The sequence below is a fragment of the Pseudomonas sp. LBUM1653 genome (assembly GCF_059716115.1).
Map to the genome: position 1 here is coordinate 815,172 of NZ_CP166803.1, position 57,671 is coordinate 872,842.

At 58.1% G+C, this 57,671-nt stretch carries 44 protein-coding genes, 3 tRNA genes, 1 other RNA gene and 1 pseudogene (1 of these 49 only partly in view); 36 read left to right on the plus strand and 13 right to left on the minus strand.

Annotated features, from left to right (window positions below):
- The 3 genes and pseudogenes from tnpC to rdrB all read left to right on the plus strand — a co-directional run.
- Positions 1 to 1,352, plus strand: a pseudogene (gene tnpC / locus ACA054_RS03630) (IS66 family transposase) (it extends 90 nt beyond the left edge of the window).
- Between the two features lie 267 nt (positions 1,353 to 1,619).
- Positions 1,620 to 4,280, plus strand: a complete 2,661-nt coding sequence (gene rdrA, locus ACA054_RS03635; RefSeq protein WP_497688229.1) for an antiviral RADAR system adenosine triphosphatase RdrA — start codon at positions 1,620 to 1,622, stop codon at positions 4,278 to 4,280.
- Positions 4,280 to 7,108: an antiviral RADAR system adenosine deaminase RdrB gene (rdrB, locus tag ACA054_RS03640; RefSeq protein ID WP_497688230.1), complete on the plus strand. Its 2,829-nt coding sequence runs from the start codon at positions 4,280 to 4,282 to the stop codon at positions 7,106 to 7,108. The genes rdrA and rdrB overlap by 1 nt, the downstream gene beginning before the upstream one ends.
- 224 nt (positions 7,109 to 7,332) lie before the next feature.
- On the opposite strand, the gene ACA054_RS03645 is transcribed toward rdrB, so the two are convergent.
- The 8 genes from ACA054_RS03645 to ACA054_RS03680 all read right to left on the minus strand — a co-directional run bounded on the left by ACA054_RS03645 (position 7,333) and on the right by ACA054_RS03680 (position 17,412).
- Positions 7,333 to 8,583: an integrase domain-containing protein gene (locus ACA054_RS03645; protein ID WP_497690240.1), complete on the minus strand. Its 1,251-nt coding sequence runs from the start codon at positions 8,581 to 8,583 to the stop codon at positions 7,333 to 7,335.
- A 185-nt stretch (positions 8,584 to 8,768) separates the two neighbouring features.
- Positions 8,769 to 9,165, minus strand: a transfer-messenger RNA (tmRNA) gene (gene ssrA, locus ACA054_RS03650).
- A gap of 102 nt (positions 9,166 to 9,267) precedes the next feature.
- Positions 9,268 to 9,543: a PA2433 domain-containing protein gene (locus ACA054_RS03655; RefSeq protein WP_497688231.1), complete on the minus strand. Its 276-nt coding sequence runs from the start codon at positions 9,541 to 9,543 to the stop codon at positions 9,268 to 9,270.
- A gap of 257 nt (positions 9,544 to 9,800) precedes the next feature.
- Positions 9,801 to 12,611: an FAD-binding and (Fe-S)-binding domain-containing protein gene (locus ACA054_RS03660; RefSeq protein ID WP_497688232.1), complete on the minus strand. Its 2,811-nt coding sequence runs from the start codon at positions 12,609 to 12,611 to the stop codon at positions 9,801 to 9,803.
- Entirely contained in the window at positions 12,608 to 13,279 is a 672-nt protein-coding gene (locus ACA054_RS03665; protein ID WP_497688233.1) for a LutC/YkgG family protein, read from the minus strand. The genes ACA054_RS03660 and ACA054_RS03665 overlap by 4 nt, the downstream gene beginning before the upstream one ends.
- Positions 13,279 to 14,733 carry a LutB/LldF family L-lactate oxidation iron-sulfur protein gene (locus ACA054_RS03670; protein WP_497688234.1) on the minus strand — a complete coding sequence of 485 codons (1,455 nt, stop codon included), beginning with the start codon at positions 14,731 to 14,733 and terminating at the stop codon, positions 13,279 to 13,281. Before ACA054_RS03670 ends, ACA054_RS03665 begins: the two co-directional genes overlap by 1 nt.
- Entirely contained in the window at positions 14,730 to 15,554 is an 825-nt protein-coding gene (locus tag ACA054_RS03675; RefSeq protein WP_497688235.1) for a (Fe-S)-binding protein, read from the minus strand. Before ACA054_RS03675 ends, ACA054_RS03670 begins: the two co-directional genes overlap by 4 nt.
- A 163-nt stretch (positions 15,555 to 15,717) precedes the next feature.
- The gene (locus ACA054_RS03680; protein ID WP_497688236.1) at positions 15,718 to 17,412 is read right to left on the minus strand and encodes a lactate permease LctP family transporter; all 1,695 of its coding nucleotides are present in this window, start codon (positions 17,410 to 17,412) and stop codon (positions 15,718 to 15,720) included.
- A 263-nt stretch (positions 17,413 to 17,675) separates the two neighbouring features.
- Between ACA054_RS03680 and ACA054_RS03685 the strand changes: the two genes are divergently transcribed.
- Positions 17,676 to 18,443 (plus strand): GntR family transcriptional regulator, encoded by a 768-nt coding sequence (locus tag ACA054_RS03685; protein ID WP_497688237.1) that lies wholly within the window; start codon positions 17,676 to 17,678, stop codon positions 18,441 to 18,443.
- 130 nt (positions 18,444 to 18,573) lie between these two features.
- On the opposite strand, the gene smpB is transcribed toward ACA054_RS03685, so the two are convergent.
- Positions 18,574 to 19,056 carry an SsrA-binding protein SmpB gene (gene smpB / locus ACA054_RS03690; protein ID WP_095169483.1) on the minus strand — a complete coding sequence of 161 codons (483 nt, stop codon included), beginning with the start codon at positions 19,054 to 19,056 and terminating at the stop codon, positions 18,574 to 18,576.
- A 118-nt stretch (positions 19,057 to 19,174) separates the two neighbouring features.
- On the opposite strand from smpB, the gene ACA054_RS03695 reads away from it, so the two are divergent.
- The 3 genes from ACA054_RS03695 to ACA054_RS03705 are packed head-to-tail and all read left to right on the plus strand — an operon-like array spanning position 19,175 to position 21,327.
- A complete protein-coding gene (locus ACA054_RS03695) occupies positions 19,175 to 20,578 on the plus strand; it encodes a sodium-dependent transporter (protein WP_497688238.1) in 1,404 nt (467 codons plus the stop codon).
- Between the two features lie 7 nt (positions 20,579 to 20,585).
- The gene (locus ACA054_RS03700; RefSeq protein WP_497688239.1) at positions 20,586 to 21,020 is read left to right on the plus strand and encodes a type II toxin-antitoxin system RatA family toxin; all 435 of its coding nucleotides are present in this window, start codon (positions 20,586 to 20,588) and stop codon (positions 21,018 to 21,020) included.
- Entirely contained in the window at positions 21,013 to 21,327 is a 315-nt protein-coding gene (locus tag ACA054_RS03705; protein ID WP_497688240.1) for an RnfH family protein, read from the plus strand. The genes ACA054_RS03700 and ACA054_RS03705 overlap by 8 nt, the downstream gene beginning before the upstream one ends.
- 203 nt (positions 21,328 to 21,530) lie before the next feature.
- On the opposite strand, the gene ACA054_RS03710 is transcribed toward ACA054_RS03705, so the two are convergent.
- The gene (locus ACA054_RS03710) at positions 21,531 to 22,058 is read right to left on the minus strand and encodes an outer membrane protein assembly factor BamE (RefSeq protein WP_180204374.1); all 528 of its coding nucleotides are present in this window, start codon (positions 22,056 to 22,058) and stop codon (positions 21,531 to 21,533) included.
- Between the two features lie 97 nt (positions 22,059 to 22,155).
- Here ACA054_RS03710 and fur point away from each other — a divergent pair, with 97 nt between their 5' ends.
- Entirely contained in the window at positions 22,156 to 22,560 is a 405-nt protein-coding gene (fur, locus tag ACA054_RS03715) for a ferric iron uptake transcriptional regulator (protein WP_003197684.1), read from the plus strand.
- A 75-nt stretch (positions 22,561 to 22,635) separates the two neighbouring features.
- On the opposite strand, the gene recN is transcribed toward fur, so the two are convergent.
- Positions 22,636 to 24,309 carry a DNA repair protein RecN gene (gene recN / locus ACA054_RS03720; RefSeq protein ID WP_497688241.1) on the minus strand — a complete coding sequence of 558 codons (1,674 nt, stop codon included), beginning with the start codon at positions 24,307 to 24,309 and terminating at the stop codon, positions 22,636 to 22,638.
- A 242-nt stretch (positions 24,310 to 24,551) separates the two neighbouring features.
- On the opposite strand from recN, the gene grpE reads away from it, so the two are divergent.
- The 8 genes from grpE (at position 24,552) to ACA054_RS03760 (ending at position 35,020) form a co-directional block, all read left to right on the plus strand.
- The gene (gene grpE, locus ACA054_RS03725; RefSeq protein WP_497688242.1) at positions 24,552 to 25,118 is read left to right on the plus strand and encodes a nucleotide exchange factor GrpE; all 567 of its coding nucleotides are present in this window, start codon (positions 24,552 to 24,554) and stop codon (positions 25,116 to 25,118) included.
- Between the two features lie 102 nt (positions 25,119 to 25,220).
- The gene (gene dnaK, locus ACA054_RS03730) at positions 25,221 to 27,137 is read left to right on the plus strand and encodes a molecular chaperone DnaK (protein ID WP_497637866.1); all 1,917 of its coding nucleotides are present in this window, start codon (positions 25,221 to 25,223) and stop codon (positions 27,135 to 27,137) included.
- Between the two features lie 297 nt (positions 27,138 to 27,434).
- Positions 27,435 to 28,559: a molecular chaperone DnaJ gene (gene dnaJ / locus ACA054_RS03735; protein WP_497688243.1), complete on the plus strand. Its 1,125-nt coding sequence runs from the start codon at positions 27,435 to 27,437 to the stop codon at positions 28,557 to 28,559.
- 10 nt (positions 28,560 to 28,569) lie between these two features.
- Entirely contained in the window at positions 28,570 to 29,373 is an 804-nt protein-coding gene (dapB, locus tag ACA054_RS03740) for a 4-hydroxy-tetrahydrodipicolinate reductase (RefSeq protein WP_497688244.1), read from the plus strand.
- Between the two features lie 258 nt (positions 29,374 to 29,631).
- A complete protein-coding gene (gene carA / locus ACA054_RS03745; RefSeq protein WP_497688245.1) occupies positions 29,632 to 30,768 on the plus strand; it encodes a glutamine-hydrolyzing carbamoyl-phosphate synthase small subunit in 1,137 nt (378 codons plus the stop codon).
- A 118-nt stretch (positions 30,769 to 30,886) separates the two neighbouring features.
- The gene (gene carB / locus ACA054_RS03750) at positions 30,887 to 34,108 is read left to right on the plus strand and encodes a carbamoyl-phosphate synthase large subunit (RefSeq protein ID WP_497688246.1); all 3,222 of its coding nucleotides are present in this window, start codon (positions 30,887 to 30,889) and stop codon (positions 34,106 to 34,108) included.
- Positions 34,109 to 34,110: 2 nt separating this feature from the next.
- Entirely contained in the window at positions 34,111 to 34,587 is a 477-nt protein-coding gene (greA, locus tag ACA054_RS03755; RefSeq protein ID WP_497639855.1) for a transcription elongation factor GreA, read from the plus strand.
- Positions 34,588 to 34,615: 28 nt separating this feature from the next.
- Positions 34,616 to 35,020 (plus strand): MFS transporter, encoded by a 405-nt coding sequence (locus ACA054_RS03760; RefSeq protein WP_497688247.1) that lies wholly within the window; start codon positions 34,616 to 34,618, stop codon positions 35,018 to 35,020.
- Between the two features lie 9 nt (positions 35,021 to 35,029).
- Here the strand turns inward: ACA054_RS03760 and ACA054_RS03765 are convergent, their stop codons facing one another.
- Positions 35,030 to 35,338: a YhbY family RNA-binding protein gene (locus ACA054_RS03765; protein WP_007942889.1), complete on the minus strand. Its 309-nt coding sequence runs from the start codon at positions 35,336 to 35,338 to the stop codon at positions 35,030 to 35,032.
- A 101-nt stretch (positions 35,339 to 35,439) separates the two neighbouring features.
- On the opposite strand from ACA054_RS03765, the gene rlmE reads away from it, so the two are divergent.
- The 17 genes from rlmE to ACA054_RS03850 all read left to right on the plus strand — a co-directional run bounded on the left by rlmE (position 35,440) and on the right by ACA054_RS03850 (position 51,474).
- Positions 35,440 to 36,069, plus strand: coding sequence for a 23S rRNA (uridine(2552)-2'-O)-methyltransferase RlmE (gene rlmE / locus ACA054_RS03770; protein WP_497688248.1), 630 nt, complete (start codon positions 35,440 to 35,442; stop codon positions 36,067 to 36,069).
- Between the two features lie 202 nt (positions 36,070 to 36,271).
- Entirely contained in the window at positions 36,272 to 38,182 is a 1,911-nt protein-coding gene (gene ftsH / locus ACA054_RS03775; protein WP_497637875.1) for an ATP-dependent zinc metalloprotease FtsH, read from the plus strand.
- An 8-nt stretch (positions 38,183 to 38,190) separates the two neighbouring features.
- Positions 38,191 to 39,042, plus strand: a complete 852-nt coding sequence (folP, locus tag ACA054_RS03780; protein WP_497688249.1) for a dihydropteroate synthase — start codon at positions 38,191 to 38,193, stop codon at positions 39,040 to 39,042.
- Positions 39,043 to 39,058: 16 nt separating this feature from the next.
- Positions 39,059 to 40,396 (plus strand): phosphoglucosamine mutase, encoded by a 1,338-nt coding sequence (glmM, locus tag ACA054_RS03785; RefSeq protein ID WP_497688250.1) that lies wholly within the window; start codon positions 39,059 to 39,061, stop codon positions 40,394 to 40,396.
- Positions 40,397 to 40,462: 66 nt separating this feature from the next.
- Entirely contained in the window at positions 40,463 to 41,218 is a 756-nt protein-coding gene (tpiA, locus tag ACA054_RS03790) for a triose-phosphate isomerase (protein WP_497688251.1), read from the plus strand.
- 4 nt (positions 41,219 to 41,222) lie between these two features.
- On the plus strand, positions 41,223 to 41,606 hold the full coding sequence (gene secG / locus ACA054_RS03795) for a preprotein translocase subunit SecG (protein WP_017336473.1): 384 nt from the start codon (positions 41,223 to 41,225) through the stop codon (positions 41,604 to 41,606).
- A 22-nt stretch (positions 41,607 to 41,628) separates the two neighbouring features.
- Positions 41,629 to 41,714, plus strand: a tRNA-Leu gene (locus ACA054_RS03800).
- A gap of 97 nt (positions 41,715 to 41,811) precedes the next feature.
- A tRNA-Met gene (locus tag ACA054_RS03805) sits at positions 41,812 to 41,888 on the plus strand.
- Positions 41,889 to 42,026: 138 nt separating this feature from the next.
- Entirely contained in the window at positions 42,027 to 42,485 is a 459-nt protein-coding gene (gene rimP, locus ACA054_RS03810; RefSeq protein WP_149088505.1) for a ribosome maturation factor RimP, read from the plus strand.
- Positions 42,486 to 42,544: 59 nt separating this feature from the next.
- Positions 42,545 to 44,026, plus strand: a complete 1,482-nt coding sequence (gene nusA / locus ACA054_RS03815; protein WP_497688252.1) for a transcription termination factor NusA — start codon at positions 42,545 to 42,547, stop codon at positions 44,024 to 44,026.
- Between the two features lie 27 nt (positions 44,027 to 44,053).
- On the plus strand, positions 44,054 to 46,585 hold the full coding sequence (infB, locus tag ACA054_RS03820; RefSeq protein ID WP_497688253.1) for a translation initiation factor IF-2: 2,532 nt from the start codon (positions 44,054 to 44,056) through the stop codon (positions 46,583 to 46,585).
- A 159-nt stretch (positions 46,586 to 46,744) separates the two neighbouring features.
- Entirely contained in the window at positions 46,745 to 47,146 is a 402-nt protein-coding gene (gene rbfA / locus ACA054_RS03825; RefSeq protein ID WP_497688254.1) for a 30S ribosome-binding factor RbfA, read from the plus strand.
- 3 nt (positions 47,147 to 47,149) lie between these two features.
- Complete coding sequence (gene truB / locus ACA054_RS03830; protein ID WP_497637884.1) at positions 47,150 to 48,067, plus strand: tRNA pseudouridine(55) synthase TruB; 918 nt, start codon at positions 47,150 to 47,152, stop codon at positions 48,065 to 48,067.
- Between the two features lie 115 nt (positions 48,068 to 48,182).
- Complete coding sequence (gene rpsO / locus ACA054_RS03835; protein ID WP_003197723.1) at positions 48,183 to 48,452, plus strand: 30S ribosomal protein S15; 270 nt, start codon at positions 48,183 to 48,185, stop codon at positions 48,450 to 48,452.
- A gap of 196 nt (positions 48,453 to 48,648) precedes the next feature.
- The gene (gene pnp / locus ACA054_RS03840; protein ID WP_497688255.1) at positions 48,649 to 50,754 is read left to right on the plus strand and encodes a polyribonucleotide nucleotidyltransferase; all 2,106 of its coding nucleotides are present in this window, start codon (positions 48,649 to 48,651) and stop codon (positions 50,752 to 50,754) included.
- A gap of 204 nt (positions 50,755 to 50,958) precedes the next feature.
- Positions 50,959 to 51,034: transfer RNA gene (locus ACA054_RS03845), tRNA-Thr, on the plus strand.
- A gap of 134 nt (positions 51,035 to 51,168) precedes the next feature.
- On the plus strand, positions 51,169 to 51,474 hold the full coding sequence (locus tag ACA054_RS03850; protein WP_497688256.1) for a DUF6388 family protein: 306 nt from the start codon (positions 51,169 to 51,171) through the stop codon (positions 51,472 to 51,474).
- A gap of 95 nt (positions 51,475 to 51,569) precedes the next feature.
- On the opposite strand, the gene nadC is transcribed toward ACA054_RS03850, so the two are convergent.
- Positions 51,570 to 52,418 (minus strand): carboxylating nicotinate-nucleotide diphosphorylase, encoded by an 849-nt coding sequence (nadC, locus tag ACA054_RS03855; protein WP_497688257.1) that lies wholly within the window; start codon positions 52,416 to 52,418, stop codon positions 51,570 to 51,572.
- A gap of 243 nt (positions 52,419 to 52,661) precedes the next feature.
- On the opposite strand from nadC, the gene ACA054_RS03860 reads away from it, so the two are divergent.
- The 3 genes from ACA054_RS03860 (at position 52,662) to ampE (ending at position 55,494) form a co-directional block, all read left to right on the plus strand.
- Positions 52,662 to 54,002, plus strand: coding sequence for a DUF1631 family protein (locus tag ACA054_RS03860; protein ID WP_497688258.1), 1,341 nt, complete (start codon positions 52,662 to 52,664; stop codon positions 54,000 to 54,002).
- Between the two features lie 98 nt (positions 54,003 to 54,100).
- Positions 54,101 to 54,658 (plus strand): 1,6-anhydro-N-acetylmuramyl-L-alanine amidase AmpD, encoded by a 558-nt coding sequence (ampD, locus tag ACA054_RS03865; RefSeq protein ID WP_497690241.1) that lies wholly within the window; start codon positions 54,101 to 54,103, stop codon positions 54,656 to 54,658.
- Entirely contained in the window at positions 54,658 to 55,494 is an 837-nt protein-coding gene (ampE, locus tag ACA054_RS03870) for a regulatory signaling modulator protein AmpE (RefSeq protein WP_497688259.1), read from the plus strand. The genes ampD and ampE overlap by 1 nt, the downstream gene beginning before the upstream one ends.
- The last annotated feature ends 2,177 nt before the right edge of the window (positions 55,495 to 57,671 follow it).

The window sequence follows — 57,671 nt, forward strand, 5'->3', positions numbered from 1 at the left end:
AGCGAGCAGCTAAGTCCGGATCAGGCCAGCTTGCTCGACGATTTGATCGACACCGATATCGCCGCTATCGAAGCGGAGCTTGAGGCGCTGCAGCCGGCAGCTGTCGAAGCCAAAGTGCGCCAGCAACCCAAGCGCGCACCGCTGCCAGCGCAATTTCCACGCACGCTGATCCATCACGAGCCGGACAACAGCCACTGCCAATGCGGCTGCGCCCTCAAACGCATCGGTGAAGATGCCAGCGAAAAGCTCGACTACACACCGGGCGTGTTCACCGTCGAGCGCCACATCCGTGGGAAATGGGTCTGTGAACAATGCGAAACGCTGATCCAGGCGCCGGTACCGGCGCACGTCATCGACAAGGGTATCCCGACAGCGGGACTGCTGGCCCACGTCATGGTGGCCAAGTTCGCCGACCATCTGCCGCTGTATCGCCAAGAGAAAATCTTCGGCCGTGCCGGATTGCCCATCGCTCGTTCGACCTTGGCGCAATGGGTAGGCAACTGCGGCGTGCAACTCCAACCGCTAGCGATGCGCTGCGCGAAGCCGTGCTGACGCACGGCGTCGTCCACGCCGACGAAACTCCGGTACAGATGCTGACGCCTGGCGCGAAGAAAACTCATCGCGCTTACGTCTGGGCCTATGCCACCAGCCAGTTCTCTGAACTTGCGGCGGTGGTTTATGACTTCAGTCCGAGCCGTGCTGGCGAGCACGCCCGAGCCTTCCTTGGCCACTGGAACGGCAAGCTGGTCTGCGACGACTTCGCAGGCTACAAGGCGGGCTTTGAACTGGGCGTCACGGAGATCGGCTGTATGGCTCATGCACGCCGCAAGTTCTTCGATCTGCACGCGACCAACAAGAGCCAGATCGCCGAAAAAGCGCTGCACTACATAGCGGCCTTGTACGAAGTTGAACGAGAGGCACGCGAGCTGGAACCGGGTATCCGGCAGCGAATACGGCAAGACAAAGCAGCGCCGATCATCGATGCACTTCATACCTGGATGATCGCCCAGAGGCAGCTTGTGCCTGAGGGATCGGCCATCGCCAAAGCGTTGGATTACAGCCTCAAACGCTGGATAGCGCTGACGCGCTATCTCGATGACGGTGCGGTGCCCATCGATAACAACTGGTGCGAGAATCAAATTCGGCCGTGGGCTCTTGGGCGCTCGAACTGGCTGTTCGCGGGTTCGCTACGCAGCGGTAAACGTGCGGCGGCGATCATGAGTTTGATCCAGTCGGCGCGGCTCAACGGGCACGATCCGTATGCTTACTTGAAGGATGTTCTTACACGCCTGCCGACGCAGCGGGCGAGTGAGATTGCCGAACTGTTGCCGCATAAGTGGGCGCCTGCTTAACCACGCAAGGTGTGTTGGGCGGACGCTTACGTTGAAGTGCTTTCGCCAGTCGATCTAGGGATGCTGGAGGGCCACATTCCTGCACTTCAGCTCCTAGGCTACGACACCTCCAACCGTATAAACTGAAGAATTAATGACGTGATTCGCAGAGTCGTGTGGTGTTAATCGGAATGTAGTGACGATTTTCGGTGCCTCGGAGTGCCAAGCGTTCAGTCGGTCGTCACAGGGACGTCGGCTACAACTAGAACCAAGATCATAGGGAAATCCATGTCATCATTGCTGGGTCAGAGTAACGACGCTATCTACTTTCCGCTGGATCAGGGTGAGCGAGCAAGCCACCTGAAAGTGAACCAGTTACTGCCCAGAGTGGTTTACGAGAAGTTGGCGGAGATGCTGTGCGAATCGTTACCCGCCAAAGGTGTCGATGATGGTGAGCGCTTCGACCGCGACCGCGGTCACATGACGATTTTTTTGGATGGTGATCGTGGCACCGGCAAGACGACGGTTATCGTCAACCTATCCGAGTATTTGAAGGCAGAGGGAGTGCAAGAACGCTATGCCGAGCTGGCCGAGGCAGTGCACATTCTCAAGCCCATCGACCCGTCACAGCTTGAGGATGGGGACGACTTGTTCTTAAACGTGATCGTGGCGGCTGTCCTCGGCGATAAGCAAGTAAAGGAGCAACGTAATAAGGCCCCCGAACTGTGGCAAGCGTTGCATGACAGTCTTCAAGCGCTCGGAAGCGCGCTGGAGGGCAAGGAGACTCAACGCGACGGCGTCGGCCTTGACCGGTTGCGAGCGTTCATGGGGACGCAGGCGCTGGCAGGCGCCGTTCACGATTTCTTCGAGAAGGCAGCCCAGCTACTTGGTAAACGCCTGCTGGTACTTCCGATCGATGATGTCGATACGACGCTGCATCGCGCGTTTGAGAACCTAGAGGTTGTACGTCGCTATCTCGCCAGCCCGGTACTGCTTCCCATCGTCTGCGGAGATCTGAGCCTCTATCACGAGGTTACTTGGCGGGATGCGTTCCGAAGGCTGACGGTGGATGTCGCTCACTATTACGAGCAGGCCAAGCCGGTAGCAGAAGGGTTGGCGCATGAGTACTTGCGTAAGATCCTGCCGTTGCATAGGCGGTTGCAGATGCCTGAGGTGGGGGCATTCTTGAGCAATGACAATGTCTTCCTCGGTGTTGAGAATCGCTCCGAAGGGGGGAAGCCTCGCCTTGCGTTGCCCGAACTGGATGCCTGGCTGAGGGCTCTGTTGGCGGGTCCTGTCAACGACCACGAGAACAGTCGGCTCCGCATCCCCATTCCTACGGTGCGTGCCCTATCGCAGTTACTGTCTCGGGTACGGTCCGGTATCCCGGCCCTTGAGGAAGCATATTTCAACGAGACAGCTCCGCTGCCGCAGACAGATCTCATGCGGCGAATTTCGTATCGGCGCCGTGGCGAAGCGCCCGCACGCCACAGTCATGGCGCGTCTGAGTTGCCGGTTCCTGCGACGGCTGAGAGTCGTTTGTCACTTGAGCAATGGCAATCGGCACTGCTGGATCACTTCATGTTTGAGCCTACTGCTGGCGCGGTATGCCTAGTGCTATTAGCTGTGCAGCATTGGCGTGGAATGAAAGCAGGATCCGTACTTGATACACCTTTGTTCCAACCGCTGCGGCAGATCAGCCGTCCTGAACTGAGATACATCGAGACACGAGCACAGCTCAACTGGCGGAAGGATCTGGCCGGTCGGCTCCCCGAATCCTGGGTAGATACTCTGAGTGAGCAGGCCATTCTTCCGTTTTCGACCCCGGAGATCGGCCGAGCCGTAGTGCGTACAAATTGGGATGTCAACGTCGAGCGAGAAGGCGACCCCCAATTCTCTAACAGAGCTCGGGTCTTGATCGAGCTGATTACGCACCACAATTTCTATAGCCCGAGCAAGCGCGCAACATTGATCTGCAGCGGCCGCGTACTTGAGCTTGTCGCCACAAGTCTTGTACGGGATGTCTCGGCCCTCGACATCGAACGAATCCTAATGAATGCACCATTTCATAGCGCCGTGGGTATTGCAGCAACCAAGACGGTCTATTTCTCCAGCGATGAATCCGAGGAGGCTGAATTTGAAGGAGATGAGGAATCCTCGATGGCGTTCAGTTCGGATGATCCCGATGCAGGCGACGATAGAGACCGTGCGATTGAAAATATGGTCGTGCGAATCAACGCTTGGCGCAATAGCGTCAACGCCGAGCGCCTGCCACTTTCACCATGGCTGGTGTACTGCGCCCTTAACAAAACTCTCAATCAAGTACCTCTATTCACGCGACCCCTGAGTGTGGGCGAGCAGCCGAGGAGCGAGGCACTCAGCAACGTTTTCGCGTCCGGGCTGTCTGCGTTCAATTCGTTCTGGGCCGCACTAGGGAGTTTCGAAAAAGGGCCACTTTTTGATCTCGGCTCTGTGATCTCCAACGTGAATCTGTTGAAGCGCAGCGGTGATTTCATGCGCAACGAACTATATACCCAGAACGTGAAGCCGCTGGTCGAACGGGCCATTGAACATGGAACGATTCAGGGTGAGCAAGTGATCTCGGCTACATGGGTCCTTGAAAAACACCCGTTGCGATTGGACTTTCAGGGGCTCCTCGATTTTGCGATAGCATTGGAGGAAGCGACCGTGGAGAGACCGAAAGTAGTTGATGGTCGTGCCTACCTGTTGAAGTTGCTAGGGCTCTCAACGAGCGTGAGTCGCATAACCACTGCATCGATAAAAAAGGCACTGTTACGGAATGCTCCTAAGGGCGTCTCCTCTAAGCGTTTTGGAGAGTCTGTACTGTCGCAAGTGTCACGCCGTTATCCAGGCCTCGTCCAATTGGATACCTTGCGTCGAGCTGTCAATGATATGGAAGATAAGAAGCCAGGCTCCGGTGAATCCTAATGCTCGTTCGCTCTGTCCCTGAGCGCGCATTGGGCGCGCTGCTTGGTGGTGAGTCAGCTGCCGGCGTGCTCTACAAGCATTTGGTTGAACTGTCGAAGGCAGTCGCTGCTCCATCCAACGCTGCTGAAAGCACTACTGAGGACGTGGCGACGCCTCAGTCGAAGATAACCTCTCCGGCTAATTTGGCGCTCAATCTACGTCCCCTGCGCAAAGAACTGCGTGACGCAATTCAGACCGAAATTGATGAGCGTACTGGCCGCAGTTATCGTTTGAACGAATCCGAACTGGGGGCTAGCCGCCTTTGCGATGCAACCTTCCTCACGACTCCGGAGATCCCAGCGCTCGATGACATGATCAAGGCTTTTATAGTTTGCAAAGACGGCAACCTATATTTTGCAGACATACATGTACAGCGCTATGCCGAAGTGTTATCGGAGCAGGATCCGACGCTTCTCGTCGCTTGGCACTTGGTGAGGAAAACTGCAACAAAAGGACAGGGCAAGCGATCAACCCTCCACCAGTCTGTCGGCAGACTCACGACAATGTTCGTAGGACCGCGTTTCTTATCGCTTCCGTTCGCCGAGAACCATGTGCACCTCAATGGCATCACCGGAGAGGATCTAGTGCTCGCGCAGCTTGTCCTCGGACATAACTGGCTATCGACTAGCGGGGAGCAGTCTCAGCTGGAAAAAAACCAGCTCCACCGAATTTGCCGGATTCGCCGTATCCTCGTGGCGCTATCCGGAATTTGGGGGGGGGACGACGCTAACGAGGCTTCGGTGCCTAACGATCGGACAGTCGATCTGCTCAATGCTTGCTGGGACGATGCCGAACTGGCTGGGTCTTATCAAACGATAAATTGGGAATTCATGGTGCGTGGGATCGTCGTTGAGGATGAGGGGCGCGCTGAAGCCGAGCATGGTGGCTTCCTAGCCGCAGACGAAGACAACCGGCAGGTTACAAGCAAGTGGCTTTTGCAACGATTGGCTGATGCCTGTTGCAAACATGAACTTCAGCGCGCTTGGACCTGGCTATTCATCCTGTTGTGGCGCACCTATCGCGCAAAAACGATTAAGCCCGAGATCCGGGCGATCGTCCTATTGGTAGTCGCCGACATGATGGTGCTCCGACGGCAGATGGTAATGGACGGTAGCGGCTTGCGGCGATTCACCACCCGTTTCTTTCACTCGCAGTTGCGCAAAGAGGCCGCCTCTCACCGGAGATGGCATGAAACATCGATGCGGGAGACGGCACGACGCCTCTTCGTTAGGTCGGGCGACAGGGCCGAGATCAAGATCTGCTCGAGCAGCCTAAAGTCTCGCGATGTTGCCGCCGCCTTCGCTTATGCTGCCAATGCGCATATGCAGACGCTTGCTCGAACGGATAGGCTTCAGTCACCTGAAATGGGACCTTTACATTCGCGCCGTCATTGGCACTTCTGCGTTCACTTCAACCGCTTGGCAAAGTCTTCGCGAGTCGAGCTTTGGAAGCAGGCAAAGGCGCTGCGCGATGTATTGTATTCGGTGGAACGATGGGATCTAGCGCTACCGTTTGGCGATTCTTTAGGTGTCGGGTCGGAGCACCTCGTATATCCCGCGGAATTGATCCGCGGTCTAGACGTCGTCGGAGATGAGACTCGTACCTCAATTGAAATGTTCTCGCCAATGCTGCGTTGGCTCAGAGCTTCCACTGCGAAGCTTGACCCTCTAAACGAATCTATTGGATTGGTTGTGCCAGTTCCGAAGATAAGTCTCAATATTCACGCAGGAGAGGATTATGCACATCCGCTGTCAGGCTTGCGCTGTGTCGACGAGACTGTCATGTTCTGCGAAATGCGCGCAGGCGACCGACTTGGCCATGCACTAGCCCTAGGTATTCCTCCGGACGAATGGCTTCAAAGGCATGGCGAGGTTATTTTGTCGGTTGACGAACATTTCGACAATCTCATCTGGGCCTGGGCTAAAGCGGTGGAACTAAGCCACCTACTAGAGGCACAAAAAGTTCGGTCAAGGCTCGAAACACGAATTGCGCGCGTGCTGCCTCAGGTGTCGTGGTATCCCTGGGTGAAGGGCTCTCCTACGCCAACTGCTTTGGAATTTGAGCGCTTTTATGATGCCTGGAAACTGCGAAAAAACTGCGCATATATGGCTGCGCAGGAAGCCCATACAGGAGTCAGCGATTCGAGGCTGGATGTTGGGGTGCCGAATCAGTCACGGATCCGTGAGCACTTCAAACATCCTTCGATCCACACTCCGGAAGGCCTTTTTGTCATACGTGCTCGGCTCGAAATTGCTTCGCCCACTCCGAATGACAAGCCTATCCGCCATGTGCGCCTGACCGTGCCGCGCCATGGTCATGTCACACGCCGACTCCAGCAGCAAGAATCGCGCGACACGGAGACGTTGGAATCGGGCGAGTTTCTTTACGATCACGACGATCTCCATGATCTTCGCTTCATGCTGGCCCTACAGGACGCTTGTATCGAACGCTATTCACGTCTCGGGCTGTCGATCGAGACCAATCCCAGTTCCAACGTCTATATAGGTCAGTTGCAAACGCATAGCGACCACCCGATCTATCGCTGGAACCCCCTAAACCATGCAGCTTTGGAGGCTGGCGGCATGTTTAATCAATTTAATCTCCGCACGCAGCCTATAGCCGTCACGATCAATACCGACGACCCAGGCATGATCCCGACCACACTTAGAATGGAGTTTCACCTGATGCATGAGGCCGCGATTGACCGCGGGCATTCCGAAAGCGAGGCCGACAATTGGATTGAGCAACTGCGCCAGCTTGGTATGAAGCACTTCGAAGATGCGCATTAACCGATTCGGGCTGGGGCGAGAATCGCTCGTGCCGTAGCGGGGCTCGCTCCAAAAAATAGCCGGCCAACTTCAGTCCGCGCGTCATGGCCGGGTCCAGTAATGAGAGGGTGCTAGAAGGAGCCGACTGTTTGCCAATCACGTCAAATTTATTCGGCAGCTCCTTTTTGTCCGGTCACTTAGCAACTGCTTCGGTTAGTTGCTGTACGACTTTAAGTGACGGGCAGCTAGTCAATGTGTCGTTTAGGTCTGTGAGCCCTAATAGCTGAGACAGATAAGTTTCCGGTGGCAGCTTGCTGAACATGCTCGCTCCACCAGGCCATCATAGGACGTCTGCGCTCAATGTAATCCGCTCGGTTATAGGCGCTGCGGACCTCATCCTTGTCGACATGCGCAAGGGCTACCTCAATCAACTCAGAATGCCATCCCTGCTCGTTCAGGATTGTACTGGCCATGGAGCGCATGCCGTGGCTCACCAAGCGCCCTTCAAAACCCATACGTTTCAGGGCCATGTTTGCTGTCTGGCTATTGCAGTGAGTTCGTGGGTCTCTGTCTGCAGGGAACACGTACTCTCTATGGCCGCTATAGGGTTTGATGGTCTCAAGCAGAGCAAGTGCATGTTCGGTCAGAGGTATAATGTGAGCGCGTCGCTTTTTCATACGCTCCGCTGGGATCGTCCAGGTTTTCTTATCGAAGTCGATGTCAGCCCAGGAAGTCGTGGCGGCCTCCGCAGGGCGGGTCATGGTGTGAAGCTGCCATTCGATCAAGCAGCGTGTTGTTCTTTTGATACTGGCGTTAGCGATTGCCACCATTAGCTCTGGCAGTTCTTCTGGTCGAAGAGCCGCCATGTTCTGCTTTTTCGGTTTCTTGAAAACGCCCCGGATGCCGCTGAGTGGATTGGCGAAGATCATTCCCGAGTTCACGCCATGGATCATGATCTCATTGAGCCGTTGAGTCAGTCGTTTTACTGTCTCCAAGCTGCCTTTCGTTTCCAGGGGGCGGAGCAACTCGATGACCATCGGCGCAGTGATTTGCGAGAGGGGTGTAGTTCCGAGTTTTGGAAATACGTGCAGGGTGAGAGAGCGCCATATGTCTTCGGCATAGGCCGGTGTAACGACATCCTGCTTCAGCTCAAACCAAGTAGAAGCTACGTTCTCGAACGTGTGCTCCGTTGCCGCCTTTTTTGTCTGCTCCAACGCATTACGTTGTTCTTTAGGGTCGATGTCCTGGGCAAGCAGCTCTCTAGCTTCGACTGTTTTCTTCCTGGCTTGCGCGAGAGAGAGCTCTGGATAGGTGCCGAGTCCCATGTTGATACGATTCTTCGTTACCGGATGCCGATAGTTGAAATTCCACAGCGTAGAGCCATTGGTTCTCACTCGCAATTGAAGGCCGTCGCCATCGCTGAGGACGTAATCCTTGTCTTTTGGTTTTACAGCTTTGAGCTGGCGATCAGAAAGGCGGGTGGCTTGGGCGCACATGAGGTATTCCATGACATCATTCGGTATTCCAAAAATTACCACTGAAGGGCTTGGAATACCATGTGGAATACCAGGTGATGTGGATTCTGTCGGACGTCTCTGGACGCCCATAGACGCTAAATCCTTGATTTAACTGGATTTCAGGCACAAAAAAAGACGTCCGTGGACGTCTTTAGTTGATCAAATGGTGGAGCCGGGGGGATTTGAACCCCCGTCCGCCAGTACTCCGCTGTCGGTACTACATGCGTAGCCGTGTCTATTAAGTTAACCCTCAGCGACCCGACGGGCAGGGTGCTTTGGGCGAGTTGTGTAAGTTTTAGCCGCTTCGTCCACAACGTACTGCACGGCGATTCTGTTCTATATGACAATCACTTTGGGTTTACAGACATCCCCTGGTGATTGCTGGACCCGAAGGTACCAGAAGCTCAGGGCTAAGGCTGCTTACGCAGCGAGAGCGAATTCCTGGCCGTAGTTTTCGTCATTGGCAACTATAAGTAGTTGCAACAGTGGATTTACGAGTTCTGTTACCAACTCGGCATGCACCTAAAGTTTCGCAACCGGCGTCGAATCCTAAACGGCCCCGAACTCATTGCCCGAAAATCTCGTTGAGCAACAAGCCTGTACAGTGTACGCCAACGTGGCGCAGAAGGCCAACCCGAAGGTTGGCCTTCTGCGCCAGCATCACTATTTTTTAGTGGGGCTGCGCTGCTGAATTTTCTCAAGCATCTGACTGGAGATCTCGATGCAGTCCTTGTCGTTGCCGGCTGCCTTGGCCTTTTCCGCATCCTCCAGTGCAGTTTTTGCGTTATCCATGGAGCTCTCTGACACGGCAGGCGCAGTGGTGATGGCATTCTTCAGTTTGGCAATGTTCCCGTCACAAAGATTTTCGTCCGCTGCGAACACCGGCGATGCCAACAGTGCAGCAGAAATGAACAATCCAGCAATTGCAGAGTGCTTCATGGGTATCTCCTTGCGCATGAGGGCTCGGTGCTGCCGGTGAAGGGGGCCGCTGGCCGAGGTGGTTATAAGCCCTTTCACAGGGCCTAGCTAAATGACTATAGCCGGGCGCAGGAATTCGGTTTTTTTTTGCCGGGGTTGATGAGGAACCTGTGGGAGCGAGCTTGCTCGCGATGGCGGCAGGACATTCAGCATCGAAGCTGACTGATCCACCGTCATCGCGAGCAAGCTCGCTCCCACAATTTTTTGGGGGTACACCCTCAAGCAGGGCGCGCTTGGGTTACGCGGTCTACCAGGTAGACCAGTCCGTGATAATCGATCCCGCCGTGCTGGGTGAGACCGATTTCGCAGGTGCGGCTGGTGGAGATGCCTTCGCTGCAATACTGCACCGCATCCTTCAAGGTGCGCAGCGAATGTGCGTTCAGCTCGGGGGTGGTGAAGCCCTTGTCGCCGGCAAATCCGCAACAGTGAATACCTTCGGGGATAACCACATTTTTGCTGCATTTGCGCGCCAGATCGATCAGCGCCTGGCTTTCGCCCAGATGCTGGGTGCTGCAGGTGACATGCACCGCGATGGGCGCTTCCTGCGGCGTGAACTGCAGTCGATCCATCAAGTGCGTACGGATGAAACGTACCGGGTCGTACAGGTCCAGGCGCACATCGCCCAGGTCCTGGGTCAGGCGCAATGTGCAGGGGCTGGTGTCACAGTAGATGGGGTCGAGCCCGCCACGGCTGGCGTGAAGCAGGGCGCCGATCAGTTCCTGGCGTTTGTGTTCGGCCTGTTCGGCATAGCCTTTGGAAGCGAAGGGCTGGCCGCAGCAAAGGTTGTCCAGATTGTCCGGGAAGACCACCTGATAACCGGCTTTTTCCAGCAGGCCGCGGGTCTTGTCGTACAGTGACATTTGCTCCTTGTCGCCAGCCGCCGGCCCCATGGCCCGTGAAACGCAGGCTGCCAGATACACCACGCGCGGTCGTTCGTCGCTTACCGTCGGGCTGAAGCGAATGGCTTTTTCCGGCTGCGGCATGGCGTTGGTCCATTGCGGGACCTGACCTTTGGACAAGCGCGTCAACGTCGCCGACAGCTTTGCCAGGCGCGGCGCGCCCAGGAGCATCCGCGCACCATTGGCCACGTGCAGGGTAAAACGTGCACCTTGCAGCGCTGTGGCGAAGTTTCCTTCCAGCCAGTTGGCGGTTTTCGTATGAGTGGCGTGTAGACCGCGAAGCTTTTTCACCAGCTCGCCGGTGTTGATTCCCACAGGGCAACGTTGCGCACAAAGACCGGTGGCAGCGCAGGTATCGATGCCCTGGTATTCAAAGGCCGCTTCAAGTTCGCGGGTATCGACCCCGGCACGTTTCTTCGCCTGGATGTCACGCCAGATCACGATGCGCTGACGCGGGCTCAAGGTCAGGCCTTTGGAGGGGCAGACCGGCTCGCAGAAGCCGCATTCGATGCACTTGTCGACGATCTCGTCGGCGGCGGGCAAGGGTTTCAGATGTTTGAGGTGGATTTGCGGGTCTTCGCTGAGCACCACGTCCGGGTTGAGAATGCCGTTGGGATCGAGCAGGCGCTTGAGCTGCCACATCAACTGGTAGGCGTCGCTGCCCCATTCCAGTTCGACGAACGGAGCCATGTTGCGCCCGGTGCCGTGCTCGGCCTTGAGCGAACCACCAAACTCGACAGCCACCAGTTGCGCCACGTCGTCCATGAACGCCTGGTAGCGTGCGACTTCTTGCGGGTTGTTGAATCCTTGGGTGAAGACGAAGTGCAGATTGCCTTCCAGTGCATGTCCGAAAAGGATCGCTTCATCGTAGTGATGTTTGTCGAACAGCTCGATCAGCCGGTTCACACCGATTGCCAGTTGTTCCACCGGGAAGGTCACGTCCTCGATGATCACCGTGGTCCCGGTTTTACGTACCGCACCGACGGCGGGGAAGGTGTCCTTGCGGATCGCCCAGAGTCGGGCGTTTTCCAGCGGGTCTTCGGTGAAATCGACTTGTTTCTCTACCGGGAACGAGGACAGCGACGCCATGATCTGCGCCAGCTGTTCCCTTAACAAAGAGGTAGATGCCGCGCGGGATTCGATCAGCAGGGCGCAGGCATTGTTCGACAGGTGTTGGACGAAAGCGGGCATGCCGGGCTTGTTCTGCACCGAACGCAGGCTGCGGCGGTCCAGCAGTTCTACCGCTGACACCGGTTGGCTTTTCAGCACGGTGACGGAGTTGCAGCAGGTTTCCACGTCCGGAAATACGATCAGCGCCGAGGCCTTGTTTGGGTGATCAATCACCGTGTCGTAGGTCACCGCGCTGATGAAGCCGAGAGTGCCTTCGGAACCCACCAGCAAGTGGCTCAAGATATCCACAGGCTCGTCGTAATCCACCAGGGCGTTGAGTGACAGGCCTGTGGTGTTTTTCAAACGATATTTATGGCGAATTTTCGCAGCCAGTTCGGCATTGGCACGGGTCTCGCGGCCCAAGGTCGCGAGACGCTCCAGCAGGTCGCCATGACTGGCCCGAAACGCCGCGACACTGGCAGCATCTTCGGTATCGAGACGGCTGCCATCGGCCAGCACCAGACGAATGCCCGCCAGGGTGTGATAGGTGTTTTGCGCCGTGCCGCAGCACATGCCGCTGGCATTGTTGGCAACGATGCCGCCGATTTTGCAGGCGTTGATCGACGCAGGGTCCGGGCCGATCTTGCGCCCGAACGGTGCCAGCCAGGCATTGGCCTGCGCGCCGATCACCCCTGGTTGCAGGCGAATTTTTGTGCCTTGGCCACGGATCTCGCGACCGTTCCAGTTATCCCCAAGCACGATCAACACCGAATCGCTGATGGCTTGCCCGGACAGGCTGGTGCCGGCGGCGCGGAAGGTCACGGCAACCCGGTCGCGCTGCGCCAGTTGCAGCAGCGCCACCACTTCATCTTCCGACTCGACGCGAATCACCAGTTGCGGAATCAGTCGATAGAAACTGGCATCGGTGCCGAAGGCCAAAGTCGACAGCGGATCGTCAAAACGCCGTTCCAGTGGAATCAGTTGCTGCGCATCGCGCAGGAAAGCGGCCGGTAGACTCATTGGTCCTCCAGAATCAACACTACCAGGTCTTTCGGACCGTGGGCGCCGTAGGCCAGAACTTGTTCGATGTCAGCGGTTTTCGACGGACCGGAAACCAGCAAGGCATTGGTCGGCATGCCTTGGGCCCATTCGAATTCCTGCTGTACCTGATAGAAGTTATCGCGGATTTCACTGGCCTTGAGCAGGGCAAAATGCACCGGTGGCGCCAGGCTCATGAGGCGCGGTTCTTCCCGCGTCGGCCAAATAATCAGGCTGCCCGTGGCGGCGATTGCGCCAAGGGTGGTGGTCAGGCTCGCCGGGGTGTCGTTGAACAGTTCCGCTTTCCATTCTTCAACCGGACGGTCGTAGGCCTTGAGCGCCGGCAGGCCGGGATTTTTCGCCCAATGCTGTGTGACACGTTGCCCGTGCGGCGTAGTCGGGGCGATCAACAGGCTTGGCAGCTGGCGATCTTGCAGCAGTGTTGCCAGCAAGGCTGGCCAGTGTTCACCCGATGTCAGATGGATCTCCGTGTGCACGGCTTCCATCAGTTTGCGCAGTTGCGGGATGCGTTGCTCTGGCGTGTAGATGTAGGGCTTCGTCACCAGCTCGACGTCGAAGTTGTCAGCCACCGGGGTGGTGCCTGTCAGACTTTTGCGCAACTTGGCGAGGATGTTTTGCTTGGCACTCATCAACGATCTCCCTGTTTGGCCAGATGCTCGCGAGCCATGTCATGCAGTGAACGGGCGGCGGGTTTCGGGGCGCTGTGGTTTTGCGTCCATGGGCCGACATTGTTTGGCGTAAGGGCGCGCAGGCGAGTAGCGGCCAGCCCGAACAGGCGATACAGCGTCGGTGAGCTGTTGAGTCGGGCCCAGGCGTTCCAGATGAATCGTTCCTTGCGCGAGTACTTGCTGCCCTGGCCGCGCATCACTTGATCCGGGCTGTCCGGCGCTTTGACGTTCTCTTCGCGCAAACGACGTAGCAAGGAAGGGATCGGGATTTTTACCGGGCACACTTCACCGCAGGCACCGCACAACGAAGAGGCGCTCGGGTGGTCCGGGACTTTCGCCAGGCCAACCATGTGCGGGGTGATGATTTTCCCGATAGGGCCGGGGTAGACCTCGCCGTAGGCATGGCCGCCGATTCGAGTGTAGACCGGGCAATGATTCATGCAGGCGCCGCAGCGAATACAGTTCAGGGTCTGACGCAGTTCGCTGTCGGCAAAGGCCTGGCTGCGACCATTGTCGAGCAGTACCAGGTGCACTTCCCGGGGGCCGTCGAGCTCATGCTCCTTGCGCGGGCCGGAGATCATGTTGACGTAGGTGGTGATCGGGATGCCCAGGGCCGAACGGGTCAGCAACGACAGTAGCGGCACCACGTCGCGCAGGTTCTCCACGACTTTTTCGATGCCGGTGACGGCGATGTGCACCGGTGGCACCGTGGTGGTCATGCGGCCGTTGCCTTCGTTTTCCACCAGCAGCAGGGTGCCGGTTTCGGCCACGGCGAAGTTGACGCCGGAGACGCCGATGTCCGCTTCGAAGAATTTCTGCCGCAGGACCCTGCGACCGATCTGAATGAGTTGGTCAACGTCCTTGGTGTATTCCACGCCAAGTTTGTCGTGGAACAAGGACGCGACCTGACCGGCGTTCTTGTGGATCGCCGGCATGATTATGTGTGAAGGCTTCTCGTGGTCGAGCTGGACGATGTACTCGCCCATGTCCGATTCCAGGCATTCAATGCCCTGTTCAGCGAGGACGTGGTTCATCTCCATTTCTTCGCTGACCATCGATTTACCCTTGATCACTTGCCGCCCCTCGTGAGCGCGGATGATCGAGAGGACGATGCCATTGGCTTCGTCCACCGTTTCCGCCCAGTGCACTGTCACACCGTTGCGGGTCAGGTTCTGTTCAAGTTGCTCGAGCAATTCAGGCAACTTGGATAACGCACGGGCGCGGACAGCATTGCCCAGCGCTCGCAGATGTTCTCGTTCGTGGGCATCGCTGAAAGCCGCGGCCCGTTTGGTCATCAGTGAATCCATCGCCTTGCGAAAGTTGTTTCGCAATTGCGCGTCGCCCAACGCCTCGTGCGCCCGGGTGCGGAAATCTTCTTCTACGGCGACCGTAGGAATAATCTCGGCGGCACTCATTGGGCACCCCCGGTACGCTGCCAGAGGAAACTGGCCAGGTGTTGACCGCGCAACGCTTCCTTCTGTTTCTCCAGCGAACCGTTGATGTTCATCAGGCAACCGCAGTCGGCACTGAGTATTTGGTGCGCGCCGGATTCCTTCAACGATCGGGTCTTGTCAGCCACCATCGCGCCGGAAATATCCGGCATACGGACGCTGAAAGTCCCACCGAAGCCACAGCATTCGCTTTCGTGCCTGTGTTCGACCCGTTCCACGTTGCTCAGTTGCGACAACAGTTCGCGGCCGTGCAGGTGGGTGTTCATTTCACGGCGTGCCGAACACGACGTGTGCAACGCTACCTTCACCGGCGTACCGCTGTCCTTGAACTGCACTTTGCAGACAAACAACAGGAACTCGGCCAGTTCATAGGTCCTGGCTGCCAGTGCCTGGACCTGTTTCAACGTGTCCGGTTCCTCCTTGAACAAGTCGGCATAGTGTTCGCGCAACATGCCTGCGCAGGAACCCGAAGGCACCACCACCGGATAATCCTCGGCGAACAGCGCCAGTTGCGAGCGCGCGACGGTCCTGGCCTGCTCGGTGTAGCCCGAGGTATAGGCCGGTTGTCCGCAGCAACTTTGCCCTTGCGGGTACTCGACACGGATGCCTTCGCGTTCCAGCAAGTGGATCGCATCCATTCCGGCTTGCGGGTAGAACAGATCCACTACGCAGGTCCCGAACAGGTACACCCGTTGCGGTTTCTCGCTGGGGTATTGCCGAGGCTCGGGCAGTGGCGGGGCGACACGGGTCGCATTCGGCACAGCGTTGTAAAAAAGCTCGCTCATCAGGCGTGTCTCCGGGTGGGCCCGGTTATCCGTCCGTTGAGGCCGCTGAATATAGACAGGGATTCTTTCAGCAGCCTTACAGACCGGGTAGTGAATAGCTGACGCCGGGGTCGTGGCCCGGCGTCGGTTTTTTCGGACTTACTCATGTAGCTGCTTGTAGCGCTTAGTGCACAAGCATCCCGGTGAACCAGTAGGCCTGGGCCAGAGTGATCAGGCCGACAATCGTTGCAAAGAACAGGCTGTGCTTGAGGGTGAAGCGGAACAGGTCCGATTCCTTGCCCACAAGGCCAGTCGCCGCGCAGGCCACAGCAATCGATTGTGGCGAGATCATCTTGCCGGTCACGCCGCCGCTGGTGTTCGCCGCCACCAGCAAGGTGTCGTTGACACCGATCTGGTGGGCGGTGGTCGCCTGCAACGAACTGAACAGCGCGTTGGACGAGGTGTCGGAGCCGGTCAGGAACACGCCCAGCCAGCCGAGGAACGGCGAGAAGAACGGGAAGGCTGCGCCCGTGCCGGCCAGGACCAGGGCCATGGTCGACGACATGCCCGAGTAGTTGGTGACGAATGCGAAGGCCAACACCATGCCGATGGACAGAATCGGCCAGCGCAGTTCGTAGAAGGTCTCTTTCAAAGTGGTCAGACCAGTTTTGAGGTTGATCTTCAGAACCAGCATCGAGATCAGCGCCGAGAAGAAAATCGCGGTGCCGGTGGCGGAAATCGGATCAAGCTTGAACACCGCTGGGAGGGCGGTCGGTGCGGCTACGATCGGTGCCACCTTGATCACCATCTGGTCCAGGTGCGGGATGGCGAAGTTGAACACGAAGTTGTACATCGAGCCGCCAGCGGCAAACATCGCCTTGAAGGGTTTTAGCGTCCAGATGGTCACCAGCACGGTCAGGATCAGGAACGGCGACCAGGCTTTGAAAATTTCACCCAGCCTGTAAGGCGAAGCGAAGGTGGTGCGCTTCTGGCCGAAACCACCGACGCTGGCGCTGACTACGGAAGCCGACACGGCGCCGACGATGTGCTGGCCGGCGGCGCGTTTTGGCTGCCAGATCTTCAGGAACAGGGTCAGGGAAATCAGGCTGGCCAGGGCCGACGTGATGTCTGGTAGTTCCGGGCCGATGAAGTTGGAGGTGAAGTATTGGGTCACGGCGAAGCTCAAGCCCGCGACCAGCGCAGCCGGCCAGGTTTCCCGCACGCCGCGCAGGCCATCCATCATGAACACCAGCCAGAATGGCACGAACAGCGACAGCAGCGGCAGCTGGCGACCCGTCATGGCGCCGATCTTGAAGGCGTCGATGCCGGTCACTTGCCCGGCGACGATGATCGGAATACCCAGGGCGCCGAAGGCTACCGGCGCGGTGTTCGCGATCAGGCACAGGCCCGCGGCGTACAGCGGGTTGAAGCCCAGGCCTACGAGCAGCGCGGCGGTGATCGCCACCGGTGCGCCGAAACCGGCCGCGCCTTCGAGGAAGGCGCCGAAGCAGAAACCGATCAGCAACACTTGCAGGCGCTGGTCGTCGGTGATCGACAGCACCGAGCTGCGGATCACTTCGAACTGGCCACTCTTGACCGTCAGTTTGTAGAGGAATACCGCCGCCACGATGATCCAGGCGATCGGCCACAGGCCATAGGCAAAGCCATACCCGGCGGCGGCGAACGCCATGTCGACCGGCATCTTGAAGGCAATGATTGCCACCAGGATCGACAAGGCCAGGGTGATGCTGCCGGCCACATGTCCTTTGAGACGGAACACGGCCAGCGCCAGGAAGAAAAACACGATGGGAATAACGGCTGCGAGTGCGGACAGGCCGAGGCTGCCGAGCGGGCTGTAGAGCTGTTGCCAGGTTTGCATATGGGGTGGCCCCTAATTGTTGTTGGTCAGGCACTGATCAGCGTTCTTGGTTAATTGGTAATACCAATTTACAATCGCTGTTGGCTAGGGTAAAAGCCTTGTAGGCGGTGTGTCAATTTGCCGCCCTAAAACTTTTGTCGTAGGCAGGGTTTTGCAGAGGATTTGGCCTGTTCGGGTAATGGTCGCGTGGCAGGTGCCTGCGTCGCATGGATAGGCCAGAATAGAGCCCCGGCGCGCCGTCGGGATGGTGGAGAAATCGAGTTATGGGGTTTGATCAGATTCGGCAGCGCCGTTTGTCTGACGATATTGTCGAGCAGCTCGAGGGCATGATCCTTGAGGGCACGCTGAAGGCCGGTGAGCGCTTGCCGGCGGAACGCGCGTTGGCCGAGCAATTTGGCGTTTCTCGTCCTTCGTTGCGCGAAGCTATTCAGAAATTGACCGCCAAGGGCCTGCTGGTCAGTCGTCAGGGTGGCGGCAATTACGTGGTGGAGTCCCTGGGTACGACGTTCAGTGATCCACTGTTGCATCTGCTGGAAAGCAACCCCGAAGCGCAACGCGATCTGCTGGAGTTTCGCCACACGCTGGAAGCGTCCTGCGCCTATTACGCGGCGTTACGCGCCACCGACGTTGACCGTGAGCGATTGACCGCGGCGTTCAATCAATTGCTGGACTGCTATTCGCGTCACGATGAAGTCAGTCGGGCGGAAGAGGGCGCGGCGGATGCAAATTTTCATCTGGCGATCGCTGAAGCCAGTCATAACGCGGTGCTGCTGCACACCATTCGAGGCCTGTTCGATCTGCTCAAGCGAAACGTGGTCACGAACATCGGCGGCATGTACAAGCAGCGCACCGAGACCCGCGACATGCTGATTACGCAACACCGGGAGTTGTATCAGGCGATTATCGAAGGCCGGGCGGAACAGGCGCGGGAAGTCTCCAGTCGACACATTCTGTATGTGCAGGAGGTGCTGGAGGAGGTGCGTCAGGAAGTGCAGCGCGTGGCTCGGGCGGAGCGGCGTAAGGGGATGTAGTCAGTTGGTTTTGTGGTGATTTGTGCGATCGCCATCGCGAGCAAGCTCGCTCCCACAGTGGATTTGTGAACGACACAAAGCACATGTGGGAGCGAGCTTGCTCGCGATGCGATCTCAGGCAAAAAGGAAATTAATCTTCCTTGCCCTTGTTGCGCACCGCGCGCTGCAATTCGCGCCCGGCGTCGCGTTCGCGCTCGGTATCACGCTTGTCGTATTCCTTCTTGCCCTTGCCCAGGGCAATTTCGCACTTGACCATGTGCTTGCTCCAGTACCAGGACAGGCACACGCAGGCGTAGCCTTTTTGCTGCACGGCAGCGGCGAGCTTTTCCAGCTCCCGCCGGTTGAGCAGCAATTTTCGCGTGCGCACCGGATCGGCGATGACGTGGGTACTGGCGGTCATCAGGGGCGTGATGTGACTGCCGAGCAGCCAGGCTTCGCCATCCTTGAGCAGTACGTAACTGTCAACCAGTTGCAACTTGCTTGCCCGCAGACTTTTTACTTCCCAGCCGGCCAGGACCAGACCAGCCTCGAACCGATGTTCGATGAAGTAATCGTGTCGCGCCTTTTTATTTTGCGCGATGGTCCCTGTTGGGTGTTTCTTCTGTTTAGCCATAGGGGCGGCATTATAGGGAGTTGCACGCGAGTCGGCTACGGTGTTGCTACATGCTTGAGCAGGTTGATTGAATCCCGGACAATGCGGCCTCTTTTTTGAACGCTTGGTCGTAATAACGATGTCGACAGACAAGGTTTCTGTCCACGGCAGTTGGGCTAGCCGCTGGGTCTTCATACTCGCCGCGACCGGTTCGGCCGTGGGTCTGGGTAGTATCTGGAAATTCCCCTACATGGTCGGGGTCTATGGCGGCGGCGCCTTCGTGCTGATGTTCCTGGCCTGTATCGCGTTGATCGGTGTGCCGGTCATGCTCGCGGAAACCCTGATCGGCCGGCGTGCCCGGCAGAGTCCGGCCAACGCCTTGAAGGTGCTGGCGCTGGAAGCAGGGCATTCGGGCAAATGGTCCTGGGGGGCCTTTGCCGGGATGATCACGGCGCTGCTGATTCTGTCTTTCTATAGTGTGGTCGGCGGCTGGTCGCTGGATTACATCATCGACATGGGCCGTGGCGACTTCCAGGGGGCGACGCCCGATCAGGTGGGCGCGTACTTTGGCAATGTAATTGCCGATCCATGGCGCCTGACACTTTGGCACACGATTTTTATGCTGCTATCGGCGGTAGTCATCGCCAAGGGCGTGGTCGCGGGGCTTGAACGTAGTCTGCGGATCATGATGCCGTTGCTGTTCGTGATGATCCTTGTGCTGCTGGGCTACAGCATGACGACCGGGCATTTCATGGAGGGCGTGCATTTCATGTTCGACTTCCACCCGGAAAAAGTCCTCGACGGCTTGTTGCCGGCCATGGGGCATGCATTCTTTTCCCTGAGCGTGGGCGTCGGTTCGATCATGATCTACGGCGCCTACATGCCCAAGCATTCGTCGATTTCCGGGACCATCGTCGGCGTGGCGCTGCTGGATACCTTTGTGTCCCTGGTGGCTGGTCTAGCGTTGTTTCCGATTGTGTTTGCCGGGGGGCTGAACCCCAGTGAAGGCCCTGGCCTGATGTTTGTCAGCCTGCCATTTGCCTTCGGCAACGTAGCGTTTGGCCAGTTGATGGGCGTAGTGTTCTTTGTGCTGGTAGCGATTGCGGCCTGGAGTTCAGCGATTTCGCTGCTCGAGCCGATGGTGGCGTACCTGGTTGAGCGGACAAAAGTCAGCCGCGCCTGGGTAACTTTCTGGCTGGCATTCACATGCTGGTTTGTCGGTCTCGGTACGGTTTTTTCCTTCAATATCTGGAAGGAGGCCAAGTTTTTCGTGAACGAAGGCGGTTTGTTCCACCTCTACCAGTGGGGAGCCGCGGGCGGTCTGGATTTCTTTGGGGTAATCGATTTTTTCACCTCACGAATCATGCTGCCGCTCGGTGGGTTGTGTTTCGTGGTGTTTGCAGGCTGGGTGATGGGGCGGGATGCGGTGCGCGACGAATTGTCGATCCGCAGCCCGGCGTTGTTCACCCTGTCCTTGTTCTTGATGCGCTATGTGGCGCCAATCGGCATTCTTGTAGTGTTTGCCGCACAGCTGTGGAAGTGACGCTGACATGACGACACACATTTCACGTTCGGCCTTGCTGCCGTACCCCGCGCAAGCGCTGTATGACCTGGTCAACGACGTGGCGCGTTATCCGGAGTTCCTGCCTTGGTGCTCATCGGCCGAAGTCCTGGAAAGCTCTACCGATCATATGCGCGCGAGCGTTGGCGTGGCCAAGGCTGGCCTCAGCCAGCATTTCGTGACGCGCAACACCCTGGTGCCCGGCCAGTCGATCGAGATGAACCTTGAAGAGGGGCCGTTCACTCAGTTGCATGGAGTGTGGGTATTTAAGCCGTTGGGTGAGAAGGCCTGCAAGATCAGTCTGGACCTGTCGTTCGATTACGCAGGCCCGATCATTCGCGCGACCCTGGGGCCGTTGTTCAATCAGGCGGCCAATACGCTGATGGACGCGTTCTGCCAGCGCGTCAAGCAAATACATGGTTGAGGCGATGATTGAGGTCGAGGTGGTCTATGCCGCTCTTGATCGGCAGGTGCTCCTGCCGGTGAGGGTGTCGGCAGGAACCACCGTTCGCGCCGCGTTGCTGAAGTCCGGTATGGGTCAGGCTTTTCCGGAGTTGGACCTGTCGCAGTGTCCGGTGGGGATCTTTGGCAAGGTGATAGTCCATCCCGAAAGTCGTCCGGTTCAATCAGGCGATCGCATCGAGATTTACCGGCCATTGCTGGCAGATCCGAAGGAGGTGCGTCGACTGCGTGCGGCAAAGGCTGCCGAGGCCAAAGCGCGCAGTGAGTGAGCCGGGTAAATGCCAGGCATTAAGACAATTTTCAGGCAAGCAAGAAATCTGTGGCGAGGGGATTTAGCGAAGCGTCGCACCGCCCCGTTCGGCTGCGAAGCAGTCGTAAATCCGAACCACTCGATCTGCTTGAGAGGGCGCTGAGGGCCGCTTCGCGGCCCAACGGGGCGGTGCGACGCTTCGCTAAATCCCCTCGCCACAAATTATTGCGGCGAGGTTTCCAGGGGTTCTGGAGTCGGGACTGGCACGGTTTCGACACCGTCCACTTCCTTCTGGATCTGATCGAGCAACGAGCCCGGCTTTACCGGTTTTTCCGGTTTCGGCTGCTCGACCTGCTCGGCTGGCGCGGTGACAGTGGTGCCAGTGTCCTTGCCCAGAATGGCTTCGTCGCGGCTCACGCCCGGCATGAAATCGCCAGAGAGGCTGACAAGTTGGTCATTTGGGTTGAAGATAACGCTAATGCGTTCCTGTTGGCGTTCGCCGCCGCCCGGTTGCAGGCTGTACAGATAATCCCAGCGATCGGCATGGAACGTGTCAGTCAACAGAGGGTTGCCCATGATAAACCGTACTTGCTTTCGGGTCATTCCCGGGCGTAACTGGTCTATCATGTCCTGCGTGACGACATTGCCCTGCTGGATGTCGATTTTGTAAACCCCGGGGAATGAACAACCGGCGAGTGCGAGCAGTCCCACAAAGGTGAAACTGGTTAGCAAGAGCTTGGTGTTTTGCATCGGTGGGCGACTTCCACTATCTTGGCTGGGACAACGTAAACGCCGATCATACCCGCATTAAGAGAAGCTGCGAAGCAGCATCGCGAGAAAGCTGACCATGGTTGAAAATAGCGAACTACGCAAAGCCGGCCTCAAAGTGACCCTGCCACGGGTCAAGATTCTGCAAATGCTCGACTCCGCTGAGCAGCGCCACATGAGTGCCGAGGATGTCTATAAGGCATTGATGGAGGCTGGCGAGGACGTCGGTCTGGCCACGGTTTACCGTGTACTGACCCAGTTCGAAGCAGCTGGACTTGTGGTGCGGCACAACTTCGACGGAGGCCATGCGGTCTTCGAGCTGGACGACGGCAAGCATCACGACCATATGGTCAACGTCGAAACCAGCGAAGTGATCGAATTCTTCGACGAAGAAATCGAGCGCCTGCAGAAAGCCATCGTCGACAAGTATGGTTTCGAGATGGTTGATCACAATCTTGTGTTGTACGTACGCAAGAAAAAGTAAGCATGTCGCGCGAACCCAGGGTTCGCGAAACGAACGAAGGCGACCCCAGGGTCGCCTTCGTGCTTTCTGCCGATCTCAAATTTTTGCAGTGACGACCATTTTCTTTGCGTGAGCCAGGGATTCCTTGGTGAGATCAATCCCGCCCAGCATCCGCGCCACTTCTTCGACGCGATCGTTTTTGCTCAGTTTGGATACAGCCGTGCGAGTGGCATCCTCGCCGCGCACTTTATGCACAAACAAATGCTGATGGCCCTGCGCCGCCACCTGTGGCAAGTGCGTAACTGTCAGAACCTGTCCGCGCTCGCCGAGACGGCGCAGCAACTGGCCAACGATCTCGGCGGTGGGGCCACCGATGCCCACGTCCACTTCGTCGAACACCAGGGTCGGGACCCGGGAGGTTTGTGCGGTGATGACCTGGATGGCCAGGCTGATTCGCGACAATTCGCCGCCCGATGCAACCTTCGCCAGTGCCTTTAACGGCTGCCCGGGGTTGGCGCTGACCAGCAGTTCTACCTGTTCGAGTCCGTTCGGAAGCAATTCTTTGCTGCTGTTCGGTCGCAATTCGATGGCAAAGCGCCCGCCGGGCATGCCCAGGCGCTGGATCTCCTGTTCCACCGCGCTGGCCAGGCTGCTGGAGGCTTGGTGGCGCAGGTCGCTCAACTCTCGAGCCTTTTCCTGATAATGACGGGCATAAGACGCCAGCTCATCACTCAATCGCTCGATGGATTCATCGTTGGCGTTCAGGGTTTCAATCTCATCCAGTAACCGCTGCTGCATCTCTGCGACCTCGGTCGGCTGAATGCGGTGCTTGCGCGCCATGGTGTAAATCGCATCGAGGCGTTCTTCCAGGTATTGAAGGCGTGCTGGATCTGCGTCGAAGTTATCCAGGAAGCGGTTCAACTCACCCACGGCTTCTTCAACCTGGATCTGAGCGCTGGTCAGCAAGCTGCTGGCTTCGCCCAGCGCGCCAATCGAGTTGTTCACACTCGACAGGCGATTAAGGCTTGCAGTCAGGGCGTTCAGGACATTGCCGGAATCACTCTCGCTGCATTGTTCAACCACTTGGCGGCAGATACCCAGCAAGGTTTCCGCATTTGTCAGGTTCTTGTGTTCCTGCTCCAACTGCTCCAGTTCGCTTTCGCCGAGGCCAAGGTTTTCAAGTTCTTCAAGCTGATAGCTGAGCAACTGATGGCGAGCGCGCTGCTCATCGCCGGAGTTGGACAGTCGCTCAAGTTCCTGGTGAGTCTGGCGCCAGCGCTGGGCAGCCAGCTGTACCTGGCGGGCAAGGTCCGTGGCGCCGGCGTATTCGTCGAGCAGGCGGCGATGGGTGTCGGTCTTGAGCAGGGACTGGTGTTCGTGCTGGCTGTGGATGTCGATCAACAGTTCACCCAGCGCCTTGAGGTCGCCCAGCGGGCAGGGCGTGCCGTTGATGTAGCCGCGCGAGCGCCCTTCGGCGGTGATGACCCGGCGCAGGATGCACGGGCCGTCGTTCTCGAGGTCGCGTTCGGTCAGCCAGGCACTGGCTTCCGGAATGTCGGCCAGGTCAAAGGTAGCCAGGATGTCGGCCTTGTCTGCACCGGGGCGGACCACGCCGCTGTCGGCTCGATCGCCGAGGGTCAGGCCCAGCGCGTCGAGCATGATCGACTTGCCGGCGCCGGTTTCCCCTGTGATCACGCTCATTCCTCGATCGAGTTCAAGATCGAGATGTTCAACGATGGCGTAGTTATGTACAGACAGGTGCACCAGCATAAAGGCCGCTCCCAGGCTTTAGGTCTGGTTATTTATACAGTGTTTTGTTTCTGGCTGACAATGCCCCTCGTTAGCTCGTTTTGCTTGATCCGACGAAATCATTAGTACAGAGGGGAATGACAATGCAGCTGTTTTTTGTAGGGTTAATGTTGGGTCGCCCCCTTGAAGCTGGATTTTGCGGCCCCATATAGCTGGGCAGAAGCGCGAGTCATGCTCGCGGACGATATTGAAAGGAGAATTCTATGGCTGACGAACAGACAGTGGATACGCAAAATCTAGACGCCGACCAGGCTGCCCAGGCTTCGGGTAATGACCTGGCGGCTCGTGTACAAGTGCTCGAAGAGCAACTGGCAGGCGCGCAGGATCAGGCTTTGCGTGTAGCCGCCGATCTGCAGAACGTCCGCCGTCGCGCCGAGCAGGATGTAGAAAAGGCTCACAAATTCGCGCTGGAAAAATTCGCCGGCGACCTGCTGCCAATCATCGACAGCCTGGAGCGCGGTCTGGAGCTTTCCAATCCGGATGACGAAAGCATCCGTCCGATGCGCGAAGGCATCGAGCTGACCCTGAAAATGTTCCAGGACACCCTGAAGCGTTATCAGCTGGAAGCGATCGACCCGCATGGCGAACCGTTCAATGCCGTACTTCACCAGGCAATGGCCATGCAGGAAAGCGCCGACCTCGAGCCGAACAGCGTGCTCAAGGTGTTCCAGAAGGGCTACCAGCTCAATGGCCGCCTGCTGCGTCCGGCGATGGTCGTGGTCAGCAAGGCTCCTGCGCCAGTTTCGCCCTCTATTGATGAGCAGGCTTGAAATTAGCCGCAAGGCCCCCATTTAGAAGTCAAGCGTTTAAGTGCTACCGCAGTTAGCCACCACTGCTGCGGCAACCAAATCCAAAGTTTCGGGAGAGTGAACATGGGCAAAATTATCGGTATCGACCTGGGGACTACCAACTCCTGCGTCTCCGTGCTGGAAAACGGCAAGGCAAAAGTTATTGAAAACGCCGAAGGTGCGCGTACCACGCCGTCGATCATCGCTTACGCCAACGATGGCGAGATTCTGGTCGGCCAGTCCGCCAAGCGTCAGGCAGTGACCAATCCGCACAACACCCTGTATGCGGTGAAGCGTCTGATCGGTCGTCGTTTCGAAGAAGAAGTGGTACAGAAAGACATCCAGATGGTCCCTTACAAGATCGTCAAGGCTGACAACAACGACGCCTGGGTTGAAGTGAACGGCCAGAAAATGTCGCCGCCACAAATCTCGGCTGAAATTCTGAAGAAAATGAAGAAGACCGCCGAAGACTACCTCGGCGAGCCTGTGACCGAAGCGGTAATCACCGTTCCGGCCTACTTCAACGACAGCCAGCGTCAAGCCACCAAAGATGCCGGTCGCATCGCGGGCCTGGACGTAAAACGTATCATCAACGAACCAACCGCAGCCGCACTGGCTTACGGTATGGACAAGGCCAAGGGCGATCACACCGTGATCGTTTACGACCTGGGTGGCGGTACTTTCGACGTTTCCGTGATCGAAATCGCTGAAGTTGACGGTGAGCACCAGTTCGAAGTGTTGGCCACCAACGGTGACACGTTCCTGGGTGGTGAAGACTTTGACATTCGTCTGATCGACTACCTCGTCGACGAATTCAAGAAAGAAAGCGGCATGAACCTCAAAGGTGACCCGCTGGCCATGCAGCGCCTGAAAGAAGCCGCTGAAAAAGCCAAGATCGAGTTGTCGTCGAGCATGTCGACCGACGTGAATCTGCCGTACATCACTGCAGACGCCACCGGTCCTAAGCACTTGAACGTGAAAATCTCCCGCGCCAAGCTGGAAGCGCTGGTAGAAGATCTGGTTCAACGCACCATCGAACCTTGCCGCATCGCTCTGAAAGACTCCGGTATCGACGTTGGCTCGATCAACGACGTGATCCTGGTAGGCGGTCAGACCCGTATGCCACTGGTTCAGAAGCTGGTGACCGAGTTCTTCGGTAAAGAAGCGCGTAAAGACGTGAACCCGGACGAAGCCGTTGCCATGGGTGCTGCCATCCAGGGTGCCGTATTGGCCGGTGACGTGAAAGACGTTCTGCTGCTCGACGTTAGCCCTCTGACCCTGGGTATCGAAACCATGGGTGGCGTGATGACCGCGCTGATCGAGAAAAACACCACGATTCCTACCAAGAAATCGCAAGTGTTCTCGACTGCCGACGACAACCAGGGCGCCGTGACCATCCACGTGCTGCAAGGTGAGCGTAAGCAAGCGGCGCAGAACAAGTCCCTGGGCAAGTTCGACCTGGCCGAGATTCCACCAGCACCACGCGGTGTGCCGCAAATTGAAGTGACCTTCGACATCGATGCCAACGGCATCCTGCACGTGGGCGCTAAAGACAAGGCCACTGGCAAGACTCAGTCGATCGTGATCAAGGCCAACTCAGGTCTGTCCGAGGAAGAAATTCAGCAGATGATTCGCGATGCTGAAACCAATGCCGAGGAAGACCGCAAGTTCGAAGAGCTGGCTGCTGCCCGTAACCAGGGTGATGCACTGGTTCACTCGACGCGCAAAATGGTCGCTGATGCTGGCGACAAGGTAAGCGCTGAAGAGAAGACTGCGATCGAAGCTGCTGTAGTTGCCCTGGAAGCCGCTGTCAAAGGCGACGACAAGGCCGCTATCGAAGCCAAGGTTGAAGAGCTGTCCAAGGTCTCCGCTCCAGTGGCGCAGAAGATGTACGCCGAACAGGCCCAGCCTGCTGAAGGCGCTGCACCGCAAGGCGAATCGGCTGAGAAGGCTGATGACGTCGTCGACGCTGAGTTCGAAGAAGTCAAAGACCACAAGTAAGTTGTTGGTCGGCCGGTTGACTGCCTTGCGGCGGTGACTGGTAGGATGTCGCCGCGCGGGAGCTTGCTCCCGCGTTGGCGTGTCTGGAGTAAGCGAATTTTTACAGCATGCGACAGAGTTCGCGTGTTGGTGGCATGGCCGGGAATGCTCCTGCTTTTCGCGCCGAAAGTGCCTCATCGAAACAAAGACCAGGATCGTTGAATTGACGTGAGTTGGGTCCGGGCCTGTATTGGGGCTCAACGAGTTTGACGAAGCTCAGGAGAGGTTTGTCGAACGTCCTCAAGAGTGCAGAGACTTATGGCAAAGCGTGACTATTACGAAGTATTGGGTGTTGAGCGAGGTACAACCGAGGCAGACCTGAAAAAGGCCTACCGTCGCCTGGCAATGAAGCATCACCCGGACCGTAATCCCGATGACAAAGCGTCGGAAGAGATGTTCAAGGAGGCCAACGAGGCCTACGAAGTGCTGTCCGATTCCAGCAAGCGTGCGGCGTACGACCAGTACGGCCACGCCGGTGTCGACCCGAGCATGGGTGGCGGCGGTGCCGGTTTCGGCGGTCAGAACTTCTCCGACATCTTTGGCGATGTCTTCAGCGACTTCTTCGGTGGCGGTCGCGGTGGTTCCCGTGGCGGTGCCCAGCGTGGCAGCGACTTGCGTTACACCCTGGAGCTGAACCTGGAAGAAGCGGTGCGCGGCACGACCGTGAATATCCGCGTTCCGACATTGGTCAACTGCAAGCCGTGTGACGGCTCGGGTGCCAAGAAAGGCTCTTCGCCGGTTACCTGCCCGACCTGTGGTGGTATCGGCCAGGTGCGCATGCAGCAAGGCTTCTTCTCGGTGCAGCAAACCTGTCCGCGTTGCCATGGCCAGGGCAAGATCATTTCCGATCCGTGTGATTCCTGCCACGGCGAAGGTCGTATCGAAGAGTACAAGACCCTGTCGGTCAAAGTCCCAGCCGGTGTCGATACCGGTGACCGCATTCGCCTGTCGGGCGAGGGCGAGGCGGGCGCCCAGGGCGGGCCGACCGGCGATCTGTACGTGGTGATCAACGTGCGCGAGCACTCGATCTTCCAGCGTGACGGCAAGCATCTGTTCTGTGAAGTGCCAATCAGCTTCGTCGATGCGGCGCTGGGTGGCGAGCTGGAGATCCCGACCCTCGATGGTCGGGTCAAGCTGAAAATCCCTGAAGGGACTCAGACCGGCAAGCAGTTCCGCGTGCGTGGCAAGGGCGTTGCGCCTGTGCGTGGCGGCGGTGCGGGTGACTTGATGTGCCGTGTGGCGGTCGAGACGCCGGTCAACCTGAGCCGTCGTCAGCGTGAAATGCTCGAAGAGTTCCGCAACTCCCTGGCGGACGACAACAGTCATTCCCCGAAAACCACAGGCTGGTTCGAAGGCGTGAAGCGCTTCTTCGGCGATTTGTAAGGAGACAGGCATGCGACGTATAGCTGTGATGGGCGCCGCCGGGCGCATGGGCAAAACCCTGATCGAAGCCGTGCAGCAAGCACCGGGTGCCGGCCTGACGGCGGCAGTGGATCGTCCTGACAGTTCGCTGGTCGGCGCGGACGCTGGTGAGTTGGCGGCTATCGGTCGCATCGGCGTGCCGCTGTCGGGTGATCTGGATCGTGTGGTCGATGAGTTCGACGTGCTGATCGACTTCACTCACCCGACGGTGACCCTGAAAAACCTCGCCTTCTGCCGTAAGCACAACAAGGCGATGATCATCGGCACTACCGGCTTCAGCGTTGAAGAGAAGCAGTTGCTGGCAGAGGCGGGCAAGGATATCCCGATCGTCTTCGCGGCCAACTTCAGCGTCGGCGTCAACCTGTGCCTGAAGCTGCTCGACACCGCCGCTCGCGTGCTGGGTGACGATGTCGATATCGAGATCACCGAAGCTCACCATCGGCATAAAGTCGATGCGCCGTCCGGTACGGCCGTGCGCATGGGTGAGGTGATTGCCGATGCCCTGGGTCGCGATCTGAAGAAGGTCGCGGTTTACGGTCGCGAAGGCCAGACCGGTGCTCGCGAACGCGAGACCATCGGTTTTGCCACTGTTCGTGCTGGCGACATCGTGGGTGATCACACCGTGCTGTTCGCCGCCGACGGTGAGCGTGTCGAGATCACTCACAAGGCTTCCAGTCGCATGACGTTCGCCAAGGGTGCGGTGCGTGCCGCATTGTGGCTGGACGGGCGTGAGCCTGGTCTTTATGACATGCAAGACGTGCTCGACCTGCGTTAAGATGCACCCGAAATCGGGCTCGCGCGCAGCGTTAGAGCCCGGTTTTACCCCGCCAAGCGACGACCTGTCGCATTCTCCAGCCTTTAAGGCTCATTGGCGGTAGACCAAAAATGCCTTTTTCTGTAAGCTACAGCTTTAGTGTGTTCACTAAAAGCGCGCAGAATAATTCAGTGAATGAGCGGGGTGACGTGTCCATACGTCACTCCGCTTTTTTACACCTGCGATCGCCCTTTCAGGCTTTATTTACGGGAGGTCTTCTTGACTAAGCCAGCCATACTTGCCCTTGCTGATGGCAGCATTTTTCGCGGCGAAGCAATTGGAGCCGACGGTCAGACCGTTGGTGAGGTGGTGTTCAATACCGCCATGACCGGCTATCAGGAAATCCTTACCGATCCTTCCTACGCCCAACAGATCGTTACCCTGACTTACCCGCACATCGGCAATACCGGCACCACGCCGGAAGACGCCGAGTCCGACCGCGTATGGTCCGCTGGCCTGGTCATTCGTGACCTGCCACTGGTTGCGAGCAACTGGCGTAACACGATGTCCCTGTCCGACTACCTGAAAGCCAACAATGTTGTGGCCATCGCCGGTATCGACACCCGCCGCCTGACGCGCATCCTGCGTGAAAAGGGCGCGCAAAACGGCTGCATCATGGCCGGTGACAACATCTCCGAAGAAGCCGCCATCGCTGCTGCCCAGGGCTTCCCTGGCCTGAAAGGCATGGACTTGGCGAAAGTCGTCAGCACCAAAGAGAAGTACGAGTGGCGCTCGACTGTCTGGGATCTGAAAACCGACAGCCACGCGACTATCGAAGCCTCTGAGCTGCCGTACCATGTGGTCGCCTACGACTACGGCGTCAAGGTGAACATCCTGCGCATGCTGGTCGAGCGCGGTTGCCGCGTGACCGTAGTGCCTGCACAAACCCCTGCCGCCGATGCGCTGGCGCTGAAGCCGGACGGCGTGTTCCTGTCCAACGGCCCTGGCGATCCGGAGCCTTGCGACTACGCGATCCAGGCGATCAAGGACGTGCTGGAAACCGAGATCCCGGTGTTCGGTATCTGCCTCGGTCACCAACTGCTGGCCCTGGCCTCCGGCGCCAAGACCCTGAAAATGGGTCACGGCCACCACGGTGCCAACCACCCGGTCCAGGACCTGGACTCTGGCGTTGTGATGATCACCAGCCAGAACCACGGTTTCGCAGTAGACGATGCGACCCTGCCTGCCAACGTTCGCGCGATTCACAAATCGCTGTTCGACGGCACCCTGCAAGGCATCGAGCGTACCGACAAGAGCGCCTTCAGCTTCCAGGGTCACCCTGAAGCCAGCCCTGGCCCGAACGACGTAGCACCACTGTTCGATCGCTTCATCAACGAGATGGCCAAGCGACGCTGATCGCTCGCCCTGATGTTGCAAAGCTTGAGGGCGGTCCCGATATCGGCGACCCCCTCAAGTCTTCACAGATTGAACAAGACGGCTTGCCGACTGACCTGCGGATTTGAGTGACAAACCCATGCCAAAACGTACAGACATAAAAAGCATCCTGATTCTCGGCGCTGGCCCGATCGTTATCGGCCAGGCCTGTGAATTCGACTACTCCGGCGCCCAGGCCTGCAAAGCCCTGCGCGAGGAGGGTTACCGCGTCATCCTGGTGAACTCCAACCCAGCGACCATCATGACCGACCCGGACATGGCCGACGCGACCTACATCGAACCGATCAAGTGGCAGACGGTTGCCAAGATCATCGAGAAAGAGCGTCCGGACGCGCTGCTGCCAACCATGGGCGGCCAGACCGCCCTGAACTGCGCACTGGACCTGGAACGCGAAGGCGTCCTGGAGAAGTTCGGCGTAGAGATGATCGGCGCCAATGCCGACACCATCGACAAGGCTGAAGACCGCTCGCGCTTTGACAAAGCCATGAAATCCATCGGCCTGGACTGCCCGCGTTCGGGTATCGCCCACAGCATGGAAGAAGCCAACGCAGTGCTCGAGAAGCTCGGCTTCCCGTGCATCATCCGTCCGTCCTTCACCATGGGCGGCACCGGTGGCGGTATCGCTTACAACCGTGAAGAGTTCGAAGAAATCTGCGCCCGTGGTCTGGACCTGTCGCCGACCAAAGAGCTGTTGATCGACGAATCCCTGATCGGCTGGAAAGAGTACGAGATGGAGGTTGTCCGCGATAAGAAGGACAACTGCATCATCGTCTGCTCCATCGAAAACTTTGACCCGATGGGCGTGCACACCGGTGACTCGATCACTGTTGCGCCGGCACAGACCCTGACGGACAAGGAATACCAGATCATGCGTAACGCCTCCCTGGCGGTACTGCGCGAGATCGGCGTGGAAACCGGCGGCTCCAACGTCCAGTTCGGCATCTGTCCGGACACTGGCCGCATGGTAGTCATCGAGATGAACCCGCGGGTTTCCCGTTCCTCGGCCCTGGCCTCGAAAGCCACCGGTTTCCCGATTGCGCGTATCGCTGCCAAGCTGGCGATCGGCTATACCCTGGACGAGCTGCAGAACGAAATCACCGGCGGCGCTACTCCGGCGTCCTTCGAGCCGTCGATCGACTACGTCGTCACCAAGTTGCCACGTTTCGCTTTCGAGAAGTTCCCGAAAGCCGACGCACGCCTGACCACTCAAATGAAGTCGGTCGGTGAAGTCATGGCCATCGGCCGGACCTTCCAGGAATCCCTGCAGAAAGCCCTGCGCGGCCTGGAAGTGGGCGTTTGCGGCCTGGACGAGAAGCTCGACCTGAGCAATCCGGAAAGCATGAGCGTGCTCAAGCGCGAGTTGACCGTGCCGGGCGCCGAGCGCATCTGGTACGTGGCTGACGCCTTCCGCGCCGGCCTGTCGGTCGAAGACATCTTCGGCATGAACATGATCGACCCGTGGTTCCTGGTGCAGATCGAAGATCTGATCAAGGAAGAAGAGAAGGTCAAGACCCTGGGTCTGGCCAGCATCGACCGCGACTTGATGTTCAAGCTCAAGCGCAAAGGCTTCTCCGACATGCGTCTGGCCAAACTGCTGGGCGTGACCGAAAAAGCTTTGCGTCGCCACCGTCACAAGCTGGAGATCTTCCCGGTCTACAAGCGTGTTGATACCTGCGCTGCCGAGTTCGCCACCGACACCGCCTACATGTACTCAACTTACGAGGAAGAGTGCGAAGCCGCGCCGTCGGGTCGCGACAAGATCATGATCCTCGGCGGCGGTCCAAACCGTATCGGCCAAGGCATCGAGTTCGACTACTGCTGCGTACACGCGGCACTGGCCCTGCGCGAAGACGGTTACGAGACCATCATGGTCAACTGCAACCCGGAAACCGTTTCCACCGACTACGACACCTCCGATCGCCTGTACTTCGAACCAGTGACCCTGGAAGACGTGCTGGAAATCTGCCGGGTCGAGAAGCCTAAAGGCGTGATCGTCCAGTACGGCGGCCAGACCCCGCTGAAACTGGCTCGTGCCCTGGAAGAAGCCGGCGTGCCGATCATCGGCACCAGCCCTGACGCCATCGACCGTGCCGAAGACCGTGAGCGCTTCCAGCAGATGGTCGAGCGCCTGAACCTGCGTCAGCCGCCAAACGCCACCGTGCGCAGCGAAGACGAAGCGATTCGTGCTGCCAGCAAGATCGGTTACCCGCTGGTGGTTCGTCCGTCCTACGTACTGGGCGGCCGCGCGATGGAAATCGTTTACGAAGAAGAAGAGCTCAAGCGCTACCTGCGTGACGCGGTGAAAGTGTCCAACGACAGCCCGGTGCTGCTCGACCACTTCCTCAACTGCGCCATCGAAATGGACGTGGATGCGGTCTGCGACGGCACCGACGTGGTAATCGGCGCGATCATGCAGCACATCGAACAGGCAGGCGTTCACTCCGGTGACTCCGCGTGCTCGCTGCCGCCGTACTCGCTGCCGGCGCACATCCAGGACGAGATGCGCGAACAGGTCAAGAAAATGGCCCTCGAACTGGGCGTGATCGGCCTGATGAACGTACAGTTGGCGCTGCAAGGCGAAGACATTTACGTCATCGAAGTCAACCCACGTGCTTCGCGTACCGTACCGTTCGTGTCCAAGTGCATCGGGGTTTCCCTGGCAATGATCGCGGCTCGCGTCATGGCGGGTAAAACCCTGAAGGAAATCGGCTTCACCAAGGAAATCATTCCTAACTTCTACAGCGTGAAAGAGGCGGTGTTCCCATTCGCCAAATTCCCTGGCGTGGACCCGATCCTCGGCCCTGAGATGAAGTCCACCGGTGAAGTGATGGGCGTGGGCGACACCTTCGGCGAAGCATTTGCCAAGGCCCAGATGGGCGCGAGCGAAGTGCTGCCGACCGGCGGTACTGCGTTCATCAGCGTGCGCGATGATGACAAGCCACTGGTTGCAGGCGTGGCCCGTGATCTGATCAACTTGGGCTTTGAAGTGGTCGCCACTGCCGGTACTGCCAAGCTGATCGAAGCCGCAGGCCTGAAAGTGCGCCGCGTGAACAAGGTGACCGAAGGGCGTCCGCACGTAGTCGACATGATCAAGAATGACGAAGTCACCCTGATCATCAACACCACCGAAGGCCGTCAGTCGATCGCTGACTCCTATTCCATTCGTCGCAACGCCCTGCAGCACAAGATTTACTGCACCACCACCATTGCTGCTGGCGAAGCGATCTGTGAAGCGCTGAAGTTCGGTCCCGAGAAGACCGTACGCCGCTTGCAGGATCTACACGCAGGATTGAAGGCATGAGCATAACCAAGTACCCGATGACCGTTCAGGGCGCTCGCGCCCTGGAAGAAGAGCACACCCACCTGACCAAGGTCGTTCGTCCGAAGCTCAGCCAGGACATCGGTACGGCCCGTGAGTTGGGTGACTTGAAGGAAAACGCCGAATACCACGCTGCTCGCGAGCAGCAGGGTATGGTCGAGGCGCGGATTCGTGACATTGAAGGCCGGATTCAGAATCAGGTCATCATCGACGTCACGACCATCCCTCACACCGGTAAAGTGATTTTCGGTACCACCGTTGAAATCGCCAACGTCGAGACGGATGAGCGCGTCACTTACCACATCGTGGGTGAGGACGAGGCCGACTTCAAACTCGGCAAGATTTCGGTGGGCTCACCCCTGGCCCGTGCCTTGATCGGCAAGGAAGAGGGCGATGTGGTTGCCGTAAAAACGCCAAGCGGCGTTATCGAGTACGAGATTGTTGAAGTCCGCCACATCTGAAGCAAGGCGCCCGCTCAACGCGGGCGCCATGCTCTGGCAGCTGGCCCAGATGTTGTGGGTTGGCGGTCTGTGGCTGGTGCATCTCGGTTTGCAGCCGGTGTTGGGCCGAATTGGCCTGGCACCGTTGCTGATCGATGAGATCGCCGGCATGTTCGAGACCATGGTGGTGGGGTTTGCCGCCGTGTGCGTGATTTTTCAGGCTTTGGTGCTGGTACAGGCCAATGGCCTTGCCAGTCTATGGCGGGATTTTCGTGGGCAGGTGCTGCTGATTGCGTTGTGCGCGTGTGCGATGTTTGTCGCTGTGCGTGTCGGCTGGCCTGATGCGCAGCGCTGGCATGTGTTCAGCTATATGGTTCTGGGGTTCTCGGGGCTGGTACTGATCATGCAGCCGGTACCCGGATGGAGTGGCAGGGTGCGCGAAGCACACCCTTGACCCTTGTCATCACTTGAAGCGATGGACGTTCGACAGCTGCTTGTTGACGCTGAAGTTCTTGCGGTAAATCAGTGCCATCTTGCCGATGACCTGAACCAGATCCGCTTTGCCGACCTTGCACAGTTCTGCAATGGACGCCAGGCGCGATTCGCGATCGAGGATATTGAGCTTGATCTTGATCAGCTCGTGATCCGCCAATGCGCGTTCAAGTTCGGCTAACACACCTTCAGTCAAACCGTTGTCAGCCACAATCAAAACTGGTTTCAGATGGTGGCCAATGGATTTGTACTGTTTCTTCTGCTCTTGAGTGAGCGGCATAATCTGACCCTTTCGTCTGGATTCTGTAAAATGGCGGCCATTTTACCCGAGGGTTCGTGGATCCGCCCAACTAATCACGACCCTTATCATCGAGGTGCCCAATGGCGCGTTCCAAGACAAGCCTTGGTTGGCTGAAAAGACATGTCAATGATCCCTATGTGAAGCAGGCGCAGAAGGATGGCTACCGCTCGCGTGCGAGTTACAAGCTTCTGGAGGTCCAGGAGAAATACAAGCTGATCCGTCCGGGTATGACCGTTGTCGACCTGGGGGCGGCGCCCGGTGGCTGGTCGCAGGTCACTAGTCGGCTGATCGGTGGTCAGGGGCGCCTGATCGCCTCGGACATCCTGGAAATGGACAGCATTCCGGACGTGACTTTCATCCAGGGTGACTTCACCGAGGAGGCAGTGCTCGCTCAGATCCTTGAGGCTGTGGGTAATTCGCAGGTGGACCTTGTGATTTCCGATATGGCCCCCAATATGAGTGGTACGCCCGAGGTGGATATGCCAAAAGCCATGTTTCTATGTGAGCTGGCTATTGATCTGGCGGCTCGGATACTCAAGCCAGGTGGTAATTTCGTGATCAAGGTGTTTCAGGGCGAAGGGTTTGATGCTTACGTGAAGGACGCTCGAAAGAAATTCGACAAGGTCCAGATGATCAAGCCGGACTCTTCCCGTGGCAGTTCCCGCGAGCAATACATGCTGGCTTGGGGCTACCGCGGCCGGAGTGAATAAAGCGAGTTTTTTTTGCGGGGCAATAGGAATTTCGTATTTCGCCCTGTGAGAAATTGCGAATATTGTGTAGGAAGTGTTTCACAAAGGGTTACAGACGGCGCCTGCCAGAGTTGTAGGTAATGTAGTAAGTTAGGCCGGTGAATATCATGCGAAGCGCGCGCCATCAGCGGCGCTAGCTTCAGAGGGTAGTTAATTGAACGATATGGCAAAGAATCTGATCCTGTGGTTGATCATCGCGGCTGTCCTGGTGACAGTGATGAACAACTTCTCCAGCCCTAACGAGCCGCAGACCCTCAACTATTCCGACTTCATCCAGCAGGTCAAGGATGGTAAGGTCGAGCGCGTGGCGGTTGATGGCTACGTGATTACCGGCAAGCGCAACGATGGCGACAGCTTCAAGACCATTCGTCCGGCAATCCAGGACAACGGCCTGATCGGCGACCTGGTAGACAACCACGTCGTGGTCGAAGGCAAGCAGCCTGAACAGCAAAGCATCTGGACTCAGCTCCTGGTCGCAAGTTTCCCGATCCTGGTGATCATCGCCGTGTTCATGTTCTTCATGCGGCAGATGCAGGGCGGTGCCGGTGGCAAGGGCGGGCCGATGAGCTTCGGCAAGAGCAAGGCGCGCCTGCTCTCCGAAGATCAGGTGAAAACCACCCTGGGCGACGTTGCTGGTTGCGACGAAGCCAAGGAAGAAGTCGGTGAGCTGGTCGAGTTCCTGCGTGATCCGGGCAAGTTCCAGCGCCTGGGCGGCCGCATTCCTCGCGGCGTGCTGATGGTGGGTCCTCCGGGTACCGGTAAAACCTTGCTGGCCAAGGCGATTGCCGGCGAAGCCAAGGTGCCTTTCTTTACCATTTCCGGTTCCGATTTCGTCGAAATGTTCGTCGGTGTCGGTGCCAGCCGTGTTCGCGATATGTTCGAACAGGCCAAGAAACATGCGCCGTGCATCATCTTCATCGATGAAATCGACGCCGTCGGTCGCCACCGCGGTGCCGGCATGGGCGGTGGTCACGATGAGCGCGAGCAGACTCTCAACCAGTTGCTGGTGGAGATGGACGGCTTCGAAATGAACGACGGTATCATCGTGATTGCCGCGACCAACCGTCCTGACGTGCTAGACCCTGCGCTGCTGCGTCCGGGCCGTTTCGACCGTCAGGTTGTGGTCGGTCTGCCGGATATCCGTGGTCGCGAACAGATTCTCAAGGTCCACATGCGCAAAGTGCCAATGGGTGACGACGTCGCTCCGGCGGTGATCGCTCGTGGTACTCCTGGTTTCTCCGGTGCCGACCTGGCCAATCTGGTCAACGAGGCGTCGTTGTTCGCTGCCCGTGCCGGCAAGCGCATCGTCGAAATGAAAGAGTTCGAACTGGCCAAAGACAAGATCATGATGGGCGCCGAGCGCAAATCCATGGTCATGTCCGAGAAAGAAAAGCAGAACACCGCTTATCACGAAGCTGGCCACGCCATTGTCGGTCGCGTCGTGCCTGAACATGATCCGGTGTACAAGGTCTCGATTATTCCGCGCGGTCGTGCGCTGGGTGTGACCATGTTCCTGCCGGAAGAGGATCGCTACAGCCTGTCCAAGCGTGCATTGATCAGCCAGATCTGCTCGCTCTACGGTGGCCGTATCGCTGAAGAAATGACCCTGGGCTTCGATGGCGTGACCACGGGTGCGTCCAACGACATCATGCGTGCCAGCCAGATTGCGCGGAACATGGTGACCAAGTGGGGTCTTTCCGAAAAACTCGGTCCGCTGATGTACGCTGAAGAGGAAGGTGAAGTGTTCCTCGGTCGCGGCGGCGGTGGCCAGGGTGCAAGTTTCTCCGGCGAGACAGCCAAGCTGATCGACTCCGAAGTGCGCAGCATCATCGACCAGTGCTACGGCACCGCCAAGCAGATTCTCACGGACAACCGTGACAAGCTCGACGCCATGGCCGATGCCCTGATGAAGTATGAAACCATCGATGCCGAGCAGATCGACGACATCATGGCAGGACGTACACCTCGCGAACCTCGCGATTGGTCTGGTGGCACCGGTACCTCCGGGACGCCTCCAGCGGTGCAGGGTGAGCGTCCGGAAACACCTATCGGCGGTCCCGCTGCTGACGTTTAAGGTTTGAAATGACTTTTGTTCAGTCCTCGACCCGGTTGCCTTGCGGCAACCGGGTTCTTGATTTGGCCCAGACGCATGTCATGGGCATTCTCAATGTCACTCCCGACTCTTTCTCCGATGGTGGCAAATTCAGCCAGCTCGATGCGGCGTTGCGCCATGCCGAAGCCATGGTCGCGGCTGGCGCCACATTGATCGATGTCGGCGGCGAGTCTACTCGCCCGGGCGCCAGGGCGGTTTCACCCCTCGAAGAGCTCGAGCGCGTGGCGCCGATCGTCGAAATGATTCACCGTGAGCTGGATGTGATCATCTCGGTCGATACCTCCACACCCGCGGTCATGCGCGAAACGGCGCGACTGGGTGCGGGCTTGATCAATGACGTGCGTTCGTTGCGCCGCGAGGGTGCGCTGGATGCGGCGGCGGCTACCGGCTTGCCTGTCTGCCTGATGCATATGCTCGGTGAGCCGGGTGACATGCAGGACAATCCGCACTACCAGGATGTTACGAAAGAGGTGGGCGAGTTTCTTGCCGAGCGCATGGCTCAATGCGCAACGGTGGGAATTACGGCTGAAAAGATCATTCTTGATCCGGGTTTTGGCTTCGCAAAAAACCTGCAGCACAATCTAAGCTTGTTCAAGCACATGGAAGCCTTGCATGCCTTGGGGCGCCCGTTGTTGGTTGGGGTGTCGCGAAAGAGCATGATCGGCCAAGCGTTGAATCGCCCCGTCGGGGAACGCCTGTATGGCGGTCTTGCCCTCGCGGCGCTGGCATCGCACAAGGGCGCGCGTATATTGCGTGTCCACGACGTAGCTGAAACAGTTGATGTGGTGAAAATGATCACCGCAGTGGAATCAGCCGAATAAGAATGATGGAGTACTTATGACTAAGAAATATTTTGGCACCGACGGCATTCGCGGTCGGGTCGGCGTTTATCCGATCACTCCTGACTTCATGCTCAAGCTGGGCTGGGCTGCCGGCATGGCGTTCCGCAAGATGGGCGCGTGCAAGGTGTTGGTCGGCAAGGACACGCGGATTTCCGGGTACATGTTCGAATCGGCACTCGAGGCCGGGCTGACGTCGGCGGGTGCCGACGTGATGCTCTTGGGCCCGATGCCGACGCCGGCCATCGCCTACCTGACGCGTACCTTTCATGCTGAAGCCGGCATCGTGATCAGTGCTTCGCACAATCCCCATGACGACAATGGCATCAAGTTTTTCTCCGGGAAGGGCACCAAGCTTCCCGATGAAATCGAGCACATGATCGAAGAACTGCTCGACACCCCGATGACCGTGGTTGAGTCGAGCAAGATCGGCAAGGTCTCGCGAATCAACGATGCCTCTGGTCGCTACATAGAGTTCTGCAAGAGTAGCGTGCCGACCGGCACCAGCTTTTCCGGCCTGAAAATCGTCATCGACTGCGCCCACGGTGCGACATACAAGGTGGCGCCGAGCGTATTCCGCGAGCTGGGTGCCGAGGTCGTGGTTCTGTCCGCGCATCCCAATGGTCTGAACATCAACGACAACTGCGGCTCGACCCATATGGGCCAGCTGCAGGCTGCCGTATTGGCCGAGCACGCCGACCTGGGCATTGCGTTCGACGGTGACGGCGATCGTGTGCTGATGGTTGATCACACCGGTGCCATCGTCGATGGCGACGAGCTGCTGTATATCATTGCTCGCGATCTGCATGAGCAGGACAAGCTGCAAGGCGGTGTGGTCGGAACATTGATGAGTAACCTGGGGCTGGAGCTCGCCCTGGCGGACCTGGCGATTCCCTTTGTGCGCGCCAATGTCGGTGACCGTTATGTGATCGCTGATCTGCTGGAGCGTAACTGGGTGGTGGGTGGCGAGAACTCTGGGCATATCGTTTGCTTCCATCACACCACGACCGGTGATGCGATTATCGCCGCGCTGCAGGTCCTGATGGCGCTGAAGACTCGCTCGCAGGGTCTGGCGGAGGCTCGGCAGGCATTGCGCAAGTGTCCTCAGGTATTGATCAATGTGCGTTTCGGTGGCGGTGCGAACCCCCTCGAGCATGCGTCGGTCAAGGAAGCCAGCGAGCGTGTCACCCAAGCCATGGCAGGTCGCGGGCGCGTGCTGTTGCGCAAGTCCGGGACAGAGCCGCTGGTGCGTGTAATGGTCGAAGGCGAAGACGAAACCCTGGTTCGCGGCTACGCCGAAGAGCTGGCAAAACTGGTTACTGAAGTTTCTGCCTGAATTCGGCTTGCCAGCCTTGATTGTGTTGGGTAACATCTGCGCCCACTTTGACCGACGAGGTACAGCATGCGTCGCCCTATGGTAGCTGGTAACTGGAAGATGCACGGTACCCGCGCCAGCGTCGCTGAGCTGATCAACGGCCTACGTGACTTGGCCTTGCCGAGCGGTGTTGAAGTAGCGGTATTCCCGCCTTTGTTGCATATCACCCAAGTGGTTGATGGCTTGAAAGGAAAGTCGATTTCGATCGGCGCGCAGAATTCTGCGGTGGAATCCGGACAAGGTGCGCTGACCGGTGAGGTCTCGCCAAGTCAGTTGGTGGATGCAGGTTGTTCCCTGGTACTTGTCGGGCACTCCGAACGCCGCCAGTTAATGGGTGAGCAGGACGAAGTGCTGGTTCGCAAGTTTGCAGCGGCACAGGCAAGTGGCCTGGTTCCGGTGTTGTGCATAGGGGAAACCCTGGAGCAGCGTGAAGCCGGGAAGACCCTTGAGGTTGTTTCGCAGCAGCTAGGTAGTATCATCGATGAGCTGGGTGTCAGTGTGTTTGCAAAGGCAGTAATCGCTTACGAGCCGGTCTGGGCCATTGGCACCGGGCTGACTGCTTCACCGCAACAGGCGCAGGATGTGCATGCAGCCATTCGCGCACAGTTGGCGGCAGAGAATTCTGAAGTCGCGCAAGGTGTGCGGCTTCTATACGGCGGCAGCGTGAAGGCGGCCAATGCGGTCGAACTGTTCGGCATGCCGGATATCGATGGGGGTCTCATTGGTGGGGCTTCCCTGAATGCAGATGAGTTCGGTGCGATTTGTCGCGCCGCGGGAAACTGAAAAAATGCTGGAAACAGTCGTAGTCGTTTTTCATCTGCTGGGTGCATTGGGCGTAGTAGCTCTGGTTTTGCTGCAGCAGGGTAAAGGTGCGGACGCTGGCGCGTCTTTCGGAGCAGGTGCTTCAAATACTGTGTTCGGAAGCCAAGGTTCCTCTACCTTTCTTAGTAAGTTTACTGCTATACTTGCCGCAGGTTTCTTCATAACCAGCTTAGGGTTAGGTTACTTTGCTAAAGAGAAAGCTCATCAGCTGACTCAAGTAGGTTTGCCAAACCCAGCAGTGTTGGAAGTTCCAAAGCAACAACCGGCTTCTGATGATGTCCCGGTGCTTCAAGAGCAAAAGTCGGCTACTCCAGCGACTGACGTGCCTCCAGCTCAAGAGCAGAAGTAAGAAGGGTTTCAAACGTAGTATTGCCGAGGTGGTGGAATTGGTAGACACGCAACCTTGAGGTGGTTGTGCCCATAGGGTGTAGGGGTTCGAGTCCCCTTCTCGGTACCAATTAGTCAGGAGAGCCCGCTGTTGCGGGCTTTCTTGCAGGTGGAAGGTTACATTGACCCTGTCGGGGATCGGTCGTATACTTCCGCCCCAGCTTTGTCGCGGGGTGGAGCAGTCTGGTAGCTCGTCGGGCTCATAACCCGAAGGTCGTCGGTTCAAATCCGGCCCCCGCAACCAGTTTAAGGAGCCCCTTTTAAGGGGCTTTTTGTTAGCTGGACACTTCCAGCGCCGCTGTTCGACGGCGTTTCAAGGATGGGCGTTTCGCCCATTTTTTTATTTTGCACAGCATGCACATACATGCACGAGGGGGTTCAGGTGTCGAGCAAGCTAGAAGAGTTGCAGGCCTTGCTGGCCCCGGTGGTCGTGGCCCTAGGCTATGAATGCTGGGGTATCGAGTTTTCGGCTCAGGGTCGTCACTCGATGTTGCGCGTTTATATCGATAAAGAGGGCGGTGTGCTGGTGGACGATTGTGCCATCGTCAGCCGTCAGATCAGCGGTGTGCTGGATGTTGAAGATCCAATCACCGTTGAATACACCCTCGAAGTTTCCTCGCCAGGCATGGAACGCCCGCTGTTCACTATTGAGCAGTTTGCAAAATTTGCCGGTGAACAAGTGAAGATCAAGCTGCGCTCGCCTTTTGAAGGACGACGCAACTTTCAGGGCCTTCTGCGCGGTGTAGAAGAGCAGGACGTCGTGGTGCAGGTAGAAGACCATGAGTTCCTGTTGCCGATCGATATGATCGACAAGGCCAACATTATTCCCAGTTTTGACTGAGGCGTGCCAGATACTGCGGATCCCGCGGATCCAATGGCTTGCGAAAGGCGAGGCGTACGATGAGCAAAGAAGTACTGCTGGTTGTTGAGTCGGTATCCAATGAAAAGGGCGTACCGGCTAACGTAATTTTTGAAGCGCTGGAGCTCGCTCTGGCCACGGCTACCAAAAAGCGTTTCGAGGACGAAGTCGATCTGCGTGTGGAAATCAACCGCCACACCGGTGCTTACGAGACTTTCCGTCGCTGGACGGTCGTCGAAGAAGCAGACCTGGACGATCCGGCCATCGAAACCTGGCCGAGCAAGGTTGCCGAAACGCATCCTGGTGCCAAGGTTGGCGAAGTCGTCGAAGAGAAGATCGAATCCATCGAATTCGGCCGTATCGCTGCACAGACTGCCAAGCAAGTCATCGTGCAGAAGGTTCGCGAAGCCGAGCGCGCTCAGGTTGTTGACGCTTACCGCGAGCGCCTGGGTGAAATCATCTCCGGCACCGTGAAAAAAGTCACCCGCGACAACGTGATAGTCGATCTGGGCAACAACGCCGAAGCGTTGCTGGCCCGTGAAGACATCATTTCTCGCGAAACTTTCCGGGTTGGCGTGCGCTTGCGTGCGTTGCTCAAGGAAATCCGCACCGAGAACCGCGGCCCGCAGCTGATCCTGTCGCGTACCGCGCCGGAAATGCTGATCGAGTTGTTCCGCATCGAAGTGCCGGAAATTGCTGAAGGCCTGATCGAAGTGATGGCTGCGTCCCGTGATCCGGGTTCGCGCGCCAAGATCGCCGTCCGCTCCAAGGACAAACGCATCGACCCGCAGGGCGCTTGCATCGGTATGCGCGGTTCGCGCGTCCAGGCAGTGTCGGGCGAGTTGGGCGGTGAGCGTGTGGACATCGTCCTGTGGGACGACAACCCGGCTCAGTTCGTAATCAATGCAATGTCGCCGGCTGAAGTGGCGGCAATTATCGTTGACGAAGATGCCCATGCAATGGACATCGCCGTTGGCGCAGACAATCTGGCTCAGGCCATCGGTCGCGGTGGTCAGAACGTGCGTCTGGCTAGCCAGTTGACTGGCTGGACCCTGAACGTGATGACCGAATCGGACATCCAGGCTAAGCAGCAAGCAGAAACCGGCGACATCCTGCGCAACTTCATCGACGAGCTGGAAGTCGACGAAGATCTGGCACAGGTTCTGGTCGATGAAGGCTTCACCAGCCTGGAAGAGATTGCCTACGTACCGTTGGAAGAAATGCTCAACATCGACGGCTTTGACGAAGAAACCGTCAACGAGCTTCGCGCTCGTGCCAAGGATCGTTTGTTGACCAAAGCCATCGCTACTGAGGAAAAGCTGGCAGACGCCCATCCGGCCGAAGACCTGCTCTCGCTTGAGGGTATGGACAAGGATTTGGCGATGGAACTGGCGGTGCGCGGCGTAATTACCCGCGAAGACCTGGCCGAGCAGTCTATTGACGACCTGCTCGACATCGACGGCATTGACGATGATCGTGCCGGCAAGTTGATCATGGCCGCCCGAGCCCACTGGTTCGAGTAATTAGGCGCGGCCTGAGGAGAGAAGTGCATGACGCAAGTCACGGTGAAACAACTGGCCGATGAGGTCAAAACACCGGTAGAGCGCCTGTTGCAGCAGATGCGTGAGGCAGGTCTGCCGCACACCGCCGCCGAAGAAAGTGTGACTGACAGTGAGAAGCAATCGTTGCTGACTCACTTGAAAAGCAGCCACAAGGCGAAAGTGGAAGAACCACGCAAGATTACGCTGCAGCGTAAAACCACCAGCACCCTGCGTGTTGCTGGCAGCAAAAGCATCAGCGTTGAAGTACGCAAGAAGAAAGTCTTCGTACAGCGCAGCCCGGAAGAAATCGAAGCCGAGCGCAAGCGTGAACTGGATGAACGTCGCGCAGTAGAAAATGCTGCACGTCAGAAGGCTGAAGAAGAAGCCAAGCGCCGCGCCGAAGAAGAAGCGCGTCGCCAGCCAGCTGCTGCGCAATCCGCTACTAACGACGCAATCGCGGCTCCTGCTGCGGCCGCCGAACCAGTGCGTGAAAGCGCTCCGGTTGTGGCTGCTGCTCCGGCACCGTCTGCCGACGTTCGCAACAAGCAGAACGAACAGCGCCGTCCGGACAAACCACGTGCAGACGATAACAATCGTCGCAGCGGTGGTGGCGACGGCGAGCGTAAAAACGCTCCGCATCGTGCCTCGGTCAAAGAGAAAGCGCCTGCTCCACGCGTTGCCCCACGTACTACCGACGAAGAAAGCGATGGCTTCCGTCGCGGTGGTCGCGGCAAGGCCAAGCTGAAAAAGCGCAACGCCCACGGTTTCCAGAGTCCAACCGGCCCTGTCGTGCGTGATGTGCAGATCGGCGAGACCATCACTGTTGGCGATCTCGCCAATCAGATGTCGGTCAAGGCTGCTGAAATCATCAAGTTCATGTTCAAACTGGGTACCCCAGCGACCATCAACCAGGTGCTTGATCAGGAAACTGCTCAGCTGGTAGCCGAAGAACTGGGCCACAAAGTGACCCTGGTCAGCGACACCGCCCTGGAAGATTCCCTGGCCGAGTCCCTGAAGTTTGAAGGTGAGACGTTCTCCCGTGCGCCAGTCGTGACCGTAATGGGCCACGTTGACCATGGTAAGACGTCGCTGCTCGACTACATTCGTCGTGCCAAGGTAGCTGCTGGCGAAGCCGGCGGTATCACCCAGCACATCGGTGCGTACCACGTTGAAACCGAACGCGGCATGGTCACCTTCCTCGACACCCCAGGTCACGCCGCGTTTACCGCAATGCGTGCCCGTGGTGCCAAGGCGACTGACATCGTGATCCTGGTAGTTGCAGCGGACGACGGCGTGATGCCGCAGACCATTGAAGCTGTCCAGCACGCCAAGGCCGCTGGTGTTCCACTGGTTGTTGCAGTGAACAAGATCGACAAGCCGGGCGCCGATCTCGATCGCATCCGTAGCGAACTGTCGGTTCACGGCGTGACTTCGGAAGAGTGGGGCGGCGACACCCCGTTCGTATCGGTTTCGGCGAAAGTCGGTACCGGTGTGGACGAGTTGCTCGAAGCAGTCCTGCTGCAAGCTGAGGTCCTTGAACTCAAAGCAACTCCATCGGCCCCAGGCCGCGGTGTTGTGGTTGAATCGCGTCTCGACAAAGGTCGTGGCCCGGTTGCAACCGTTCTGGTTCAAGACGGTACCCTGCGCCAAGGCGACATGGTGCTGGTCGGTTCGAACTATGGCCGTGTACGTGCCATGCTCGACGAGAACGGCAAGCCAATCAAGGAAGCCGGTCCTTCCATCCCTGTCGAGATCCTCGGCCTGGATGGTACCCCGGACGCTGGCGACGAGATGAGCGTGCTGTCTGACGAGAAGAAAGCCCGTGAAGTGGCTCTTTTCCGTCAAGGCAAGTTCCGCGAAGTCAAACTGGCTCGCGCTCACGCCGGCAAGCTGGAAAACATCTTCGAAAACATGGGTCAGGCAGAGAAGAAGACGCTCAACATCGTCCTCAAATCCGACGTCCGTGGTTCGTTGGAAGCGTTGAACGGTGCCTTGAATGGCCTGGGTAACGACGAAGTGCAAGTGCGTGTTGTCGGTGGCGGTGTCGGTGGTATTACCGAATCCGACGCCAACCTGGCACTGGCCTCCAACGCTGTACTGTTCGGCTTCAACGTGCGTGCCGATGCTGGCGCTCGCAAGATCGTCGAGCAGGAAGGTCTGGATATGCGTTACTACAACGTGATCTACGACATCATCGAAGACGTCAAGAAAGCCCTCACCGGTATGCTGGGCAGCGATGTTCGCGAGAACATCCTGGGTATCGCTGAAGTGCGTGACGTGTTCCGCTCGCCGAAGTTTGGCGCGATCGCCGGTTGCATGGTGATCGAAGGTGTTGTTCACCGTAACCGTCCAATCCGTGTACTGCGTGAAGACATCGTTATCTTCGAAGGCGAGCTGGAATCCCTGCGCCGCTTCAAGGATGACGCTTCCGAAGTACGTGCCGGCATGGAATGCGGTATCGGCGTGAAGAGCTACAACGACGTCAAGGTCGGTGACAAGATCGAAGTCTTCGAGAAGGTCCAGGTTGCTCGCAGCCTCTAACTCGCGCACTTCAAGAGCCGTGATGGCCAGCCGCATGCAATTGCGCGGCGCATCGCCCGGACTCTAAACGCAACGCCCGGTCTGGCTTTTGTCAGGCCGGGCGTTTGCCGCTTTCAGACCTCACGGGTTTCACCGTGGGGCAGTAACAGGTAACAAGACATGGCAAAAGAATACAGCCGTACCCAACGTATCGGCGATCAGATGCAGCGCGAGCTTGCCCAACTGATCCGTCGTGAAGTCAAAGACCCGCGCGTCGGCCTGGTCACCATTACCGCTGTGGAAGTCAGCCGTGACGTCGGTCACGCCAAGATTTTCATCACCGTGATGGGCCAGGACAGCCACGAAGACATCGCGCAAAGCATCAAGGTGCTCAACTCCGCCGCCGGTTTCCTGCGCATGCAGCTGGCTCGCGAGATGAAGTTGCGCAGCGTTCCGCAGTTGCACTTCCACTACGACGAAAGCGTCGTGCGTGGCGCGCACCTGTCGGCCCTGATCGAACGCGCTGTGGCTGAAGACAGTCAGCGCCCGGTAGCGGCTGAACCCGAAGACGCCAAGGAGTAATCGGTGGCTCAGGTCAAACGTATCCGTCGTAACGTCAGTGGCATCATCCTGCTCGACAAACCGCTGGGATTCACCTCCAACGCAGCCTTGCAGAAGGTCCGCTGGTTGCTCAACGCCGAGAAGGCCGGGCACACCGGTAGTCTCGATCCGCTGGCCACGGGCGTGTTGCCGCTGTGCTTCGGTGAGGCCACCAAGTTCTCGCAGTACCTGCTCGATTCCGACAAGGGTTACGAAACCCTGGCGCAGCTGGGCAAGACCACCACCACGGCGGATGCCGAGGGTGAGGTTTTGCAGGAGCGCCCGGTGACCGTTGGTCGCGTCGATGTCGAAGCTGTGTTGCCGCAATTTCGTGGGCAAATCAGTCAGATACCGCCGATGTACTCGGCTCTCAAGCGTGATGGGCAACCCCTGTACAAGCTGGCCCGTGCAGGTGAAGTAGTGGAGCGCGAACCGCGTTCTGTTACTATTACGCGCTTGGAATTGCTGGCCTTCGAAGGGGATACTGCGCGGCTTGCGGTGGATTGCACCAAAGGCACCTATATTCGCACCCTGGTGGAGGATATCGGTGAGCAACTCGGTTGTGGCGCTTACGTTGCAGAACTGCGACGTACCCAGGCCGGGCCTTTCACCCTGGCGCAGACCGTTACCCTCGAAGAGCTGGAAGCGGTACATGCCGAAGGCGGCAACGAGGCAGTTGATCGCTTCCTGATGCCATCGGACAGTGGTTTGCTGGATTGGCCACTGCTGCAGTTCTCGGAGGCGAGCGCGTTCTACTGGCTCAACGGCCAACCGGTACGCGCCCCGGATGCCCCGAAGTTCGGCATGGTACGGGTACAGGATCACAATGGTCGCTTCATCGGTATCGGTGAAGTGAGCGAAGACGGGCGTATCGCGCCGCGTCGACTGATTCGGTCAGAATGACCGAACGAGTGTGGCTGTTAGCAGGCACGGTCACTACTCATTTTTAGATACAGGGATTTGTCCCTGGCCTGTTGAAACTGTTTTTGAAACAGTTTCCTGATAAAAGGATTGCCTCATGGCTCTCGACGTTCAAGAAAAAGCTCAAATCGTAGCTGACTACCAGCAAGCTGTTGGTGACACTGGTTCGCCAGAAGTGCAAGTTGCACTGCTGACCCACAACATCAACAAACTGCAAGGTCACTTCAAGGCCAACGGTAAAGATCACCACTCCCGTCGTGGTCTGATCCGCATGGTAAACCAGCGTCGTAAGCTGCTGGACTACCTGAAAGGCAAGGACGTGAGCCGTTACAGCGCTCTGATCGCTCGCCTGGGTCTGCGTCGCTAATAAGCGATTGCGCTAGAGGTTGGTTGTCTGTCTTGCGTCAGTGGGTTCCCCACGGGCGCAGGGCAGGCTCCCAGCCTCAAGTTTTATCTGGATATCAGTTTTATCAGGACAATCCGCTCGGGCCGATTCCCGGCGTTGCCCAAGAATTTCGCAAGAACCCAGTTTCCCCAAGAGCCACAAAAGAAGGTAGGACACCGTGAACCCGGTAATCAAAAAATTCCAGTTCGGTCAGTCGACCGTCACCCTCGAGACTGGCCGTATCGCCCGTCAGGCCTCCGGCGCAGTATTGGTCACCGTTGACGACGACGTCAGCGTATTGGTGACCGTCGTTGGTGCCAAGCAAGCCGATCCAGGCAAGGGCTTCTTCCCTCTGTCTGTTCACTACCAGGAAAAGACTTACGCTGCCGGTAAGATCCCTGGCGGTTTCTTCAAGCGCGAAGGCCGTCCTTCCGAGAAAGAAACCCTGACTTCCCGACTGATCGACCGTCCGATCCGTCCGCTGTTCCCTGAAGGCTTCATGAACGAAGTGCAGGTTGTCTGCACCGTCGTTTCCACCAGCAAGAAGACCGATCCGGACATCGCTGCGATGATCGGTACCTCGGCTGCCCTGGCTATCTCGGGCATCCCGTTCGACGGCCCGATCGGCGCCGCTCGCGTTGCTTTCCACGAAAGCACCGGCTACCTGCTGAACCCGACTTACGAGCAGCAAGCTGCTTCGAGCCTGGACATGGTCGTTGCCGGTACTTCGGACGCTGTGCTGATGGTTGAATCGGAAGCCAAAGAGCTGACCGAAGACCAGATGCTGGGCGCGGTACTGTTTGCTCACGACGAGTTCCAGGTTGTGATCAACGCCGTTAAAGAACTGGCAGCCGAAGCAGCCAAGCCAACCTGGACCTGGGCTCCTGCGCCAGAAGCCACCGCACTGCTGGGCGCTATCCGTGCCGAGTTCGGCGAAGCGATCTCCCAGGCTTACACCATCACCGTCAAGGCTGACCGCTATGCGCGTCTGGGCGAGCTGAAGGACCAGGTTGTTGCCAAACTGTCCGGTGAAGAAGGCCAGCCTTCTTCCAGCGAAGTGAAAGCGGCTTTCGGCGAAATCGAATACCGCACCGTTCGCGAAAACATCGTCAACGGCAAGCCACGTATCGATGGTCGCGACACCAAGACCGTTCGTCCTCTGAACATCGAAGTCGGCGTTCTGCCAAAGACCCACGGTTCGGCTCTGTTCACCCGTGGCGAAACCCAGGCTCTGGTCGTTGCAACGCTGGGTACTGCCCGTGATGCACAACTGCTGGACACCCTGGAAGGCGAGAAAAAAGACCCGTTCATGCTGCACTACAACTTCCCTCCGTTCTCGGTAGGCGAGTGTGGTCGCATGGGTGGCGCTGGTCGTCGCGAAATCGGTCACGGCCGTCTGGCCCGTCGTTCGGTTTCGGCCATGCTGCCTGCCGCTGCCGACTTCCCGTACACCATCCGTGTGGTATCGGAAATCACCGAATCCAACGGTTCGAGCTCGATGGCTTCCGTTTGCGGTGCTTCCCTGGCTCTGATGGACGCTGGTGTGCCGATGAAGGCGCCGGTTGCCGGTATCGCCATGGGCCTGGTTAAAGAAGGCGAGAAGTTCGCCGTCCTGACCGACATCCTCGGTGACGAAGATCACCTGGGCGACATGGACTTCAAGGTAGCCGGTACCGCCAAAGGTGTGACCGCGCTGCAGATGGACATCAAGATCAAGGGCATCACCGAAGAGATCATGGAAATCGCTCTGGGCCAAGCCCTGGAAGCGCGCCTGAACATCCTCGGCCAGATGAACCAGATCATCGGCCAGTCGCGTACCGAACTGTCGGCCAACGCTCCGACCATGATCGCGATGAAAATCGACACCGACAAAATCCGTGATGTCATCGGTAAAGGCGGCGCGACCATTCGTGCGATCTGTGAAGAGACCAAGGCTTCGATCGACATCGAAGACGACGGCTCGATCAAGATCTTCGGCGAAACCAAGGAAGCTGCAGAAGCTGCACGTCAGCGCGTTCTGGGTATCACCGCTGAAGCCGAAATCGGCAAGATCTATGTCGGTAAAGTTGAGCGCATCGTCGACTTCGGCGCATTCGTCAACATCCTGCCTGGCAAGGACGGTCTGGTTCACATCTCCATGCTGAGCGATGCTCGCGTTGAGAAAGTGACCGACATCCTGAAAGAAGGTCAGGAAGTGGAAGTGCTGGTACTGGACGTGGACAACCGCGGCCGTATCAAGCTGTCCATCAAGGACGTAGCAGCAGCGAAGGCTTCGGGCGTTTAATCACTCCCGCGTCTGACTGCTGATCATCAAAACGCCCCGACTGGTTCGGGGCGTTTTGTTATGCGCAGAAAAATCAAAAGATCGCAGCCTGCGGCAGCTCCTACACAGGGTCTGGTGTAGGAGCTGCCGCAGGCTGCGATCTTTTGATTTTTAACAGTGTTCGAAGTTGCCTGACTCTATGGTCAGTGCTAGGTTTAGCCGACTGCCCGTGTAGCTCAGTTGGTAGAGCAGCGCACTCGTAACGCGAAGGTCGCAGGTTCGATTCCTGTCTCGGGCACCAGCGACACGTTGTTTTCAAATGATCCCGAATGGTTCTGAAGGCCAGAAAAGCCGGGCTTCAAGCGGTTTTTTTGCGTCAGAGAGATCCTTGATGATCCAGATCCATCTTCCATTCCCCAGATCAACGAGAACGCCATGACCGTTAAAGAATTGACTCAAGAAGCCAGGCACGAAGAAGCCCTCAAGAAGTACGTGCTGGACGTGCCCCATTTACTGGAAGAGATCAAGGAATTGCCAGCCGATGATCAGAAAGACCAGATCCAATGGGCATTCGAGGATGAAGCAGAGGCCCAGGGCTTGCAGCCGTGGGAGCTGACGCTCAAGTACACATCAAGCCCGGAAGAATACGAGATCGAACGCCTGAAACTGCACAAGGAAGCGGCCGAGGTCTTGGGCGTCGAGTGGGAAGAGTATTGCGAGATGAACAATCTGGTGGTCTGACAATAACGCTCTTGTAGGAGCCCGGCTTGCCGGCGATAGCGTCCTCCAGATCGCCATCACCGGCAAGCCGGGCTCCTACAGGTTTGTGTTGCTGGTCAGAGACTGAGACGCATCGACAGATCCACAGCCTTCACATCTTTGGTCATCGCACCAATCGAAATGTAATCCACCCCGGTTTCGGCAATCGGCAGCAACGTGCTTTCGTTGATCCCGCCGCTGGCCTCCAGCTTTGCCTTGCCGTTGTTCAAGCGCACGGCTTCGCGCATGTCATCCAGACTCAGCTCGTCGAGCATGATGATGTCGGCACCAGCCGCCAGGGCTTCCTTGAGTTCATCCAGGCTTTCCACTTCGATCTCTACCGGCTTGCCAGGAGCAATCTTGTGTGCGGCGGCGATGGCCTGCGGGATGCCTCCGCTGGCGGCGATATGGTTTTCCTTGATCAGGAAGGCGTCATACAGGCCGATGCGGTGGTTGTGGCAACCGCCGCAGGTCACGGCGTACTTCTGCGCCAGACGCAGCCCCGGCAGGGTCTTGCGGGTGTCGAGCAGTTTCACTTGGGTATTGGCAACGAAGTCTGCCAACTGCTGCGCGCGAGTGGCGACGCCGGAGAGCATCTGCAGGAAGTTCAGCGCGCTGCGTTCGCCCGTCAGCAGCGAGCGGGCCGGCCCTTCGAGGTGGAACAATACCTGATTGGGTTTGACCCGCTCACCATCGGCAACCTGCCAGTGCACCGCAACCCGTGGGTCCAGCTGGCGAAACACGGTATCCACCCAGGCGGTGCCGCTGATGACGGCGGCGTCTCGAGTAATGATGGTGGCTTTGGCCAGGCGTTCGGCCGGGATCAGCTGTGCGGTGATGTCGCCGCTGCCGATGTCTTCGAGCAACGCGCGGCGCACGTTGGCTTCGATTTCGGCGTTCAAGTCGGCGAGACGTAGATTCGGCATAAGGCACTCCACAAACAAAGTGCTCCGATTATAGGGCCATGCCACTGAGCAACCCAAGGCGTCAGCACTGTTCCGGGTGTTCTGAAGCCTGCATTTGGTCGATTGCGTGTGTGATCGACTTTCAGGAGCCGCCTCCTTTTCCTGCGCAGTGCGCGCCGGGGTGGCGCGAGGGCTCCCTTTACCAGATAATTCGCCTTGGATTTGACGTCATGACATTGACGGCTGGAGATTTCAGGAGGCTGGATGCACAACGAGGGGAATGTAGTGCCTTTGCGCAAGGTCGCTAGCGACCAGGCGACGCAACCGCCACTCGCCCGCCTGCCTGTCATTGTGCTGCAGGTACGCGACAAGGCTACTCAACAGCTCAGGCAGGGCTTGCAGGCGCTGTTCGATAATGCCGACGATACCCTCTTCGAAATGGCCGACCGGGCACTCGATGATGTCGAGCAGAACCTTTTATTTGAAGCGATGCGCGACTTGCGCTTGAAGCGCAAAAGTATCGAGCGGTTGTTTTTCGAGCAATTCTTCAAGGCGTTCATCAGCCTCGGCCAATGCGACCTCGCTTACAGGGTCCTGCCGCGGTCATTGTCTGCCGATGCCAGCGCGTCTCTGCCGGATGACAGGTCGGGACGCAACCTGGCCGTGGACGCGATGGTCAACAAGGTGCTCTACCGCGACGGTTTCGCCCTTGACCAACTCACCGCCCGCCTCAGTACATTATTGGGCAGGACGCTGATCGAACAGCACAATCCCCTGGGGCCGACAGTGCTCTGCAAATGCTTCCTTGCGGCTGGGCGCCACCTGGGCGTGGACATCAAGGTCAAGCTGATCATCCTCAAGCTGTTTGATCGCTATGTGCTCAGTGGCGCCGGCCAGCTTTACGCCCAGGCCAACCAACTGTTGATCGCCACCGGTGTGCTGCCTGGCCTGAAGCCCGCCCCGACCAGCGACACGGTGGATAGCAACACCGCAGTTGCACTTGCCATGCCGGAAGGTTCGCAAGCTGACGCGCTCACCCTTGACGAGCGCCGTCGCAGCGAGTTGCTCGAGCAGCGGATTCGTGATGCCGAAGAAGGTCGCGCCCAGACCGCTTTGGCTCGCCAGTGCGTCGAGCTGGCGTTGAATCAGGCACTGCTGGGCAAGACATTGCCGCACAGTGTGTTGGCATTCGTGCGCGACACCTGGAGCAATGTGTTGCTACTGACCTGCCTCAAGCACGGCCATCTGTCACCGCAGTGGCAGGCTGATGTGCAGACCATGATGCAATTGATTTGGAGCGTACACCGACATGACCAGCCCGATGCTCGTGAGTATTTGTTGACGCTGGTTCCGGGGCTACTCAAGTCATTGCGCGAGGGGCTGAGCAGTTCGGCGTTCGATCCATTTGCCACCAGCGCGTTTTTCACCGAGTTGGAGCGCTTGCACGTTCAATTGTTCGATCGTCCGGGGCATTCGCGAGCCGATGCGACGGCGATGGTCGAGGTATTGGGGCCAATCATTCTGCCTTCGGCTGAGGAAGGACCCTGCACACTGCCCGCGTTCTCGACGATGGCGAATGATTTGACCGAGCCCTGGCGTCAGTGATCGGCAAGCTGCAGCACCTCAATCGCTTCAAGTGATCGCTCCCGGTGGGCTATCGCGGCATACTGGGCGCCAACACAGTCGTCGTTGAAGGAATCTGTATGCAGCTGGACCCCGCGAGCGGTTGGTGCAAGGGCGTGCATTTATGCCCCTCGCCCAACTTCAATGCGCGCCCCGAGGGCGAAATTTCCCTGCTGGTGATCCACAACATCAGCCTGCCGCCAGCGCAGTTCAAGACTGGCAAGGTGCAGGAGTTTTTCCAAAACCGCCTGGATGTCACGGAGCATCCCTACTTTGAAGGGATTGCCGACCTGCGCGTGTCTGCGCATTTTCTGATCGAGCGCGACGGCACCGTCACTCAGTTTGTATCTTGCATCGAGCGCGCCTGGCATGCCGGTGTTTCGAGTTTTGAGGGGCGAGAAACCTGTAACGATTTTTCCGTAGGCATCGAACTCGAAGGCACGGATGATCTGCCATTCGACGATGCGCAATATCGAGCGTTGACGACCCTGACCCGGCAGCTGCAATCGGCGTTTCCGGCAATCACCGCGCAACGCATCTGCGGGCACAGCGATATCGCCCCCGGGCGCAAGACCGATCCGGGGCCCGCGTTCGACTGGGCACGCTATCGCGCAGCCTTGGCACAAGAGGAAGGATAATGAGTTTTCTGGTGTTGCTGTTGGCGGTGTGGATCGAAAAATTTTCGGCCCTGCGCCACCGGGTTCAACACGACGCTGGCTGGATTCGTGAGCTGCACAAGCTTGAACTCAGCCCGCGTCTGGTGAACCGTCCGTGGCTGGTCCTGGCGGTGCTGGTGTTGTTTCCGGTGGCGCTGCTGGGTTTGCTGCTGGTGGTGCTCGACCCTGTAGCCTACGGTCTATTGGCGCTGCCGGTGCATTTGCTGGTGGTGATCTACAGCCTGGGGCGCGGTGATCTGCTGGGCGGTCTCGGGCCCTTCCGCGATGCCTGGCGTCGCGAAGACCTGCAAGCGGCGGCTCATGTGGCCAAGCGTGATCTGGACATCTGCGCCGACAACGCCGAGCAACTGCTGGAGCGGGTCGAAGGGCATTTGCTGTGGGAGGCCTACCAGAGCTTTTTCGCGATCATTTTCTGGTACTTCCTGCTGGGACCGGTCGCCGCGCTGAGTTATCGATTGCTGGCCCTGGCCGAAGAACACGGGCAAAACCCGGCCGTGGTCGAGCGCGCCGCGCAACTGCGCCATGCATTCGACTGGGTGCCGGTGCGTCTGTTGGCAGCGAGCCTTGCCCTGGTCGGCAACTTCGTCGCGGTCAGCCGGGTGATGTTGCACGAATTGTTGAACTGGAACATCAGCGCCGCCCAATTGATCGAAAAGGTCGGACTGGTGGCCGGCGAAATTCCAGCTCCGGTGGTCGGGCCCGAGGGAATTCACAATCTCGACCGTATCTGGGAGTTGCTGCTGCGGGCGGCTGTGCTCTGGTATGCGGGTTTTGCGTTGTGGACTGTTCTGCCGTAGGAACCGGCGGTGCGGCGATCCGGACGATATCGCCGGCAAGCCAGCTCCTGCAGGTCCGAAATCAGGGCGGCCGGTAAGCCGTCTCGCTTTTGCTTTTGTTCTGCTTTGGCTTTTGATTTTCTCGCCCCCTCACGCCCTCAGCCTGTCCGTCAACCTGTGTCTACCTCCATCAGCCTCTAGCAACGTTGATCCATGCTCAGAGCCTTTGGGAGATTGTTGTCTGAGTACATATCCATTGCTGCGGTAATGGCCACCGAGGGTTCCGCTTTTACAGCGGGTCACTTTGAAAAGCGCAAAGTAACCAAACGCTCTTGCCCCACCACTCGGTGCCTCGCCTAGGCTCGGCATGCCCTCACTCCGGCATTGCTCCGTGGGTCGCCGCGATGGGCCATCCTTGGCCCAGCGCGGCTAAACCGGCATTCATGCCGGTTTACCCACTGCGCAATGCCTGCGTTCGGCCATCGTGGTTAACGGGGCGCCCAAATCTAAAGCCAAAGCGAGGCGGCCTGACAGCCGACCTGATTTTTGCAGATACCCCCAATCCCCTGTGGGAGCGAGCCTGCTCGCGATGGTCGTCAACGATAACGCGCCCTGTCTGGATGAACGCGTTGTCTGGACGTTCATCGCGAGCAGGCTCGCTCCCACAATTGTATCGCGGACAGACCTGCAGTCAGGTCGGCTGTCAGGCCGCCTTGCTTTGGCTTTGGCTTTTGATTTTCTTGCCCCCTCGAGAGGCCGAGTGGAGGTTCTGCGCAGTGGGTAACCCGGCATGGATGCCGGGTTAGCCGCGCTGGGCCATGAATGGCCCAGCGCGGCGGGCCCTGTAGGAGCGAGCATGCTCCGGGCGGCGTTCCGACGAAAAACCTGAGAGCACCACGGGGAGTCAGGCTCCCCGCGTCATCGTTGACCTCCATCGCGAGCAGGCTCGCTCCTACAGGGCTTTTCCAAGTGACTCGCCGTAAGGGCGAAACCATAGGTGGCCGTTACCGCAGGAATGGATATGTACACCCGAAAGAGAATGGTCGGCTGTAAGGCCGCCTTCGCGAGCAGGCTCGCTCCCACAGGATTGTGCGTTCCGTTAACCTTAAGTTACAAAACACTCCCTTGATTTACGCTATACAGAGATAGCGCCGAATACTGGCTATCTGCTGTCTCGCTGCGCTCGCCAATAAAAATAAGAAATCCAAGGGAGACTTCCAGTGATGAGCTTGCTCTATCCCGCCGTCGCGCTGATGAACCGCCTGAGCTTCGGCATGAAGTTCAGCCTGATCAGCGTACTGTTCCTGGTGCCGATGCTGGTAACCAACTTCTACCTGGTCCGTGATTCCTATCGCGAATTCCAGGGCACCCGGGTCGAACTGCAGAGCCTGGATCTGTTGGGCAGCAGCCTCGCGTTAAGGCGTGATCTGGAAACCCTGAACAATCTGGTGCAGATCAACGTCGCCCTGGGCCAGTCCGGCAAGGCGGGGAATGTCGAGGCGCAGATCGGCAAGCTGGAACAAGGTGTTCTGGCACGCTTGCAGGGGTTGACTGCGATGGCCACCGATCCGGAGCAGATCGCCCTGTTCGATGCCAAGCGCGATGAAATGATCAACGCGTTCAAAGCTCAGCAAACGGAAACCTCACTGCAAAGCAAAAGTGCACTGATCGGCAAGCTGCTCGGCAATGCGCAGGTCTTCGGCCAGATCATCGCCAGTCAGGCCGGCCTGAGCCACGACAGCCAAAGTGACATGCGCCAGCTCAGTGAACTGGTCACCAACGTCACTCCGCGCATCACCCAGATGCTCGGCGAAGGCCGCGCATTGGGCTCCGCTTCCCTGGGCCAGGGGTTTCTCAATTCGGGGTCGAGCACGCGTTTCGATGAATTGCTGGCACAAATCGAAAAGCTCCAGGCCGAGTATGGCCTGAAGCTGCAGGACGCGACGGGCTCGAGCAACGCCGCACGCGAAACCCTGGCTGCCCAGGCTGACAGCAGCAAGGCCTCATTGAAAAAGGCCAGTGAACTGTTCGAAGAGCAGGTGGTGATGGCCGACACGCTCGATGCGCCGTGGCAGGCCTTTTACGATCAGGTCTCGGTGCTGATGGGCCAGACCTATCAACTCAATGAAGCCACCTTGAAATTTCTCGGCACCCAGTTGCAACAGCGCCTGGAACAGAACCGCACGCACATGATTTTG

Coding starts and splice junctions, on each gene's coding strand:
- rdrA (WP_497688229.1), top strand. CDS start 1,620: ATGTCATCATTGCTGGGTCAGAGTAACGACGCTATCTACTTTCCGCTG.
- rdrB (WP_497688230.1), top strand. CDS start 4,280: ATGCTCGTTCGCTCTGTCCCTGAGCGCGCATTGGGCGCGCTGCTTGGT.
- ACA054_RS03645 (WP_497690240.1), bottom strand. CDS start 8,583: ATGTGCGCCCAAGCCACCCGCCTTTCTGATCGCCAGCTCAAAGCTGTA.
- ACA054_RS03655 (WP_497688231.1), bottom strand. CDS start 9,543: ATGAAGCACTCTGCAATTGCTGGATTGTTCATTTCTGCTGCACTGTTG.
- ACA054_RS03660 (WP_497688232.1), bottom strand. CDS start 12,611: ATGAGTCTACCGGCCGCTTTCCTGCGCGATGCGCAGCAACTGATTCCA.
- ACA054_RS03665 (WP_497688233.1), bottom strand. CDS start 13,279: ATGAGTGCCAAGCAAAACATCCTCGCCAAGTTGCGCAAAAGTCTGACA.
- ACA054_RS03670 (WP_497688234.1), bottom strand. CDS start 14,733: ATGAGTGCCGCCGAGATTATTCCTACGGTCGCCGTAGAAGAAGATTTC.
- ACA054_RS03675 (WP_497688235.1), bottom strand. CDS start 15,554: ATGAGCGAGCTTTTTTACAACGCTGTGCCGAATGCGACCCGTGTCGCC.
- ACA054_RS03680 (WP_497688236.1), bottom strand. CDS start 17,412: ATGCAAACCTGGCAACAGCTCTACAGCCCGCTCGGCAGCCTCGGCCTG.
- ACA054_RS03685 (WP_497688237.1), top strand. CDS start 17,676: ATGGGGTTTGATCAGATTCGGCAGCGCCGTTTGTCTGACGATATTGTC.
- smpB (WP_095169483.1), bottom strand. CDS start 19,056: ATGGCTAAACAGAAGAAACACCCAACAGGGACCATCGCGCAAAATAAA.
- ACA054_RS03695 (WP_497688238.1), top strand. CDS start 19,175: ATGTCGACAGACAAGGTTTCTGTCCACGGCAGTTGGGCTAGCCGCTGG.
- ACA054_RS03700 (WP_497688239.1), top strand. CDS start 20,586: ATGACGACACACATTTCACGTTCGGCCTTGCTGCCGTACCCCGCGCAA.
- ACA054_RS03705 (WP_497688240.1), top strand. CDS start 21,013: ATGGTTGAGGCGATGATTGAGGTCGAGGTGGTCTATGCCGCTCTTGAT.
- ACA054_RS03710 (WP_180204374.1), bottom strand. CDS start 22,058: ATGCAAAACACCAAGCTCTTGCTAACCAGTTTCACCTTTGTGGGACTG.
- fur (WP_003197684.1), top strand. CDS start 22,156: ATGGTTGAAAATAGCGAACTACGCAAAGCCGGCCTCAAAGTGACCCTG.
- recN (WP_497688241.1), bottom strand. CDS start 24,309: ATGCTGGTGCACCTGTCTGTACATAACTACGCCATCGTTGAACATCTC.
- grpE (WP_497688242.1), top strand. CDS start 24,552: ATGGCTGACGAACAGACAGTGGATACGCAAAATCTAGACGCCGACCAG.
- dnaK (WP_497637866.1), top strand. CDS start 25,221: ATGGGCAAAATTATCGGTATCGACCTGGGGACTACCAACTCCTGCGTC.
- dnaJ (WP_497688243.1), top strand. CDS start 27,435: ATGGCAAAGCGTGACTATTACGAAGTATTGGGTGTTGAGCGAGGTACA.
- dapB (WP_497688244.1), top strand. CDS start 28,570: ATGCGACGTATAGCTGTGATGGGCGCCGCCGGGCGCATGGGCAAAACC.
- carB (WP_497688246.1), top strand. CDS start 30,887: ATGCCAAAACGTACAGACATAAAAAGCATCCTGATTCTCGGCGCTGGC.
- ACA054_RS03760 (WP_497688247.1), top strand. CDS start 34,616: ATGCTCTGGCAGCTGGCCCAGATGTTGTGGGTTGGCGGTCTGTGGCTG.
- ACA054_RS03765 (WP_007942889.1), bottom strand. CDS start 35,338: ATGCCGCTCACTCAAGAGCAGAAGAAACAGTACAAATCCATTGGCCAC.
- rlmE (WP_497688248.1), top strand. CDS start 35,440: ATGGCGCGTTCCAAGACAAGCCTTGGTTGGCTGAAAAGACATGTCAAT.
- ftsH (WP_497637875.1), top strand. CDS start 36,272: ATGGCAAAGAATCTGATCCTGTGGTTGATCATCGCGGCTGTCCTGGTG.
- folP (WP_497688249.1), top strand. CDS start 38,191: ATGACTTTTGTTCAGTCCTCGACCCGGTTGCCTTGCGGCAACCGGGTT.
- glmM (WP_497688250.1), top strand. CDS start 39,059: ATGACTAAGAAATATTTTGGCACCGACGGCATTCGCGGTCGGGTCGGC.
- tpiA (WP_497688251.1), top strand. CDS start 40,463: ATGCGTCGCCCTATGGTAGCTGGTAACTGGAAGATGCACGGTACCCGC.
- secG (WP_017336473.1), top strand. CDS start 41,223: ATGCTGGAAACAGTCGTAGTCGTTTTTCATCTGCTGGGTGCATTGGGC.
- nusA (WP_497688252.1), top strand. CDS start 42,545: ATGAGCAAAGAAGTACTGCTGGTTGTTGAGTCGGTATCCAATGAAAAG.
- infB (WP_497688253.1), top strand. CDS start 44,054: ATGACGCAAGTCACGGTGAAACAACTGGCCGATGAGGTCAAAACACCG.
- rbfA (WP_497688254.1), top strand. CDS start 46,745: ATGGCAAAAGAATACAGCCGTACCCAACGTATCGGCGATCAGATGCAG.
- rpsO (WP_003197723.1), top strand. CDS start 48,183: ATGGCTCTCGACGTTCAAGAAAAAGCTCAAATCGTAGCTGACTACCAG.
- ACA054_RS03850 (WP_497688256.1), top strand. CDS start 51,169: ATGACCGTTAAAGAATTGACTCAAGAAGCCAGGCACGAAGAAGCCCTC.
- nadC (WP_497688257.1), bottom strand. CDS start 52,418: ATGCCGAATCTACGTCTCGCCGACTTGAACGCCGAAATCGAAGCCAAC.
- ACA054_RS03860 (WP_497688258.1), top strand. CDS start 52,662: ATGCACAACGAGGGGAATGTAGTGCCTTTGCGCAAGGTCGCTAGCGAC.
- ampD (WP_497690241.1), top strand. CDS start 54,101: ATGCAGCTGGACCCCGCGAGCGGTTGGTGCAAGGGCGTGCATTTATGC.
- ampE (WP_497688259.1), top strand. CDS start 54,658: ATGAGTTTTCTGGTGTTGCTGTTGGCGGTGTGGATCGAAAAATTTTCG.